This is a genomic window from Ruminococcus sp. 1001713B170207_170306_F1 (genome assembly GCF_015668065.1).
In the GTDB taxonomy this organism is placed as follows: domain Bacteria; phylum Bacillota; class Clostridia; order Lachnospirales; family Lachnospiraceae; genus Blautia_A; species Blautia_A faecis.
On the sequence record NZ_JADPEX010000007.1, the window covers coordinates 1 to 57,671 of the forward strand.

The 57,671-nt window shown below is 44.2% G+C and carries 45 protein-coding genes, 1 pseudogene and 1 riboswitch (1 of these 47 running past the window's edge); of the genes and pseudogenes, 42 read left to right on the plus strand and 4 right to left on the minus strand.

The window, feature by feature from the left end:
• The first annotated feature begins 627 nt into the window (after window positions 1–627).
• From I4V84_RS06160 to phoU, 5 genes are all read left to right on the plus strand, one after another.
• Window positions 628–1,488: a substrate-binding domain-containing protein gene (locus I4V84_RS06160; RefSeq protein WP_195991432.1), complete on the plus strand. Its 861-nt coding sequence runs from the start codon at window positions 628–630 to the stop codon at window positions 1,486–1,488.
• A 176-nt stretch (window positions 1,489–1,664) separates the two neighbouring features.
• Window positions 1,665–2,519 (plus strand): phosphate ABC transporter permease subunit PstC, encoded by an 855-nt coding sequence (gene pstC / locus I4V84_RS06165; protein WP_148461214.1) that lies wholly within the window; start codon window positions 1,665–1,667, stop codon window positions 2,517–2,519.
• Window positions 2,512–3,369, plus strand: coding sequence for a phosphate ABC transporter permease PstA (gene pstA, locus I4V84_RS06170; RefSeq protein WP_195991433.1), 858 nt, complete (start codon window positions 2,512–2,514; stop codon window positions 3,367–3,369). The genes pstC and pstA overlap by 8 nt, the downstream gene beginning before the upstream one ends.
• A gap of 101 nt (window positions 3,370–3,470) precedes the next feature.
• Window positions 3,471–4,220, plus strand: a complete 750-nt coding sequence (gene pstB, locus I4V84_RS06175; protein WP_195991434.1) for a phosphate ABC transporter ATP-binding protein PstB — start codon at window positions 3,471–3,473, stop codon at window positions 4,218–4,220.
• Between the two features lies 1 nt (window position 4,221).
• Window positions 4,222–4,902, plus strand: coding sequence for a phosphate signaling complex protein PhoU (gene phoU, locus I4V84_RS06180; RefSeq protein WP_195991435.1), 681 nt, complete (start codon window positions 4,222–4,224; stop codon window positions 4,900–4,902).
• On the opposite strand, the gene I4V84_RS20335 is transcribed toward phoU, so the two are convergent.
• Window positions 4,883–5,041 carry a DUF6783 domain-containing protein gene (locus I4V84_RS20335; protein ID WP_334286029.1) on the minus strand — a complete coding sequence of 53 codons (159 nt, stop codon included), beginning with the start codon at window positions 5,039–5,041 and terminating at the stop codon, window positions 4,883–4,885. The two genes, phoU and I4V84_RS20335, sit on opposite strands and share 20 nt — an antisense overlap.
• Here I4V84_RS20335 and I4V84_RS20340 point away from each other — a divergent pair.
• Window positions 4,979–5,266: pseudogene (locus I4V84_RS20340) on the plus strand (DUF6783 domain-containing protein); the annotation flags it as partial. The gene I4V84_RS20335 and the pseudogene I4V84_RS20340 sit on opposite strands and share 63 nt — an antisense overlap.
• On the opposite strand, the gene I4V84_RS06185 reads toward I4V84_RS20340, so the two are convergent.
• On the minus strand, window positions 5,204–6,613 hold the full coding sequence (locus I4V84_RS06185) for an alanine/glycine:cation symporter family protein (protein ID WP_173717955.1): 1,410 nt from the start codon (window positions 6,611–6,613) through the stop codon (window positions 5,204–5,206). The pseudogene I4V84_RS20340 and the gene I4V84_RS06185 sit on opposite strands and share 63 nt — an antisense overlap.
• 2 nt (window positions 6,614–6,615) lie before the next feature.
• A riboswitch (glycine riboswitch) is annotated at window positions 6,616–6,725 on the minus strand.
• Window positions 6,726–7,521: 796 nt separating this feature from the next.
• On the opposite strand from I4V84_RS06185, the gene I4V84_RS06190 reads away from it, so the two are divergent.
• The 21 genes from I4V84_RS06190 to I4V84_RS06290 all read left to right on the plus strand — a co-directional run bounded on the left by I4V84_RS06190 (window position 7,522) and on the right by I4V84_RS06290 (window position 34,317).
• Window positions 7,522–8,988: an aminotransferase class V-fold PLP-dependent enzyme gene (locus I4V84_RS06190; protein ID WP_148461333.1), complete on the plus strand. Its 1,467-nt coding sequence runs from the start codon at window positions 7,522–7,524 to the stop codon at window positions 8,986–8,988.
• 112 nt (window positions 8,989–9,100) lie between these two features.
• Complete coding sequence (gene speE, locus I4V84_RS06195) at window positions 9,101–9,955, plus strand: polyamine aminopropyltransferase (protein ID WP_195991436.1); 855 nt, start codon at window positions 9,101–9,103, stop codon at window positions 9,953–9,955.
• 3 nt (window positions 9,956–9,958) lie between these two features.
• Window positions 9,959–10,816, plus strand: a complete 858-nt coding sequence (gene speB, locus I4V84_RS06200; protein WP_195991437.1) for an agmatinase — start codon at window positions 9,959–9,961, stop codon at window positions 10,814–10,816.
• Window positions 10,817–10,859: 43 nt separating this feature from the next.
• On the plus strand, window positions 10,860–12,119 hold the full coding sequence (locus tag I4V84_RS06205) for a saccharopine dehydrogenase family protein (protein WP_195991438.1): 1,260 nt from the start codon (window positions 10,860–10,862) through the stop codon (window positions 12,117–12,119).
• Complete coding sequence (locus I4V84_RS06210; protein ID WP_195991439.1) at window positions 12,119–13,333, plus strand: carboxynorspermidine decarboxylase; 1,215 nt, start codon at window positions 12,119–12,121, stop codon at window positions 13,331–13,333. The genes I4V84_RS06205 and I4V84_RS06210 overlap by 1 nt, the downstream gene beginning before the upstream one ends.
• Before the next feature lie 322 nt (window positions 13,334–13,655).
• Window positions 13,656–13,892 (plus strand): hypothetical protein, encoded by a 237-nt coding sequence (locus tag I4V84_RS06215; RefSeq protein WP_195700332.1) that lies wholly within the window; start codon window positions 13,656–13,658, stop codon window positions 13,890–13,892.
• Window positions 13,893–14,368: 476 nt separating this feature from the next.
• The gene (locus I4V84_RS06220) at window positions 14,369–15,736 is read left to right on the plus strand and encodes an MATE family efflux transporter (protein WP_195991440.1); all 1,368 of its coding nucleotides are present in this window, start codon (window positions 14,369–14,371) and stop codon (window positions 15,734–15,736) included.
• Between the two features lie 13 nt (window positions 15,737–15,749).
• Window positions 15,750–16,337 (plus strand): cytidylate kinase-like family protein, encoded by a 588-nt coding sequence (locus tag I4V84_RS06225; protein ID WP_173717555.1) that lies wholly within the window; start codon window positions 15,750–15,752, stop codon window positions 16,335–16,337.
• Between the two features lie 356 nt (window positions 16,338–16,693).
• Window positions 16,694–17,356 carry a class I SAM-dependent methyltransferase gene (locus I4V84_RS06230; RefSeq protein ID WP_173717554.1) on the plus strand — a complete coding sequence of 221 codons (663 nt, stop codon included), beginning with the start codon at window positions 16,694–16,696 and terminating at the stop codon, window positions 17,354–17,356.
• Window positions 17,353–18,153, plus strand: coding sequence for a class I SAM-dependent methyltransferase (locus I4V84_RS06235; RefSeq protein WP_173717553.1), 801 nt, complete (start codon window positions 17,353–17,355; stop codon window positions 18,151–18,153). The genes I4V84_RS06230 and I4V84_RS06235 overlap by 4 nt, the downstream gene beginning before the upstream one ends.
• Window positions 18,154–18,179: 26 nt before the next feature.
• Entirely contained in the window at window positions 18,180–18,431 is a 252-nt protein-coding gene (locus I4V84_RS06240; RefSeq protein WP_226815910.1) for a hypothetical protein, read from the plus strand.
• Window positions 18,432–18,683: 252 nt separating this feature from the next.
• Complete coding sequence (gene clpB / locus I4V84_RS06245; RefSeq protein ID WP_173717552.1) at window positions 18,684–21,266, plus strand: ATP-dependent chaperone ClpB; 2,583 nt, start codon at window positions 18,684–18,686, stop codon at window positions 21,264–21,266.
• Window positions 21,267–21,444: 178 nt separating this feature from the next.
• Window positions 21,445–21,618: a DUF4250 domain-containing protein gene (locus tag I4V84_RS06250; RefSeq protein ID WP_118582984.1), complete on the plus strand. Its 174-nt coding sequence runs from the start codon at window positions 21,445–21,447 to the stop codon at window positions 21,616–21,618.
• Window positions 21,619–22,084: 466 nt separating this feature from the next.
• Window positions 22,085–22,576, plus strand: coding sequence for a MarR family transcriptional regulator (locus tag I4V84_RS06255; RefSeq protein ID WP_226815755.1), 492 nt, complete (start codon window positions 22,085–22,087; stop codon window positions 22,574–22,576).
• Between the two features lie 77 nt (window positions 22,577–22,653).
• Entirely contained in the window at window positions 22,654–24,816 is a 2,163-nt protein-coding gene (locus I4V84_RS06260; RefSeq protein ID WP_173717566.1) for an ABC transporter ATP-binding protein, read from the plus strand.
• Window positions 24,813–26,660, plus strand: a complete 1,848-nt coding sequence (locus I4V84_RS06265) for an ABC transporter ATP-binding protein (RefSeq protein WP_118582987.1) — start codon at window positions 24,813–24,815, stop codon at window positions 26,658–26,660. Before I4V84_RS06260 ends, I4V84_RS06265 begins: the two co-directional genes overlap by 4 nt.
• A gap of 277 nt (window positions 26,661–26,937) precedes the next feature.
• Complete coding sequence (locus I4V84_RS06270) at window positions 26,938–29,013, plus strand: UvrD-helicase domain-containing protein (protein WP_173717444.1); 2,076 nt, start codon at window positions 26,938–26,940, stop codon at window positions 29,011–29,013.
• Between the two features lie 469 nt (window positions 29,014–29,482).
• The gene (locus tag I4V84_RS06275) at window positions 29,483–30,496 is read left to right on the plus strand and encodes a hypothetical protein (protein ID WP_173717445.1); all 1,014 of its coding nucleotides are present in this window, start codon (window positions 29,483–29,485) and stop codon (window positions 30,494–30,496) included.
• A gap of 81 nt (window positions 30,497–30,577) precedes the next feature.
• Window positions 30,578–31,339: a class I SAM-dependent methyltransferase gene (locus I4V84_RS06280; protein ID WP_118582993.1), complete on the plus strand. Its 762-nt coding sequence runs from the start codon at window positions 30,578–30,580 to the stop codon at window positions 31,337–31,339.
• Window positions 31,340–31,410: 71 nt separating this feature from the next.
• Window positions 31,411–32,289, plus strand: coding sequence for an Hsp33 family molecular chaperone HslO (hslO, locus tag I4V84_RS06285; protein WP_173717446.1), 879 nt, complete (start codon window positions 31,411–31,413; stop codon window positions 32,287–32,289).
• Window positions 32,290–32,400: 111 nt separating this feature from the next.
• On the plus strand, window positions 32,401–34,317 hold the full coding sequence (locus I4V84_RS06290; RefSeq protein ID WP_173717447.1) for an NAD(+) synthase: 1,917 nt from the start codon (window positions 32,401–32,403) through the stop codon (window positions 34,315–34,317).
• Between the two features lie 87 nt (window positions 34,318–34,404).
• On the opposite strand, the gene I4V84_RS06295 is transcribed toward I4V84_RS06290, so the two are convergent.
• Window positions 34,405–34,866, minus strand: coding sequence for a hypothetical protein (locus tag I4V84_RS06295; protein ID WP_173717448.1), 462 nt, complete (start codon window positions 34,864–34,866; stop codon window positions 34,405–34,407).
• Window positions 34,867–35,051: 185 nt separating this feature from the next.
• Here I4V84_RS06295 and addB point away from each other — a divergent pair, with 185 nt between their 5' ends.
• Both addB and addA read left to right on the plus strand, forming a co-directional pair.
• On the plus strand, window positions 35,052–38,384 hold the full coding sequence (addB, locus tag I4V84_RS06300) for a helicase-exonuclease AddAB subunit AddB (protein WP_195991441.1): 3,333 nt from the start codon (window positions 35,052–35,054) through the stop codon (window positions 38,382–38,384).
• Window positions 38,384–42,139 (plus strand): helicase-exonuclease AddAB subunit AddA, encoded by a 3,756-nt coding sequence (gene addA, locus I4V84_RS06305; protein ID WP_195991442.1) that lies wholly within the window; start codon window positions 38,384–38,386, stop codon window positions 42,137–42,139. Before addB ends, addA begins: the two co-directional genes overlap by 1 nt.
• Before the next feature lie 272 nt (window positions 42,140–42,411).
• On the opposite strand, the gene I4V84_RS06310 is transcribed toward addA, so the two are convergent.
• The gene (locus I4V84_RS06310; RefSeq protein WP_195991443.1) at window positions 42,412–43,821 is read right to left on the minus strand and encodes an RsmB/NOP family class I SAM-dependent RNA methyltransferase; all 1,410 of its coding nucleotides are present in this window, start codon (window positions 43,819–43,821) and stop codon (window positions 42,412–42,414) included.
• 300 nt (window positions 43,822–44,121) lie between these two features.
• On the opposite strand from I4V84_RS06310, the gene I4V84_RS20110 reads away from it, so the two are divergent.
• The 13 genes from I4V84_RS20110 to I4V84_RS06380 form a co-directional block, all read left to right on the plus strand.
• Window positions 44,122–46,623, plus strand: a complete 2,502-nt coding sequence (locus tag I4V84_RS20110; protein ID WP_195991444.1) for a LuxR C-terminal-related transcriptional regulator — start codon at window positions 44,122–44,124, stop codon at window positions 46,621–46,623.
• 75 nt (window positions 46,624–46,698) lie between these two features.
• On the plus strand, window positions 46,699–48,192 hold the full coding sequence (locus I4V84_RS06320; RefSeq protein ID WP_195991445.1) for a hypothetical protein: 1,494 nt from the start codon (window positions 46,699–46,701) through the stop codon (window positions 48,190–48,192).
• A 293-nt stretch (window positions 48,193–48,485) separates the two neighbouring features.
• Window positions 48,486–49,598 (plus strand): RluA family pseudouridine synthase, encoded by a 1,113-nt coding sequence (locus I4V84_RS06325; RefSeq protein ID WP_243284040.1) that lies wholly within the window; start codon window positions 48,486–48,488, stop codon window positions 49,596–49,598.
• Window positions 49,595–50,107: an HD domain-containing protein gene (locus I4V84_RS06330; protein ID WP_173769585.1), complete on the plus strand. Its 513-nt coding sequence runs from the start codon at window positions 49,595–49,597 to the stop codon at window positions 50,105–50,107. The genes I4V84_RS06325 and I4V84_RS06330 overlap by 4 nt, the downstream gene beginning before the upstream one ends.
• 336 nt (window positions 50,108–50,443) lie before the next feature.
• Window positions 50,444–50,797, plus strand: coding sequence for a PadR family transcriptional regulator (locus I4V84_RS06335; protein ID WP_173716380.1), 354 nt, complete (start codon window positions 50,444–50,446; stop codon window positions 50,795–50,797).
• A 5-nt stretch (window positions 50,798–50,802) separates the two neighbouring features.
• Window positions 50,803–51,528: a DUF1700 domain-containing protein gene (locus I4V84_RS06340; RefSeq protein WP_195991446.1), complete on the plus strand. Its 726-nt coding sequence runs from the start codon at window positions 50,803–50,805 to the stop codon at window positions 51,526–51,528.
• A complete protein-coding gene (locus I4V84_RS06345) occupies window positions 51,525–52,391 on the plus strand; it encodes a DUF4097 family beta strand repeat-containing protein (protein WP_195991447.1) in 867 nt (288 codons plus the stop codon). The genes I4V84_RS06340 and I4V84_RS06345 overlap by 4 nt, the downstream gene beginning before the upstream one ends.
• Before the next feature lie 95 nt (window positions 52,392–52,486).
• Entirely contained in the window at window positions 52,487–52,672 is a 186-nt protein-coding gene (locus I4V84_RS06350; protein ID WP_021924744.1) for a PspC domain-containing protein, read from the plus strand.
• A gap of 209 nt (window positions 52,673–52,881) precedes the next feature.
• Window positions 52,882–53,070, plus strand: coding sequence for a small, acid-soluble spore protein, alpha/beta type (locus tag I4V84_RS06355; RefSeq protein WP_118583262.1), 189 nt, complete (start codon window positions 52,882–52,884; stop codon window positions 53,068–53,070).
• A gap of 380 nt (window positions 53,071–53,450) precedes the next feature.
• Window positions 53,451–54,326 (plus strand): pyridoxal 5'-phosphate synthase lyase subunit PdxS, encoded by an 876-nt coding sequence (gene pdxS / locus I4V84_RS06365; RefSeq protein ID WP_173735228.1) that lies wholly within the window; start codon window positions 53,451–53,453, stop codon window positions 54,324–54,326.
• Window position 54,327: 1 nt separating this feature from the next.
• Window positions 54,328–54,927 (plus strand): pyridoxal 5'-phosphate synthase glutaminase subunit PdxT, encoded by a 600-nt coding sequence (pdxT, locus tag I4V84_RS06370; RefSeq protein WP_195699874.1) that lies wholly within the window; start codon window positions 54,328–54,330, stop codon window positions 54,925–54,927.
• A 173-nt stretch (window positions 54,928–55,100) separates the two neighbouring features.
• Complete coding sequence (locus I4V84_RS06375) at window positions 55,101–56,405, plus strand: O-acetylhomoserine aminocarboxypropyltransferase/cysteine synthase family protein (RefSeq protein ID WP_118583257.1); 1,305 nt, start codon at window positions 55,101–55,103, stop codon at window positions 56,403–56,405.
• A gap of 320 nt (window positions 56,406–56,725) precedes the next feature.
• Window positions 56,726–57,671, plus strand: the 5' portion of a protein-coding gene (locus I4V84_RS06380) for a GGDEF and EAL domain-containing protein (RefSeq protein WP_195991448.1). 737 nt of this gene lie beyond the right edge of the window; the window shows 946 of its 1,683 coding nt (coding positions 1–946); it begins with the start codon at window positions 56,726–56,728; its stop codon lies off the right edge, out of view.

Consider the following 57,671-nt stretch of genomic DNA (forward strand, 5'->3'; position numbering starts at 1 on the left):
CATAAGTCTCCGTAAGCGCTGGATTTCGCTTACGCTAAGAGCGCGCCTGAAATGGCTCGCTGGAGTAATACACATTGTCCAAATGCTGTGTACTGGCTGGTTAGTATAAACTTTTAACAAAGGGGAGAGGGTGAGTGATTGGCTTCCCTATACTTTCTTGGCAATGATAGATGGCAAAAAACAATAAAGTTGCGGGATACCAACTACTTCACCCCACCCCCGTTGTTGTCGTTACTGTTTCTTTCTTCCCTTTCCAGTAACCAGCGATTTTGCAATGTATATTCGCAAGCCGCGCATTTCAGGAGCGGTTTTAGTGGAGGCGAGATCCATGACTTACGGAGACTTAGGCGCGAAGGCTTTCCTGAGCGTCTTAGTCGTAGTTAGTCATTAGCTTGCCGGAACGTTGCGACGCGCGGCGGTGAATATACATTGTGAAATCGCGTCCGGAATAACGACCAACACACTAAATAGCAATTGTGTAAAAAATATCTAAAATACCCTTGCTATATTTTACCCCAATTTTACATTCAAAAGCTAGTGCATTTTACATCCAAACATTAAGATACAACTGTAATCGCGAGAAAGGTAAAAAACATAAGGACCGCGAAGAAAAGGAGAAAATAAATCATGAAAAAAGGTTTAGCAGTAGCAATGGCGGCATTATTAGGAGTAGCAACAATGGGAACAACAGTTATGGCAGCAGCTTCCGGAGATATCACAATCTGCTCCAGAGAAGACGGATCCGGTACAAGAGGTGCATTCATTGAACTGTTTGGAATTGAAGAAAAAGACGCAGATGGAAATAAAGTAGACAATACAACAGAAGCAGCAAAGATCACAAACAGCACATCCGTTATGTTAAGCACAGTAGCACAGGACGTAAATGCAATCGGATATGTATCTCTTGGTTCTCTGGATGACAGTGTAACAGCATTAAAAATCGACGGAGCAGAGGCAACAGCAGAAAACATTGAATCCGGAGATTACAAAGTAGTTCGTCCATTCAACATTGCAACAAAGGATGATGTAAGCGAAGCGGCACAGGATTTCATTACATACATCATGAGTGCAGATGGACAGAAGATCATTGAAGACAACGGATACATCTCAGTAGGCGACAAACCTGCATACGAAGCAACTGCTGTAGAAGGAAAAGTTGTAGTAGCTGGATCCTCTTCTGTAACACCGGTTATGGAGAAGCTTGCTGAAGGCTACAAGGCAGTAAATGACAAAGTTGATATTGAGGTTCAGCAGAGTGATTCTACAACTGGTATGACATCTGCAATTGACGGACTTTGCGATATCGGTATGGCATCCCGTGATTTAAAAGACAGCGAGACTGAGGCTGGTCTTACCGCAACTGTTATCGCAAAAGATGGTATCGCTGTAATCGTAAACAACGACAGCGGTGTTGAGGAACTTACCAGCGAGCAGGTAAAAGATGTTTACACAGGCAACATCACAACCTGGGAAGACCTTACAAAATAATAAGAAATAAAGTCACTGTTCACAAAAAACATCTTGCGGAATGCTACCAGTGAATAGTAAAGAAATAAAGTACCTTTACAGTTACGAAACAAGAAACAGAAATAAGGAATCCTGCAAAGCCCGTCAAAAGTTTTGCAGGATCCAAATTTTCCGAATAAAAAAGGAACTTACTTTATATGAAATCGATCAATGAAACTGTAATGAAATTTGTATTCCTCGCAGCGGCCTGTACCTCCGTATTAGCCGTTGCATTAATCTGCATTTTCCTATTTGCAAACGGAATCCCGGCAATGGCGAAGATTGGTCTGCCAGATTTTCTGTTTGGAATGAAATGGAAGCCATCCAATGGACTGTATGGAATTTTTCCATTCATTCTGGGAAGTATTTATGTAACAGCAGGGGCAATTGTGGTGGGAGTTCCAACAGCCCTTCTGCTTGCAATCTTCCTTGCATTTTATTGTCCGAAAAAGCTGTATGCACCATTAAAGGCAATGGTAAACCTCCTTGCAGGAATCCCATCTGTTGTTTATGGATTTTTCGGTTTGACAGTGTTTGTCCCGCTGCTTCGACAGCTTACCGGTCATGATGGAAGTACCATGCTGACTGCTTCTGTACTTCTTGGAATTATGATCCTTCCAACGGTAACCGGCGTTGCAGAACCAGCCTTGAAAAGTGTTCCCACAAGCTATTATGAAGGGGCACTGGCACTTGGAGCAACCCACGAAAAAAGTGTGTTTGGCACTGTTTTTCCGGCTGCAAAATCAGGTGTATTAGCTGGTGTGGTTCTTGGAATCGGACGTGCCATTGGTGAGACGATGGCAGTGATTATGGTAGCTGGAAACCAGACCTGGATGCCACAGGGACTTTTCAAAGGACTTCGAACCATGACCGCAAATATTGTTATTGAAATGGGCTATGCAACAGATCTTCACAGAGAAGCACTGATTGCAACAGGTGTTGTATTGTTCGTATTTATTCTGATCATCAACCTTTGTGTATCAGCCCTGAAGAGGAGAGCAGAAGATGAGTAAAAGCAAATTATCTTACTGGAAAAATCATCCGGGTTCTGCCATCCTAAGGCTCTTGGTATGGTTATCTGCAATTATTACAGTGGCAGTTATGGCGTTTCTTGTTGGTTTTATTCTGATAAAGGGTGTTGGAAATCTGACACCAGACTTATTTGCACTGGAATATAATTCTGACAATGCATCTTTAATGCCGGCACTGATCAACACCTTGATCATCACCCTGTTATCTTTGGTAATCGCTGTGCCATTTGGAATTTTTGCAGCAATTTATCTGGTTGAGTATGCGAAAAAGGGCAGCAAGCTGGTTAAGATCATCCGTATTACAACAGAGACTCTTCAGGGAATTCCATCCATTATCTTCGGTCTGTTCGGTCTTCTGTTTTTTAGTACTGCTCTCCATTGGGGATATTCCCTTCTGGCGGGAGCTATGACATTGGTGATTATGATCCTTCCGCTGATCATCCGTACTACAGAGGAGGCACTTATGGGTGTCCCGGATGCGTACAGAGAAGCTTCCTTTGGCCTTGGGGCAGGAAAGCTCCGCACCGTGTTTAAAGTGGTGCTTCCAAGTGCAATTCCTGGAATCCTTTCCGGTGTGGTACTTGCGACAGGACGTATTGTTGGTGAGACTGCAGCCCTGATTTATACTGCCGGTGCTGTGGCGAAGGTTCCATCCAGTCTGATGGGATCCGGACGTACCCTGGCAGTACATATGTATGTGCTTTCCAGTGAGGGACTTTACATGGATCAGGCTTATGCTACAGCAGTTATTCTGTTGCTTTTCGTACTTGTGCTGAACTGGGTATCCGGTTTCTGTGCAAAGCACTTAAGCAAAGCTGCAAATGGGCAGTAATGATGGCGCCAGGCGGTGAATATCCGCTTCATGAAAAATTCACACTCAGCAGGTTTTCAGAAATTGTAAATGAGCTGAAAATTTCTGCAGCAAGGAGAATTATGGGTAAAATAGATGTAAAAAATATGGAGCTGTACTACAGCAGCTTCCATGCCTTGAAAAATATTAATCTGGAGATTCCGGAAAAGAAGATTACCGCGTTCATTGGTCCAAGCGGCTGCGGAAAATCCACATTGCTGAAATCATTAAACCGTATGAACGATCTTGTGGAAGGCTGCAAGATCACAGGCGATATTTGTCTGGACGGTGAGGATATTTATGGGGATATTGATGTAAACCTTCTTAGAAAACGTGTTGGAATGGTTTTCCAGAAACCAAATCCTTTTCCAATGAGCATTTATGATAACATTGCATATGGACCTCGTACTCATGGAATTCATTCCAAGGAAAAACTGGACGATATCGTAGAGCGTGCTCTTCGAAATGCTTCTATCTGGGATGAGGTAAAGGATCGGTTGAAAAAGAGCGCCCTGGGTATGTCTGGCGGACAGCAGCAGAGACTTTGCATTGCAAGAGCTCTTGCAGTAGAGCCAGAGGTACTTCTTATGGATGAGCCTACCTCTGCACTTGATCCAATTTCCACATCTCACATTGAGGATCTGGCGTTGGAATTAAAAGACCGTTACACCATCGTGATCGTAACTCACAATATGCAGCAGGCAGTCCGTATTTCTGACAAGACTGCATTTTTCCTGCTGGGTGAGATTATTGAATATAACGATACTACAGAACTGTTTTCCAGACCACAGAACAAGAAAACAGAAGAGTATATTACAGGGAGGTTTGGTTGATATGAGAGATGTGTATACCGCAAAGCTCTTCAGGCTTTCAGATGAGGTCCTGGAAATGGGAAATCTGTGCGGTCAGGCCATCATGAAGACCTGTCAGCTTCTGGCAAGCGTGGAGGTCCGTGAGGCTGCCACAAAGGAGATTGGAAGAATTGAGAAGGAGATTGACGACAAAGAGCATAATATTGAGGCTCTGTGCATGCAGCTTCTTCTGAAACAGCAGCCGGTTGGTACTGATCTTCGTAAAATTTCCGCAGCACTTAAGATGGTAACAGATATGGAGCGAATCGGCGACCAGGCTACTGATATTGCGGAGATTCTGAACACAGGCAGCGTTCATATACCAGTAACAGCCATCCCGCTTCAGGAAATGGCAGATTATGCCATGCATATGGTAAATGACAGTGTTACCGCTTATGTAGAGGGAAAAAGTGACCTGGCAAAAAAGGTGATCAGCAGTGATGATATTCTGGATAATCTTTTCGATAAAGTAAGAAATGCGTTGGACCAGAACACCATGGACTTTTCCAGTGACGAGGTTCTTGATCTTCTGATGATCTCCAAATACTATGAGCGAATCGGCGACCACGCCACCAACATCGGAGAGTGGGCAGAGTTTTCTGTAGACGGAATTCACAGAAACGGAGACAGCATCAGCGATCTGTTTAATCCGGATTCCTTATAATAAGATTAGAGCGTGTTTGAAAAATCATTCCCGCAATCTGCACGCCCCACTTTGCGGGAGCTTTCACCCGAATTCGGTTGCCGTAGCCCGCTACGGCGCCCTCATCCGAGCGAAATCTCCCACAAATTGTGACGCACATCTTGCAGAAAGCCTTTTTCAAACACGCTCTAGAACAAAGACAGGGGCAAACACGTTTTGCCTCTTTTTAGCAAGAAAAAGAACCTTGTCTGACTGGCTAAAAGCATCGTATCAGACAAGGCTCTATGTTTTTCAGGAGAGGAATTCTTTCTTTACTTTTATTTTATTCGTAATTTTTATGTTTTTTAAAGAAATCCTTTGTTTCCTTTACGACTACACCGCTTAAAGCAAGCAGCGCAATCAGGTTCGGGAAGGCCATCAAGGCATTGAAGATATCTGCAATGTTCCAGACAGCAGCAACAGTCATGTACGGTCCGAAGAAGACGCAGATGATATATAACCAACGGTAAGTCTTTACTGCAGTCATGTTGCGGTTGAAAAGGTATTCCAGGCAGCGCTCACCGTAATAATCCCATCCAAGGATGGTTGTGAATGCGAAGAATACCAGGCACAGCATAAGAGCAAAGGAGGCAAACTGTGCAGGGAATGGAAGACCTTTCTGGAAAGCTGCAGTAGTAATCGCAACACCTTCAAGTCCTGTATTCCAGGTTTCGGTAATGACAATGGAAAGACCTGTCATGGTACAGATTACAATGGTATCAATAAAAGTACCGGTCATGGAAACAAGTCCCTGGCGAACCGGTTCCTTTGTCTGAGCGGCAGCTGCAGCAATAGGAGCGCTACCAAGACCAGACTCGTTTGAGAAAATACCGCGGGCAATACCTTTCTGCATTGCCACAACCATGGTTCCCATGGCACCGCCTGCAAGGGCACTTCCGTTGAAGGCTGTTTTTACAATTGTAGCGATGGCACCAGGAACTGCGGTAATATTTGTGATCACAATGATCAGTGCAAGTGCAACATAAAGAACCGCCATAAATGGAACGATAATCTGGGAAACCTTTGCAATACGCTGAATACCGCCAAGAACTACAAGTCCTACACATAAGGTAAGAATCAGGCAGGCGATTACAGTTGCCCAGGAGTATGTATTTCCAAAAAGGGAAACGGTGTGTACGGTATCCGGGTCAAAGAAGTTCTTTACTGCAGAAGCAATACCGTTTACCTGAGTAAAGGTACCAATTCCGAAAAGACCGACTCCGGCTCCAAAGAATGCAAAAATTTTCGCAAGCCATCTCCACTGTTTTCCCATACCATTCTCAATATAATAAAATGGTCCGCCAAGAACGTGTCCGTCCTTGTCGATGGTACGGTATTTGATGGCCAGAAGTCCTTCTGCATATTTGGTTGCCATTCCGAAGAATGCAGCAACGATCATCCAAAACAGGGCTCCGGGTCCGCCAGCAGCAATAGCAGTGGCAACACCTACGATGTTACCAGTTCCGATAGTTGCGGACAAAGCTGTGCAGAGCGCACCAAAGCTTGTGACTTCACCTTCGCCGCCTTCTTCATTTTTTACCATGAATTTCAGTGCTTTTCCAAGATGTCTTACCTGTAAAAAGCCTAACCGAACGGTTAAAAGGAATCCTGTGATCAGGATCAGAATGATTAACGGAAGTCCCCAGACTACTCCGTCAAACCAGGTGATAAAGTTGTTGATTTGTGTAAACATGTTCTCTTTCCTCCATCCTTTTGCCTGAGAGATTAACAGCATTACAAATGCTGCGTACACCTTCGGCGCTCTTCCATAAATTTTTTTGAAGAGACTCTCCTGAGTTACGAAAAACCTGCCTATACATTTTTTATAAAATGTACGAGCGTGACGGCCATTCGTACTGTGTAGAAACACACTAACACACAGAATATCATATACGATCATAAATTTCAATGAAAATGTTAGAAAAATATTTTGTTTTGACAAGAAAAATATTTGCCTTTTCTTCATTGCAGCACAGGAGCGCGTTTGGAAAATCATTTCCGCAATCTGCTGGTATCATAAAATGAAACAGTTGACATGCATTTTCATATGTGCTATGCTTATGAAGATTTTGAAAGACAAAGAAAGAGTCTTTTCAAAGCAATTATTTTGGATCACTCCATTTGGGGTTAAGGCCATACGGACAGCCGGGTCCACTGCCGCTGATGGTAACTTTGGTTGCCTTATTGATTGAGTTAGAAGCTCAAATTTTATAAGTTGGTTCCTTTGATAACCACTATGCGCCTGATGCGCAGACTTGTGAAACGGTCAATAAGAGTAGTAAAAGTATGATTGCTATATAGACTCTGACATATATCATCCGGATTTCTATTTTATGTAAATACGAGGATTCCTGTATTTATTATAAGTCAATGGAGATAGAATCGGGAAGAATGATCCAAGCAGGTTTGCGGTTTTGAGGCAGCCTGCTTTTTTTGTGTAATAGAAAATTCCGTTGGAATTTCCTATTATATAAAAAGCTCTGCTGGGTAGGATTCCACTGCAGCGGAAGAGCAGATGGCGCTGGAAGCGCCCCTTTGCAGGCGGAGAATCCTGCAAACAGGATTCTTTATACAGACAAAGGAACTGGAAATGGAGACGCAATGAACAGAACTCGTTTTAAACTGGACCAGAATCGTGCACCAATTCACGAGGCTCTGGAAAATTTCCGGCGCATGAGGGTGGTACCCTTCGATGTGCCAGGACATAAAAGAGGAAGAGGAAATCCGGAGCTTACTGAGTTTCTGGGGCAGAAATGTGTAGGCGTGGATGTAAACAGCATGAAACCGCTTGATAATCTCTGTCATCCTGTATCTGTGATCCGGGAGGCAGAAGAACTGGCAGCAGATGCCTTTGGAGCAGCTCACGCCTTTCTCATGGTTGGCGGAACTACAAGCTCCGTACAGACCATGGTGTTAACTGCCTGTAAGAGGGGAGACGAGATCATTCTTCCCCGCAATGTTCACAGAAGCGTGCTGAATGCGCTGGTTCTGTGCGGAGCAATTCCGGTTTATGTGAATCCGGAAGTAGATCAGAGACTTGGAATCTCTCTTGGAATGCGCCGTGAACAGGTGGCAAAGGCAATTAAGGAGCATCCCAATGCAGTGGCTGTGCTGGTAAACAATCCCACCTATTATGGAATTTGCAGTGATCTACGTGCAATTGTGCGGATGGCTCATGAAGCAGGAATGTTGTGTCTGGCAGATGAAGCCCATGGGACTCATTTTTATTTTGGAGGAGGTCTGCCGGTTTCGGCAATGGCAGCTGGTGCAGATATGGCATCTGTATCCATGCATAAAAGCGGTGGAAGCCTGACCCAGTCCAGCCTTCTTCTGACTGGACCTGACGTCCATGCCGGATATGTCCGTCAGATCATCAACCTGACCCAGACTACTTCCGGAAGCTATCTTCTGATGTCAAGTCTTGACATTTCCCGGCGGAATCTTGCACAGCGCGGACGTCAGATTTTCCATCAGGTAGCAGATATGGCAGAATATGCAAGGGAAGAGATTAACGCCATTGGCGGCTATTACGCATTTGGAAAAGAACTGGTGAATGGAGATTCGGTTTTTGATTTTGACATTACGAAATTAAGTGTACATACTCTGGATATCGGACTTGCAGGAATTGAGGTTTACGACATTCTGAGAGATGAGTATGATATTCAGATCGAATTTGGTGATATCGGAAATATTCTGGCTTATCTGTCAATTGGAGACCGTGCCCAGGAAGTAGAGCGGTTGGTAAGCGCCCTTGCGGAGATCCGCAGGCGTTTTCAGAAGGATAAATCAGGATTGCTGGATCAGGAATATATTGATCCCCAGGTAGTAACAAGCCCTCAGGAAGCTTTTTATGCAGAAAAATGCAGCCTTCCTCTCAGGGAAACGGAAGGAAAGGTATGCAGTGAATTTGTAATGTGTTATCCTCCGGGAATCCCAATTCTGGCTCCAGGGGAACGGATCACCCCGGAAATCCTGGATTACATTGAATATGCCAAGGCAAAAGGATGCAACATGACAGGTCCGGAAGATCCGGATATATTACGGTTAAATGTGCTGGAGCATGTTTGAAGTTACTGTGAACGGAGTGAACAGTAACTGTTTGAAAAAGGCTGTCTGCAAATTGTGACATACATCTTGCGGGAATAATATTAAAACATACTCTGGCAGGGAGGTAAAGAAAGTGGAAATGTGGTTTTCGGAATTTCATACACCGGATGTGAAGCATAGTATCCGGGTAAACCGTCAGCTCTACTCAAAGCAGAGCGACTATCAGCGAATTGATATTTTTGAGACACCGGAATTTGGCAGGGTTCTTACACTGGACGGAAATGTAATGCTCACGGAACGTGATGAATTTATTTATGACGAAATGATTACCCATGTACCTATGGCTGTCCATAAAGAAGCCAAGGATATTCTTGTAATCGGAGCCGGAGACGGCGGAGTTGTACGTGAACTGACCAGATATGACCGTGTCCGCCATATTGATCTGGTAGAGATGGATCCCATGGTAGTGGAAGCCTGCCGTGCCTATCTTCCGGGAAATGCCTGCAGGCTTGATGACAGGAGAGTGCACCTTCATTATGAAAATGCGTTGAAATTTATCCGACGCTGTGAAAATAAATATGACCTTATTATTGTGGATTCTTCCGATCCTTTTGGTCCTTCGGAAGGCTTGTTTACACGAGAATTTTATGGAAACTGTTATAATGCGCTGAAAGAGGATGGAATCATGGTCAATCAGCAGGGAAGTCCTTTTTATTCTGAGGACGCCCATGCCATGCAGCGCAGTCACAAAAGAATTGCCAGTACGTTCCAGATCAGTCGTGTTTACCAGGCACATATTCCTACCTTTGCTGCCGGTTACTGGCTGTTTGGTTTTGCAAGCAAAAAGTACCATCCGGTGGATGATCTGGATCCGGAGGCATGGAACGCCCTGAATCTTCGCACCCGTTACTATACCACAAGGCTTCACAGAGGTGCATTTTATCTCCCGGCTTTTCTGGAGGAAATGCTTCAGGAGGTGGAGGACTGATTTATGATTTTACCAAATATTGAGAATTTTATCGGCTGCGACAGCAGCTTTGAGGAAGCAGGGATTGTTCTTTACGGAGCGCCCTTTGATTCTACCACAAGCTTTCGCCCTGGAGCCAGGTTCGGTCCTTCTGCCATTCGTCATGAAAGCTTTGGACTGGAAACCTACAGCCCTTATCAGGACAGCGACCTTACAGATATTCAGGTATTTGACAGTGGAGATCTGGAGCTTTGCTTCGGCAGCAGTGAAATGGCACTTGCTGATATACAGAATCGTGCCTGGGAAATTCTGGAAGCAGGAAAGATACCCTTGCTTTTAGGCGGCGAGCATCTGGTGACACTGGCGGCTGTAAGAGCCACAGCCAGAAAGTATCCAGGGCTTCATATTATTCATTTTGATGCCCACGCAGATTTGAGGGATGATTATCTTGGTGCCCGTTTAAGCCATGCGTGTGTCATCCGCAGATGCCATGATATACTGGGAGATGGACGGATTCATCAGTTTTGCATCCGAAGTGGGGAAAGAGAAGAATTCCGGTTTGCAAAGGAGCATACAGATTTTCATCCTTTTACCTTTGAAGGCTTGGAGGAGACCATACAGGAGTTGGACAGGGAGCAGGTTCCGGTATATTTTACCATTGATCTGGATTGCCTGGATCCATCCGTATTTCCGGGAACTGGTACACCGGAGGCGGGAGGCGTAAGCTTCCTTGAGCTTCTTGCGGCTATTCGGAAGGTATCAGAATTAAATATTGTGGGAGCAGATGTCAATGAGCTGGCACCTATGCTGGATCCAAGCGGTGTTTCCACAGCCACAGCATGCAAGGTGGTCAGGGAACTGCTGCTGGCAGTGGCGAAATAAAAACAGCTGCGATAGTGAAATATAAAATAAGGAGATAAAAAACATGAGCAGAGTACTTGTAATCGGCTGCGGCGGAGTAGCCAGTGTAGCAATCCAGAAATGTTGTCAGGCAGATGAGGTATTTACAGAACTGTGTATTGCAAGCAGGACAAAAGAAAAATGTGATGCCCTTTCCCGGAAGCTGGAGGGAAAAACAAAAACAGTTATTACCACGGCAAAGGTAGATGCAGATGATGTAAACCAGCTGATCCAGCTGATCAACAGTTACAAACCGGATCTGGTAATGAACATTGCACTTCCGTACCAGGATCTGACAATTATGGATGCCTGTCTGGCATGTGGCGTAAACTATATGGATACGGCAAATTATGAGCCCGAAGATACCGATGATCCGGAGTGGCGGGCTATTTATGAAAAACGCTGTAAGGAAGCTGGATTTTCCGCATATTTTGATTATTCCTGGCAGTGGGCATACCGGAAGAAATTTGAAGAGGCAGGACTTACTGCACTTCTTGGCTGCGGCTTTGACCCTGGCGTTACACAGGCATACTGTGCATATGCATTAAAGCATGAGTTTGACCAGATTGATACCATTGATATTCTGGACTGCAACGGAGGAGACCACGGATATGCGTTTGCAACCAACTTTAACCCGGAAATCAACCTTCGTGAGGTAAGCGCGCCTGGAAGCTACTGGGAGAATGGACATTGGGTGGAAATTCCTCCGATGGCCATCAAGCGGGAATATGATTTTGACCAGGTCGGCGATAAGGACATGTATCTTCTTCATCACGAGGAAATTGAGTCCCTTGCCCAGACAATTCCGGGAGTAAAGAGAATTCGTTTCTTTATGACCTTTGGACAGAGCTACCTGGATCACATGCGCTGTCTGGAGGATGTGGGAATGCTTTCCACTACCCCGATCAACTATAACGGACAGGAAATTGTTCCCATCCAGTTTTTGAAGGCTCTTCTTCCGGATCCGGCAAGCCTTGGTCCCCGTACCAAAGGTAAAACCAATATTGGCTGTATTTTCACCGGAGTAAAGGATGGACAGGAGAAAACCTACTATATTTATAATATTTGTGACCATCAGGAATGCTATAAGGAGGTTGGAAGCCAGGCAATCAGCTACACGACAGGTGTTCCGGCCATGTGTGGGGCATTAATGATGCTTACCGGAAAATGGATTCGTCCAGGAGTGTATACAGTAGAAGAATTTGACCCGGATCCGTTCCTGGAGGCACTTGACAAATACGGACTTCCACGCAGTGAAAATCATAATCCGGAGCTGGTTGATTAATGGAAAAAACAGATACAAGACCACCCTTTGCAGCATCCGGCGGAGTTATTCCGCCGGAATTCCGGAAAATCAAGACGCCTTGTTATGTTCTTGACGAAACAGCGCTTATAAAAAATGCAGAATTAATGGGAAAGATCGCCGAAAAAACAGGATGTAAAATGCTCCTGGCGCAGAAAGCTTTCAGCAATTATGACTGCTATCACCTTCTGGAGCCATATCTGGCAGGAACAGAAGCAAGCGGACTGTACGAAGCAAGGCTTGGCGCCCAGGAGATGCCAGGAAAAGAGGTACATGTCTTTTGTGCCGGATACCGTGAGGATGAATTTGAAGAGCTGCTTTGCTTTGCAGATCATATAGTGTTTAACTCACCCTCCCAGCTTCTTCGATTTGGAAAAAGAGCGAAGCAGGCCGGAAAAAGCGTAGGGCTCAGGATCAATCCGGAATGCTCTACCCAGGAAGGACATGCAATTTATGATCCCTGTGCCCCGGGAAGTCGTATGGGTACCACGAGAGCACAGTGGGAGACCGCTGTGAAAATACATCCGGATCTGACCGGATTATTGGATGGTATTCACTTTCACACCCTTTGCGAGCAGGATTCCTCTGATCTGGAAACCACTCTTGCAGCGGTGAAGGTGAAATTCGGAGATCTGATTTCTAAGGTAAAATGGCTGAACCTGGGAGGAGGACATCATATTACAAGACCAGGTTATGATATTGCACGGCTTGAAAAGTGCATTGAGGCGGCAAAGGAAGAATGGAAGGTGGATATTTACCTGGAGCCTGGAGAGGCATGGGCTTTAAATGCCGGATTCTTTCTGACAACCGTGCTGGATGTGCTGCAAAATGGTGATACCCGGCTTGCAATTTTGGATGGAAGTGCTGCATGTCATATGCCGGATGTTCTGGAAATGCCTTACCGTCCTCCCCTTCTTGGAGCAGGGGAGCCAGGAGAGAATGCCGTTACCGTCCGTCTTGGAGGACCAACCTGCCTGTCCGGGGATGTTATAGGAGATTACAGCTTCCAAAAGCCTTTGGAATACGGAGAGCTTCTCATGTTTGGCGATATGGCCATATATACAACTTGCAAAAACAATACCTTTAACGGAATGCCCCTGCCTGATATCTGGCTGCGGCATGGTGATAAAACCATGGAACGTCTGACGGATTTCGGCTACGAGGATTTTAAAGGCCGACTTGGCCACCGCAGGTAATCAGAGCAGGTCTCCTGTAAAATTTATAAAAAGACGTAAGTCATAGAAATATGGCTTGCGTTTTTTTTTCTGTCTGGAAGAAAGTGAGATATAATGACACAACACCAGAAAAGATCTGGAACGTATGAAACAGTCTGAGTATATGTAAACGTATGGTAATAATATCTAAAAAAAGAAGATACATTTTTAGTAAAAAACGCTTTTGAAATAAGAACAAAATGGTTTTATAATAAAAATAACGGCAGGCAGCGTAGTGATGCGGGAAAGCAACATCTTATATGCTGCCTGTTGTTTATAAAATGAATTTCAGGAGGAACCATACATGCATGAATATGAAATCTTTATTGAAGAAATAAATCCGTGTGGAGGAGAACAATACAGTAAAAAAACTTTGATTGAGGCAGAAGCAGTAAGTCCGGAAGCTTATGTAAAAGAAAACAGAAGATTTCCGGTTCTGGAATCCACATGCAATGAGAGCGGCGATGTTGTAATAGTAACAGGAGACAAACAGGGTTCTTTTGTACGTTATACTTTTACGGAAGCTATAAAGAGGCAGTAAAATCAAATGATCCTGAAGCCTTAGTTGCTATTATAAAAATGATTTATCAACGAAAACAAAAAAGGCTTGCACAAGGAAAAAAGTGCACTACTACAGATACAAGATATTTTCAGGTGGCCGAAAATCTGTTATATGTGGAGCTTGGAATTGCTCTTGGAAAACCAAAGCAGCAAATCTGTAAAACAATTATTGATTATATGAATCAAAGTGAATCAAAGAGTTGACAATCGTATTTGAAAAATGGAGGAATTGTATAGAAAACGCAAAAAAATTTGTTTGACTTTTAGAAAAACAGGCAATATAATTAAATCAAACGAGTAGCAGGTAAGCGTAAATCCAGTTTACAAGCTGCTCGTTTTTGTTTTACTAAAAATGAATATCGCCATGAAAAAGTGTGTAGCCTGTCAGCGTAAGTCCAGCTTATATGACAGGGTGCGCGCTTTTTTTGAGCAGAAAAAGAGAGGAGTTAAAACAAAATGGCGGAAAGCAACAAGATGAAGGAGATGCCGGTGAACAAGCTGATGGTCCAGATGGGAATTCCGATGATCTTATCCATGGCATTGCAGGCTGTTTATAATATTGTAGACAGTGCGTTTGTAGGGAATATGAGAGTGGGCAGTGAAGCGGCACTAAATGCACTGACCCTGGTATTTCCGGTGCAGATGCTTATGGTGGCAGTGGGGATTGGAACCGGTGTAGGAACCAATGCACTTCTTGCAAGGACACTTGGACAGGGAAACAGTAAAAAAGCTGCAAAGGTAGCAGGAAACAGCCTGTTTTTGGGTGTGATCATTTATGTGGTTTGTTTATTATTTGGCATCTTTGGAGTGAGAGCATATATTTCATCTCAGACCGTAGATGCAGAAGTACTTGAGATGGGAGTAAGTTATCTGCGGATATGTTGTGTGATTTCTTTTGGAATCATCTTCTTTTCTTTGTTTGAAAAGCTGTTACAGGCCACAGGACGCTCTCTTTATTCTACAATCGGTCAGGTGGTTGGAGCAGTTATAAATATCATCCTTGATCCGATCATGATCTACGGGATTGGACCTTGCCCGGAAATGGGAGTGAAAGGTGCAGCCTACGCAACTGTAATTGGACAGGTAGCATCCGCAGTATTACTGCTTATCTTTCATATCAAATTAGATAAGGAATTTGAGCATGGGGCAAAATACATGAAGCCGGATGGCAGAATTATCAAGGAAATCTATGCAATCGGACTTCCGGCGATTATCGCTCAGGTACTGATGTCTATTATGGTTTATGTGATGAATCTGATCCTGAAGTTCAATCCGTCAGCACAGACAGCTTATGGATTGTTCTATAAAGTTCAGCAGTTTGTTCTCTTCCTTGCATTTGGTCTGCGAGATGCGATCACTCCGATCATTGCATTTGCTTATGGAATGAGAAGTAAAAAGAGAATTCAGGATGGTATCAAATATGGACTTATTTATACCGTTGCATTAATGATTATTGGAATTGCAATTACGGAGATTTTCCCCGGAGCATTTGCAACGCTGTTTAATGCGGGACAGTCGAGAGAATATTTTATCGGTGCGATGAGAGTGATCTCGGTAAGCTTCCTGTTTGCCGGAATCAATGTTGCTTATCAGGGCATTTATCAGGCACTGGACGGTGGTGTGGAATCGTTGGTTATTTCACTTTTGAGACAGCTTATTATCATTTTGCCACTGGCCGGAATCTTTTCACTGTTTGTAAGAAATGGTCAGGTGGGCGTTTCAATGATTTGGTGGGCATTTCCGATTACAGAAGTAATTGCATGCCTGGTAGGCTATGTATTTTTAAAGAGGATTAGAAAAAACAAAGTTGATACTTTGCGTTAAGGAGGAACTGGAAATGGCAAAAAGAATCATTACAATCAGCAGAGAATTTGGAAGCGGTGGACGTTTTATCGGAGAAGAAGTCGCGAAGAAGCTGGGAATTGCTTATTATGATAAAAATGTTATTAATGAGATTGCAGAAAAGTCCGGTTTATCACCGGAGTATATTCAGGAAAATGCAGAGTTAGCTCCGAAAAAAGGGTTGTTTGCATATGCACTTGCAGGGCGTGACATCACAGGGAAGTCTGTGGAGGATATGGTACATGAGGCGCAGCGAAAAGTTATTTTAGAATTGGCAGAGAAGGCTCCTTGCGTGATCATTGGAAGAAACGCAGATTATATCCTGAAAGACCGGGACGATGTGCTGAATGTATTCATTCATGGGGATATGCCGGAGAAAACACAGAGGATCATTCGCTTATATAATGTAGATGAGAAGAAAGCAGTGAAAATGATGGCAGACACAGATAAAAGACGTATGACAAATTATAACTTTTACACGGAGCATAAATGGGGAAAGGCCAGTAATTATACGTTGTGTCTGAACAGTTCACAGCTTGGATATGACAGATGTGAGAAGATCATTATGGAATGCATTAAATAACAGGAGGTGTATACTGTTTACTACAAATTGCTGTTGGTTCCAGGGCAGGAATATTAGACGAAATAGTCAGTGAGGTTTCTATGGCGATTTCCATTTTTCGCTATGGATGGAAAAATATGGATTCTTCTGAAACTGAGACATAATAACAAAAACTGGTTGATAAACCAGATAAAAGTGATATACTGAATGCAGAAAAGAAACCGTGTGGGATTCCAATTTTGTTTCACACGGTTTTTTAGAAAATATGAGTTAGATGCAACTAATATGCATGATAATAATTTATTGGGAAATGTAAAATAGTACAGATTTCTATGAGAATATTGATTTATGGTGCAGGTGTGATTGGAGAAAAAAGCATGAAAAACGAAGAATACAAAAAATTATCAATCAACGAGTTTACAAAAGCAGCAGGAAGATATGAAAGTAACCATGCTGGTATTTACGAAATGTGCAAGAAGGATTATCCGGATATTCTGGAAGAATTAGAGAAGGAGCCATTTAGAGATTTATTGGATGCAGGCTGCGGACCTGCTCCGATGATTTCTTTATTATCAGAAAAATATCCAGACCGGCATTATACAGGACTGGATCTGACTCCTGCGATGATTGAACAGGCAAAAAAGAAAGATATTCCAAATGCAATATTTGTTGTGGGAGACTGTGAGAATTTTCCTTTTGAAAACGATTCATTTGATGCAATTATTTGTTCTATGAGTTTCCATCATTATCCGGATCCACAGGCATTTTTTGACAGTGTGAAAAGATGTCTTCGCCCAAATGGAAGATTGATTCTGCGAGATGTGACTAGTGACAATAAAGTATTGGTATGGCTGATGAATACACTGGAAATGCCTCTGGCAAATATATGCGGACACGGAGATGTCCGGGTTCCAACAAGAGATATGGTCATGAAGTGCTGCAGAAAAGCAGGGTTAGAAGTAGAAAAATTTGAAACCCGTAAAGGTATGAGGATGCATTGTGTTGTGAGAAAATCTATGGGAGAAGGCGACAGGCAATGAAAGAAAAAGTGAATGTGACAGGTGTGCCAGAAACGATGGTACAGACTTTGTATGCAAGAGCAAAAGAAACAAAAAAGCAAAATGCCAAAATCAAGGATGAGATTGCAGTAGAACTTGTGGAGAAGCTGGACTATAACTTTTCCAAAGCAGATAAGGATAAAGCCATGAATTATGGCGTAATTGCGAGAACAATCGTATTAGACCGGATGGTTAAGCAATATCTGGAGAAGCATGCAAATACAGTTGTTATAAATATTGCATGTGGACTGGATACCAGATGTTATCGGATGGAGAGAAAATATCTGCACTGGTACAATGTGGATCTGTCAGAAACGATGAAGATAAGGAGTCAGTTCCTTACCGAAACTGGTCCGGTATATCAGATTGCAAAGTCTGCAATGGATGAATCCTATGTAGATGATATCGATTATCATGGTGAGAATGTTCTGGTAATAATCGAAGGTCTTACAATGTATTTGTGTGAAAAGGATATTAGAAAAATGTTTTCTATTATTGAGAAATCATTCCAGAAGGTAACCGTAATGGTTGAAACCATGTCCCCTTTTGTTATAAAACATGTGAAAGAAAAATCTATAGAGGGGAGCAATGCAAAATTCACATGGGGAGTTAAGAATGGAAAGGAACTGCAAAGAATCATACCGGCATTTTCTGTTCGACAGGAAGTCAGTCTGATTGAAGGAATGAAAGAGCTTATGCCGATTTATCATGTGATAGGAAAGTTTCCAATCGTTCGGAACATCTCAAATAAAATAATAGTTATGGAGAAACGTGGCTGATATTATACAAGCAGGAGATGATACAGATGATGAAAAGACATTTTGATGTGGAATCAGATGGATTTTATGGTGCATACTGGAAATGCAAAACAGGTTCAGACTGTGCAATGATTGCAATGATCGGGGATGATCCGGAGGATTATCTGGCGCGTACATCCGTGAAATGGTTACATAAACTCGGTGTGAATGTGATGACAATGTCACCTGGAAAAAAGGATTATGGACATTTGGTACAGGGCGGAACAAAACGAAAATCAAATTGGAAAATTATAAGGTAGGAGGACAGCGTGGATACAGACAAAATAATACAAGATTTAAACCGCTATTTTGCATGGCTCGTAGCGTTCACACAATCTCCACAAAATAATTAGCACTCACCTCTTGACAGTGCTAACAATCGGTGCTATATTAATAACCGTAATAAGGAAATCATTATAAATGTTTATAAATGCGCAGCCCCTGCGAGTTACTTTTTTAAAGAGCCGCGGAAGCTGCGCTTTATATTAATATCAGCTGAAGGAGGAGAGCCTATGAACATCAGCAAATTTACGCAGAAATCCGTACAGGCTGTTCAGGATCTGGAGAAGGTTGCTTACGAATATGGCAACCAGGAAATCGAACAGGAGCATCTGTTATATACCCTCCTAACACAGGAAGACAGCCTGATTCTCAAACTGATTGAGAAGATGGAAATAAATAAAGAATATTTTCTGAACACAGTGAAGAACGCTCTGGATGCAAAAGTCAAAGTATCTGGCGGCGAACTCCGGTTTGGACAATATCTGAATAAGGCACTTGTAAATGCAGAAGACGAAGCTAAGGCAATGGGAGATGAATACGTATCCGTAGAGCATCTTTTCCTGGCCCTGCTGAAATATCCAAGCCCTAGTATGAAGAAAATCTGGAGCGAATTTGGCATTACCAAAGAGCGTTTCCTGCAGGCACTTTCCACAGTACGTGGAAACCAGCGTGTAGTAAGCGACAATCCGGAAGCCACCTATGATACTTTAAATAAATATGGCGAAGATCTTGTGGAAAAGGCAAGAAGCCAGAAACTGGATCCGGTAATCGGACGTGACAGTGAGATCCGGAATGTGATCCGTATTCTTTCTCGTAAGACCAAGAACAATCCGGTTCTCATCGGTGAGCCCGGTGTTGGTAAAACAGCCGCTGTGGAAGGTCTTGCACAGCGAATTGTAGCAGGAGATGTTCCGGAAGCACTGAAGGATAAGAAAATTTTTGCCTTGGATATGGGCGCACTGGTAGCAGGTGCCAAATACCGTGGTGAATTTGAGGAACGTCTGAAAGCAGTTCTGGAAGAGGTGAAAAAGAGCGAAGGTCAGATCATCCTGTTTATTGATGAGCTTCATCTGATCGTAGGTGCAGGTAAGACGGATGGCGCAATGGATGCCAGCAACATGCTGAAACCAATGCTTGCCCGTGGTGAGCTTCACTGCATCGGTGCTACCACACTGGATGAGTATCGTCAGTATATTGAGAAAGACGCTGCCCTGGAACGTCGTTTCCAGCCGGTTATGGTGGATGAGCCAACTGTGGAAGATACCATTTCTATCCTTCGTGGCCTGAGAGAACGTTACGAAGTATTCCATGGTGTTAAAATCACAGACAGCGCACTTGTTGCAGCTGCAACACTTTCACATCGTTATATTACAGACCGTTTTCTTCCGGATAAGGCAATTGACCTGGTAGATGAGGCCTGTGCCCTGATCAAGACAGAGCTGGATTCCATGCCGACAGAGCTGGATGAGCAGCGCCGTAAAATCGATCAGATGAAAATGGAAGAGCTGTCTCTGAAGAAGGAGACCGATAATTTAAGTAAAGAGCGTCTGGAAGAGCTTCAGAAGGAGCTTGCGGAAATGCAGGATTCTTTCAACACCCAGAAGGCTCAGTGGGAGAACGAGAAACATTCTGTAGAGAAGCTTCAGAAGCTTCGTGAACAGATTGAGGATATGAACAAACAGATCCAGATCGCAAGACAGAACTATGATCTGGAGAAAGCTTCCGAATTGCAGTATGGCGAGCTGCCGAAATTACAGCAGCAGCTGGAAATCGAAGAGCGCAATACAAAAGAGAGCGACAGAAGCCTTGTCCACGAAGTAGTAACAGACGATGAGATCGCAAGGATCATTTCCCGTTGGACCGGCATTCCGGTAGCAAGGCTGACAGAGGGAGAGCGTGCCAAACTGCTTCATCTGGAAGATGAGCTCCACAAACGTGTTATCGGTCAGGACGAGGGTGTACGCCGTGTAACCGATGCCATCCTTCGCTCCAAAGCAGGAATCAAAGATCCGACCAAACCAATCGGTTCTTTCCTGTTCCTTGGACCAACCGGTGTTGGTAAAACAGAGCTTGCCAAAACCCTTGCACAGACTCTTTTCGATGATGAGCAGAATATGGTTCGTATCGACATGAGCGAGTACATGGAGAAATACTCTGTATCCAGACTGATCGGAGCTCCTCCGGGATATGTTGGATACGAGGAAGGCGGACAGCTTACAGAGGCTGTTCGTCGGAAACCGTACAGCGTTGTACTTTTCGATGAGATTGAGAAGGCACATCCAGATGTATTCAATGTACTTCTGCAGGTACTGGATGATGGTCGTATTACCGATTCCCAGGGACGTACTGTAGACTTCAAGAATACAATTCTGATCATGACCTCCAATATCGGATCTCCTTATCTGCTGGATGGTATTGATGAAAATGGAGAAATCAAGGAAGAAGCACAGAAAGAGGTTATGGATGATCTGCGCGGACATTTCCGTCCGGAATTCCTGAACCGTCTGGATGAGATCATTCTGTTTAAGCCATTGACAAAAGATAATATTGGTAGTATCGTTGATCTGATGGTAAAAGAGCTGAATGACCGGCTTGCCGACCAGGAGCTTTCCCTTGAACTGACAGATGCAGCCAAGAAGGATGTCATTGACAATGGTTACGATCCTGTCTACGGTGCAAGACCTCTGAAGCGTTATCTTCAGAAATATGTAGAGACACTGACTGCCAGAAAAATCCTTTCAGGCGAAGTCCATACCGGCGATACACTGGTACTGGATGTGGAGAATGGAGAGTATGTGGTTAAAGTGAAGTAAAGGTTACTGTTCACTGGTAACGTTCCGCGAGGCGTTTTTTGTGAACAAAGTTCACAGAAAACCCGAGAATTGCGGCGCGAAATCATGCGAATGCATGATTTCTGTGCATCGCGAAGCGCGTTACTGTGAACGGAGTGAACAGTAACAAGTAAAGGAAAAGAAAAGGAGTCCAAGTCTTATGATACCAAAAGATCCTATGATTTTGCTTAGTTATGTAAATACCCAGCTTCGGGATTATTACGATTCTCTGGAAGCACTGTGTACCTGCCGCGGACTGAACAGGGAATCTCTGTTGGATAAGATGGATTCCATCGACTACCACTACGACGAAGAGACCAACCAGTTTATTTGAAATCACAATATTCAATAATTTAATACCGCTTGTCAAAGCTGTGAAAACCGCTTGGCAGGCGGTATTTTTTTGTAACAGGAAATTCCTGTTACGCATTACATAAAAAGCCTGCCGGGCAGGATTGCACTGCGGCGGAAGGGGTGTTGTCGCTCCAGGCGACCCGCCGCAAATGGAGAATCCTGCAAGCAGGATTCTTTTTACCATGAAAATTCCGGACAACAGATAATGTGGTCTTATACATAATAATTAGCCGACAAAATAAATACATATTTTAAATTCAATAAATTTAAGACACAAATCTAAAAAAAATATAAACTGCACAAAAAACACTTGCGTTTCTTGTGGAAAAGTGTAAACTATAAAATTAGTCGGCTAACTAATATGAGAAAGCTGAACAGGAACTTGAAACTGTAATACACACTCCAAAGCTTGTATCTCAGTTTCAGACAGCAAGTGAGGTGAGAATTTGGAAAACAACAATGAGAAAAGCATTCAACGTCTGATTATGGAAATCAGCCGCATGTATATGGAAAAATGCTTTGGTAAACTTAAAAGTCTGGGAATCCATCCAAGACAAATGCCGATTCTGGCTGTTCTGTGGAAAGAAGACGGATGTAGCCAGAAAGAACTGGCCAGCCAGTTAGGCGTGAAGCCGCCTACTGTTACCGTAAGTATCCAACGCCTGGAAAAAATCGGTATTATAGTTCGAAAACAGGATGAAAAAGATCAACGCATAAGCCGGATTTATCTTACAGAAGAAGGAAAAGCAATAATTAATGAAGGTATGCGCATGGCAAAGGAAGGAGAAAAACAGGTTCTGAACGGATTTTCCGAAAGTGAGTTATGTCTGATGAAACGATTCTGCATACAGATCAAGGAAAATATTGCGGCAATGCCAGCACCAGAGTTTTCACCGGAAGAAATGTGCATGGGACATTTTTGCCATAATAAAAAGTAGCACAGGAAACTGAAAAACAAAGCAAAAGGCAGAAAAGCCCGGATGTTTTGAAAAAATGTAGAAAGGACAACCCAAGCATGATTAAATTAATGAAGTATCTGAAAAAATCAGCAGGCTATATCGTCCTGATCATTGGACTGCTGTTTTTGCAGGCATACTGTGATCTGTCCTTGCCGGATTACACCTCCAAGGTAATTAACGTAGGGATCCAGCAGGGGGGAATACCAGATGGTGTTCCGGAAAAAATGCGTCAGAGCACAATGGAAAATCTGCAGATTTTTATGGACGAAGACACACAGAAAGAAGTTCAGGACTCTTATGTCCTGGATGGAGACACATATGAACTGAAAGATGGCATTACAGGGGATAAACGTGAGGAATTAAACGATCTTCTGTGCAAACCTCTGATGATGTACACCTCTTTTACCTCTGGCAGTGAAGAGAGCCAGAAAATGCTTTCCCAGATGCAGGTATCGGAAGGAACGGACCCAATGCAGGTTTTGTCAGCAATGCCGGAGGATGCAAAAAAACAGATGCTGGAGGCTGCAGATGAGAAGCTTTCCGACATGCCGGAATCTATTCTTACACAGGCCGCTGTCAGTGGTGTGAAAGCAGAATACGAAGCTATGGGCGAGGATCTGGATGCAATTCAGATGAATTACATCCGGACATCCGGAATCCAGATGGTCCTGATGGCGCTGGTGATCATGCTGGCCGCTGTAAGTGTTACTTTCCTTTCAGCAAGAGTGGCAGCAGCCCTTGGACATGATCTGCGAGATAATGTATACCGCAAGGTCATTCATTTCTCCAGCAACGAATATCATAAATTTTCCACTGCATCCCTGATCACGCGAAGTACCAACGATGTGCAGCAGGTGCAGCAGGTTATGACCATGATGTTCAGAATCGTTCTGTATGCGCCCATCCTTGGCATCGGAGGCGTGCTCAAGGTTCTCCAGACCGATTCCTCCATGACCTGGATCCTTGGAGCCGCAGTAGCTATCATTCTGATTGTTATTTTTGTACTGTTCCAGATTGCAATGCCGAAATTCACCAGGCTGCAGACTCTCATTGACCGTCTGAACCTGGTAACCAGGGAAATCCTTACCGGAATCCCGGTTATCCGCGCGTTCAGCCGTGAGAAGCATGAGGAAGAGCGTTTTGAAAAAGCAAATATGGATCTGACAAAGACAAACCTGTTTGTAAACCGCTGTATGACATTTATGATGCCGATCATGATGCTGATCATGAACGGTGTATCTGTAGCGATTATCTATTTCGGTGCACATGGCGTTGACAATGGAACTATGCAGGTAGGAAATATGATGGCATTTATCCAGTACGCAATGCAGATTATTATGTCCTTCCTGATGATCACAGCAATCTCCATTATGCTCCCAAGGGCAAACGTGGCAGCCGGCCGAATCTGTGAGGTCCTGGAAATGGAGCCATCTGTAAATGATCCGGAGGAACCGGTAATGCCAGATAAGCAGGAAAAAGGAACGGTCGAATTTGACCATGTAAGCTTCGCTTATCCGGAAGCAGGGGAAAATGTCATCAACGATATTACCTTTAAGGCAGAAAAAGGCCAGACTGTTGCTATCATCGGAAGTACCGGAAGCGGTAAGAGTACACTGGTCAACCTGATCCCCAGATTTTATGATGCAACGAAGGGCTGTGTAAAAGTAGATGGTGTGGATGTACGAAATATGACACAGCATGAGCTTCGTGACCGTCTGGGCTATGTACCTCAGAAGGGAGTCCTGTTCTCTGGAACCATCGATTCCAACATTCGTTACGGTAAGCCGGATATGCCAGAGGAAGATGTAAAACTGGCAGCTCAGATTGCCCAGTCCGATGACTTTATTGAAGCGAAACCGGAAGGCTACAAAGCACCTATTTCCCAGGGAGGAAATAATGTATCCGGTGGCCAGAAGCAGCGTCTTTCCATTGCAAGAGCGATTGCCAAAAAGCCGGAAATCCTGATCTTTGACGACAGCTTTTCCGCACTTGATTTCAAGACTGACAGCAAGCTTCGCAAGGCTCTGAAGGAAAAGACAAAGGATATTACCACGATTATCGTAGCACAGCGAATCAGCACTATCCTGAATGCAGATCAGATCATTGTGCTGGATGACGGAAATATGGCAGGCATCGGCACCCACAAGGAATTGATGAAGAACTGCGAGGTTTACCGCCAGATCGCCATGTCACAGCTTTCAGAGGAGGAATTAGCATGAGTGAAAACAAAGCCAGAGGCCCTATGATGGGTGGTCATCGGAGCCGTGCAATGAACTCCGGGGAAAAGGCAAAAGACTTTAAAGGAGCAATGAAACGACTTTTGAAATACATGGAACGCTACAAATTCCGTTTCGTTCTCATGTTTCTGTTTGCAATTGCAGGAACCATTTTTAACATTGTAGGACCAAAGATCCTTGGAAAGGCAACAACAGAGCTTTTTAACGGTCTGGTAGCCAAGGTAAACGGCACCGGAAGCATTGATTTTGAAAAAATCGGCTATATTTTGTTATGGACATTAGGACTGTATCTGGCAAGTGCCTGCTTCTCTTTTATCCAGGGTTATGTGATGACCGGAATTTCCAACGATGTCACCTACAATTTACGTAAAGATATTTCAAAGAAATTCAGCCGCCTCCCAATGAACTACTATGAGAGCCGGACAAACGGAGAAATCCTTTCCCGCGTAACGAACGATGTGGATACCCTTCAGATGAGCCTGAACCAGAGTATTACCCAGCTGATCACATCAGTTACCACCCTGATCGGTGTATTTGTGATGATGCTGTCCATCAATGTGTGGATGACCCTGGCTGCCCTTCTGATCCTTCCGATGTCTATGCTTATCATCAATTTCGTTATGAAGCACTCCCAGAAATATTTCCAGGCACAGCAGAAGTATCTGGGGGAGGTAAATGGCCAGATTGAAGAGAACTACGGCGGACACAATGTAGTGAAGGTATTTAATAAAGAAGAAGACGTAGTTGCAGAATTTGAAAAAGACAACCAGAAGCTTTACGAATCAGCATGGAAATCCCAGTTTTTCTCCGGAATCATGATGCCGGTCATGCAGTTTGTTGGAAACCTTGGATATGTTATGGTAGCCCTTCTTGGAGGATGGTTCACGATCAAGGGTTCTATTGAAGTAGGTGATATTCAGTCCTTCTTCCAGTATATCCGTAACTTTACCCAGCCCATCCAGCAGATCGCACAGGTAACCAACCTGCTTCAGTCCTCAGCAGCCGCTTCCGAGCGTGTGTTTGAGTTCTTGGATGAGGAGGAAGAGGAGACCACCAAAGAGAATGCTGTTTCTATTGACGGGCTCAGCGGAAATGTAGAATTTGATCATGTAAGCTTCGGTTACAATCCGGAAAAGATCATTGTCCACGATTTTTCGGCAAAGGTCAAAGATGGTCAGAAAATTGCGATTGTAGGGCCTACCGGTGCAGGAAAAACCACCATGGTTAAGCTGCTTATGCGTTTCTATGATGTAAACAGTGGTTCTATTAAGGTAGATGGTCATGATGTAAAAGATTTCAACAGAAGCGAGCTTCATGAAATGTTTGGAATGGTGCTTCAGGATACCTGGCTGTTTTCCGGAACCATTATGGAAAACATCCGCTATGGACGGCTGGATGCTACCGATGAGGAAGTGATCGCAGCAGCAAAGGCTGCTCATATCCACAACTTTATCATGCAGCAGCCGGGAGGCTATAACATGGTTCTGGATGAGGAGACCAGCAATGTTTCCCAGGGCCAGAAGCAGCTCCTGACAATTGCAAGAGCCATTCTTGCAGACAATAAGATCCTGATCCTGGATGAGGCTACCTCCTCCGTTGATACCAGAACCGAGGTACAGATCCAGAAAGCTATGGATAACCTGATGAAAGGCAGAACCAGCTTTGTCATCGCTCACAGACTTTCCACCATTAGGGACGCAGATCTGATCCTGGTTATGAAGGATGGTGACATTATCGAGCAGGGCAGCCATGAAGAGCTGCTTGCAAAGAAAGGCTTCTACGCAGATCTTTACAACAGCCAGTTTGATAAGACGCAGACTGCATAAAAGTAAGTGAAACAGATAAAAAAATACAGCAGCTTTTTCGGAAAATATACGGAAAAACTGCTGTTTTTTTTGTCTTCAGAGAGAAAAAATCCAGGGATTTGCTGTCTGTACTTTTACCCGCAGATAATGTATAATGGAGCAAAGTTTCTGCCGGAAAGGAAGGCAGGGACAAAGTCATAACAACGAAAAAACTCATTTATTGCAGCAGCCCTGGGTGTTTTTTTACAAAGACTTGTAGAAAGGGCTGCAGCGCGAATGTTAAAGGAGTATACCCCCAATGACAATTGATAATAAAGACGGAGCAGCTTTTCTTGCATACGTTACAGATAAATTAGAAACCAGGATCGCCCATATCAGCCAGTCCATTCTGGAAGGACAGAAGGATATCGAAGGAATGCATGAGTATTACTGGGAGAACTATACGGAGATGGACCAGTATGGCTACGAAAATTTCGATAACCAGCAGGCGCTTCTTCACCAGATCAACGCCAACGAGCAGCAGATCCATTTGCGAAAAAGATTTCGTAAAATGCTGGATTCCCCTTTCTTTGGAAGAGTGGATTTCGTATTTGAAGGGGATGAGGAGCCGGAGATTTTTTATATTGGAATCGGAAATTTCGCAGAAGAGGCAGGGCATACGCCTCTGATCTATGACTGGCGTGCTCCTGTCAGCGGGCTTTTCTACGACTATGATAAAGGCCCGGCGTCTTATCAGGCACCGCTGGGAACCATCTGCGGCGAAATTGCCTCCAAGTGGCAGTACAAGATTCGAAATGGCCGTATGCTTTACCAGTTTGAAAGTGATGTGAAGATTGATGACGAGATTCTTATGGCAGAACTTGGCAGCGGAGGCAGCACTGCGCTGAAAAATATTGTCCGCACTATCCAGAAGGAGCAGAATGCCATCATTCGAAACACCAGGGATAAGATCATGGTAATCCAGGGCGCAGCCGGAAGCGGCAAGACCTCCATTGCCTTGCACAGGATTGCCTATCTTTTGTATCACGACCGCAAGAATCTGAAATCCTCCAATATCCTGATCCTGTCTCCCAACAGCATCTTTTCTGATTATATTTCCCATATACTTCCGGAACTGGGAGAGGAAAATATTAAAGAAATGAGCTTTGATCTTTTTGCCTACAGACAGCTGAAAGATACGGTATCTGACTGCGAAGACCGTTATGACCAGATTGAGCGCAGCCTGAATTTCCCGGATATGCCTTCCTTATATAAGGAAAAACAGTCCAGGGAATTTTTGAATCGGATGGAGGGGTATCTCACCTCCTTAGAAGATGAGCTGATGGATTTTCGTGATGTGGAATATAAGAACTTTACGAAAAAAGAAGAGGAGATCATTGATCTTTTTTATTTTAAATTCCAGGATATCCCTCTGTTATCACGTATGGAGGCAGTTGCAGAGAATTTCATTGATGAGGTAGAGACGCTTCGGGACAATGATATGGATGAGGAAGAACGTGCCATTGTAATGGAGAAATTCATGAATATGTATGAGACTCAGGATCTCTATGTGATCTACAGCCGTTTTCTGGAAAGCTGCGGCTATCCGGGACTTCCCCATGTACAGCTTCAGGAGCGAAAGCTTCGGTATGAGGACGTCTATCCGGTACTTTACATGAAGTACCGCCTTCTTCGCCAGACCAGCCACAATGGTATCAAGCACCTGGTAGTAGACGAAATGCAGGATTATTCAAGGCTTCAGTATCTGATCCTTAAAATGATGTTTCCCTGCCGCATGACCATTCTGGGGGACAAAGCCCAGACTATGGAAGATGAGGCTCAGGATGTCCTGGGATTTTTACCGAAAATTTTCGGAAAAGAGATCCGCAGGATCGTCATGAACAAAAGCTACCGAAACACTGTGGAGATTGCTTCTTATGCGAATCAGCTTGCAGGGATTACAGATATGGATCTGTTTGATCGTCATGGCCAGCCAGTGGAAGAATTATTTTTTAAAGGGAAAAAACAGCAGGCAATGGAAGTGGCTCTGGATGAGCTTGTGAATAAGCTTCAGCTGGGAGCAGAACAGTTTGAGACAGCTGCGTTGATCCTTCGCACGGAATCTGAGGCAAAAGATGCCGCCCGCATTCTGAAAGAAAAACTGGAAAATACAGGGTTTGATGTGGAAAATCGTTTCTCGTACCTGCATCGTGACAGTACCAGCTTTTGCAAAGGCCTTACAGTTACTACGTTTTATCTTGCAAAAGGTCTGGAATTTGATCAGGTATTTTCCCTGTTCCCTGCAGCAGATCAGAGCCCGATTGCAAAACAGGGACGTTATATTGCAGCTACCAGAGCGCTTCATAAATTGCATATGTACGAATACGGAAAATAAATATTACAAAAGTATGACAAACAGAGCGTAAAATAAAAAAGAAATTCAGGTTGTCGAAATATGCTGTCAAATGCAACGTACATTTTGCAGACAGGATTTTACAAACACCCTCTGAAAAAATGTATAAAGTTCGTCACGAAAGTTTATAATATTTTCAATTTAGAGTTACTGTTCACTGGTAATATTCCGCGAGGTGTTTTTTGTGAACAAAGTTCACAGAAAACCCGAGAGTTGCGGCGCGAAATCATGCAAAGCATGATTTCTGTGCATCGCGAAGCGTGTTACTGTGAACGGAGTGAACAGTAACAATTTAGATTCTACAGTGGGAAATCCATTGACAGGCTTGTAATAAAATTGTAAAATACAGCTCGGGAGATTTTTATAAACGAGAAATATTTTCGTTTTGTTAATGAAATAGAATAATGTAGATTTACAAAATTTACTTATGAAAAGAAATAAGGAGGATACTATGAAGAACAAAAAGATTTTAGCAATCTTAACGATATCAGCAATTGTTTCTGCAGCTGCTACAGGCTGCAGTTTTGGCGGAGACGAGCCGGAAGAACAGGTAGTGGTAACTGAGACACCTGCTCCGGAAGCAACCGCTACACCTACTCCGGAGCCAACCATCGCGCCAGACGTACAGGACAGCACCTATACATCAAGCAATGGGGCTGTCTCCATTAAGCTTCCAGATGCTACCTGGTCCAATAAGGCGGATGAGGCAGATATGCTCAGCTTCGAATCCCCGGAGCAGGGTAAGATCCTGATCCTTCATGGACAGGGAGAAGAGGACATGTCTTCTGCTATGCTTCCGGATACGCAGGATCTGGCTGTGGCATTAGAGCAGGCTTCTGACCTTGCAGAAGGTACTGACTTTGAAATCCAGGATTATACCGCCAGTGATGTGGAGGGAGTAGGCGTTTATTCTTACACTGTGAAGTACACAGATGCTTCCAAGAGCGGCGGATATGTTTATGCGATCCATAAAATTTATAAGAGCTCTGATGAGTATTACAATATCTGCGGATCTGTTGTGGATGAGGCTTCTTATGCAGGAGTTAAGGCTGCAGTTGATTCCTTCGGAATTGCAGGAGAGTCTTCTTTGAAAGCTGCTGCACCGGTACAGTCTTCTGACAGTGCAGACGGAAGCACTGAGGGAAGTACAGATGGTTCCACTGACGGAACACAGAGTGCAGGCACTGATTCTGCGTCCTCAGGTGATGGAAGCAGTGATGGAACAATCACAAACTCCGGCGGATTTACCCAGGAACAGCTTACCGATACCAACCAGACCAGAACTATTTACCGCAACTCCGATGGACATCCCCTTGTAATTACTCCGGATGGAAATGGAAACTGGGTTGACTTTGATGGAAATACCTATCGTTTTGTGAATAATGAGGATGTTTACGATCAGAATGATGTGGATTATTACTGGCATGGAGAAGGTGCAGACGTATATTACATGCCTGTAGAGTAATAACAGAAAAAGCAGAATGTTGACTTACACGGACACAGCTACCCGGGATGGATGGCTGTGTCCGTGACAGTTGGAGGGAATATGGATAATTTTCAGGCTTATGGCGAATTTGCCAGAGTATATGATATGTTCCAGGACAATGTGGACTACCAGACCTGGGGCAAATGGCTGAAGCAGCAGCTTGCAGCGCAGGGAATCACAGACGGACTTGTGCTGGATCTTGGCTGCGGCACGGGAACCATGACTGAGATACTGGCAGAGGCTGGCTATGACATGATCGGAGTGGATAATTCCGGGGAAATGCTGGCAGAGGCCATGGAGAAGCGGGTAGAGTCCGGGCATGACATCCTGTATCTTCTTCAGGATATGCAGGAGTTTGAACTTTATGGAACCGTACGGGCTGTGGTAAGCGTGTGTGACAGTCTGAATTACATAACAGAGGAAGAGGAGCTGGAGCATGTGTTTGCCCTGGTAAATAATTATCTGGATCCTCAGGGGATTTTTCTGTTTGATATGAATACGGTTTATAAGTATCAGACTATGATCGGGAATACTACGATTGCTGAGAACCGGGATGAGGGAAGCTTTATCTGGGAGAACAGTTATGATGAGGAGACCGGGATTAATACGTATGAGCTGGCTCTGTTTCTTCCAAGAGAGGACGGACTTTATGAGAAGGATGAGGAGGTTCACTATCAGAGAGCCTATTCTTTGGAGAAGATCAAGGAACTTATTGGAAAAGCGGGAATGGAGCTTCTGGCAGTGTATGATGCTTATACACTGGAGCCACCGAAGGAAGATAGCGGAAGGCTTACCTTTGTAGTAAGGGAACATGGTAAATGATAATATAATAATAAGATAAATAGCTATAGGATTACGATTAACATTATAACAGTATAGATTGGAGAATACACATGAATGATTATATCATCCGCGCGACTGCAGCTAACGACCAGATCCGTGCATTTGCGGCAGTGACCACTGAGATGGTGGAGACTGCAAGAGAGCACCATAATACAAGTCCGGTGGCTACGGCAGCGCTTGGAAGACTTCTGACTGCAGGAGCCATGATGGGCTCCATGATGAAGGGGGAAAAAGATGTTCTTACCCTTCAGATCAAGGCCGGCGGTCCACTTCAGGGAATTACGGTAACTGCCGATTCCCAGGGAAATGTAAAGGGCTATGTAGGAAATCCAGATGTCTGCATCCCGGCAAATTCCAAAGGTAAGCTGGATGTTGCAGGAGCAGTTGGTCCTGGATTCCTGACTGTGATTAAGGATATGGGGCTAAAAGAGCCATACAGCGGACAGGTTATGCTTCAGACCTGTGAGATCGCAGAAGACTTGACCTATTATTTTGCAACAAGTGAGCAGGTACCGTCCGCAGTTGGACTTGGAGTCTTGATGAATAAGAATAATACAGTACGCCAGGCAGGTGGGTTTATTGTACAGCTGATGCCATTTGCAGAGGAAGAAGTGATTTCCAGGTTAGAGCAGAACGTACAGAAGATCAATTCTGTCACCAACCTGTTAGAGGAGGGACATACCCCGGAGAGTCTGCTGGAGAAAGTGCTGGAAGGCTTTGACGTGCAGATCAATGAGAAAATGGACACCCGTTTCCGCTGCAACTGCTCCAAGGAGCGAGTAGCGAAAGCGTTGATCAGCATCGGCAGAAAAGAATTAAACGAAATGATCCAGGAAGGCAAGCCAATCGAGATGAACTGCCATTTCTGTAATACCAACTACAATTTTACAGTAGAAGAGCTGAAAGAAATTCTAAGAAGATGCAAATAAGCTGAATTGAGACAGAATCACTATTTTCCGTCATAGACGCACATCTTGCAGAAAGCCTTTTTCAAACACACTCTAAGGCGTGGAAATGGTAGGATAAGAGAGGACTAGGATATGAATCAGGGATTTATTAAAGTAGCGGCAGGAACGCCGCAGGTTACAGTTGCTGATTGTAAGGCCAATACCAGGGCAATTCTGGAAGTAATCCGTGAAATGGAGACACAGCATGCCAAGCTGATGGTGTTGCCGGAGCTTTGCATCACAGGCTATACCTGCCAGGATCTTTTCCTTCAGAGAAGACTGCTGGACAGTGCATGGGAGAGCCTTCTGACTATTGCAGAGGAGACTGCGGATGTGGATGCGCTGATCTTTGTGGGACTTCCTATGCGGATGAACGGCAAGCTCTACAATGTGGCAGCAGTATTGAACCACGGAAATATTCTTGGATTTGTACCTAAGACTCACATTCCAAACTATAATGAATTCTATGAGCAGAGACACTTTGCTTCCGGGGCGGATGTGTGGACAGATGTGACAGTTGGGGAGGAAAGCGTACCTTTTGCCAGCAATCTGATTTTCTCATGTGAAGGACTGCCGGAGCTGACAGTTGGCGCGGAGATCTGCGAGGATCTGTGGGTTCCACTTCCGCCTAGTGTAAATCTGGCACAGGGCGGTGCCCATATTATCGTCAATCTTTCAGCCAGTGATGAGATGGTTGGCAAGGATTCCTACCGCCGTGATCTGGTGAAGGGTCAGTCTGCCAGACTGGTGTGCGGCTATATTTACGCCACAGCAGGAGAGGGTGAATCCTCCCAGGATCTGGTATTTGGCGGACAGAACCTGATCGCAGAGAATGGCACCATGCTGGCAGAGGCGAAGCGCTTCCAGAACACTGTGATCTACGGAGAAATTGATGTGCAGAGACTGGCAGATGAGAGAAGACGACTTTCCACCTATCCGGCATCTGATGATGCTGACTGCCAGATCGTACCTTTTGAGGTGGAAGTGGAAGAGACCTCTCTTACCAGGAAGTTTGCCCCCTATCCTTTCGTACCTTCTGTAAAAGAAGAGCGTGATATGCGCTGTGAGGAGATTCTGAACATTCAGGCTATGGGACTTAAGAAAAGAATGAGCCACATCCACTGTCAGAAGGCAATGGTTGGTCTTTCCGGGGGACTTGATTCCACACTGGCATTGCTTGTAATTGCACGTACTTTCCAGCTGATGGGACTGCCATCTGAGAATATCCGCTGCATTACCATGCCATGCTTTGGCACCACAGACAGAACTTACCAGAATGCCTGTAAATTAAGCCAGTGCCTTGGTGCTGCTCTGACGGAGGTAAATATTAAAGAGGCGGTAAATATCCATTTCCGTGATATCGGTCACGACGATTCTGTTCATGATGTAACCTATGAGAACTGTCAGGCCAGAGAGCGTACGCAGATTCTTATGGATATGGCAAACCAGAAGGGAGCACTTCTTGTGGGAACCGGTGACCTTTCCGAGCTTGCTCTTGGATGGGCAACCTATAATGGAGACCATATGTCCATGTATGGTGTAAATGCCTCTGTTCCCAAAACGCTTGTAAGACATCTTGTCCGCTATTATGCAGATACCTGCGGAGAGAAAGAGCTGGAAGAAGTTCTTCTGGATATTCTGGATACTCCGGTAAGTCCGGAGCTTCTGCCGCCTAAGGACGGCAAGATCGCGCAGAAAACAGAAGATTTGGTTGGTCCTTATGAACTTCATGATTTTTATCTGTATTATATGCTTCGTGCAGGCTTTGAACCGGATAAGATCTATCGCATTGCCTGCCGTACCTTTGAGGGTACTTATGACAAGGCTACGATTCTGAAATGGCTGAAAATCTTCTACCGCAGATTTTTTGCCCAGCAGTTCAAACGCTCCTGTCTTCCTGACGGCCCGAAGGTAGGTAGTGTGGCGCTGTCTCCAAGAGGTGACCTGCGTATGCCAAGTGATGCAAGCGCAGCGGTATGGATGGAAGCTCTGGAGAAGCTTGAAGTATAAAACGATTGTGCGGTATGCTTTCCATGTATTTTACAGCTGTATTTCGCGGAGCATGCAGCTGTAAAGGTGGGAAATAATTAGGTTTGTTTATTGCTCTGCCGGCGGAGAACTTACATGGTTCTCCGCCTTTTTTAATGCATCTTCAATGGCAGAAATAAGCAGCTGTGATGTATATTTCCTGTCTGTGGAATATTTCAGGTCGTCCAGGGACTGGCTGTCAACAATCTGGCTGGCCAGTGACTCCAGAGAAGGCTTTACCAGCGGAAACATGGCAGTGGTGCTTTCACTTAAATTTACCAGCTCAATAGACTGGATATTGTTTTGATCTACTGTAACTTCCACGTCAAAAGTATTTTTATTCAAAGTAAGGGAACTGCGGTAAACGCCAGGCGTATAAAGCCCCTCTCCAGCAGCAGAAGTGGTCTGGCTTTTTCCAGGCCCGAACATAAAGTAGATCAGGATTCCCAGAAGAACAGCAAGAATCAGAAAGGCGATGGTATATACCACTTCCTTCATATGTAACACGATGATCCTGGTTTTCGAACTCATGGACTGCGCCTCCTGTATCGCACTGATAATGAAAAAAATAATCCTGGCCGCAAAAACCAGGCTTTAATCTTCTTATTCTATCCTATTATCAAAGCATGGAAAATATGATAGAATATAAAGCAGAATTTTTTTTTATCAGATACAGGCTTTTTTATTCCATACAATTGGCAGAAGGAGGAAAAAACGTGTCCCTACAATTCATCATCGGCAGCTCCGGTATTGGCAAGACGCATTATGCATGTGAACAGATCATCCGGGAATCTATGGAAAATCCACAGCACCTGTACTATATTATCGTCCCGGAACAGTTCACCATGCAGACACAGAAAAACGTAGTCGAAATGCATCCCGGAAAGGGAATCCTGAATATCGACGTGCTCAGCTTTCAGCGCCTTGCCTATCGTATTTTCGAGGAGACAGGCGGTGCCATGGAAGTGCTTCTGGATGACACTGGAAAAAGTATGGTTCTTCAGAAGCTGGTGCAGCAGCATCGCAAAAATCTGCCCTATCTTGGCAGCCAGATGAACAAACCGGGCTATCTGGACGAAGTGAAATCTCTGATTTCAGAATTTATGCAGTATGATATCCGGGAAGAAGAACTGCAGGACATGCTGGGAAAAACAGGGGAAGACTCTCTTCTTCATATGAAAATGCAGGATGTGGGTGTCCTTTATCAGGCCTTTCTTCAGTATCTGGAAGGGCATTATATGACCGGCGAAGGCGTGATGGACGCTTTGAAAAAAGCCATTCCTTTTTCTGATAAACTGAAAAAATCCGTACTCCTTCTGGATGGCTTCACCGGTTTTACTCCGGTGCAGATGAACGTGATCCGGGAACTTTTAAATGTCTGCGATAAGGTTCTGGTAACTGTTACCATGGATGCCAGAGAAAATCCTTTACAGATGGGAAAACCACATCAGTTGTTCTATATGAGCAGGAAAATGATCCACACCTTGTCCGGTCTGACCAGCAATCTGGATGATCCCGTTCTTCTGAAGGATGAGAGAAAGGGCCGCTTTGGAAATTCCACCTCTCTTGACTTTCTGGAGAAGCATCTTTTTCGCTACAGAAGATCTGTCTATGAGAAGAAACAGGAAGAAATCTGCATATTTGAAGCAGAATCCCCTGTAAAAGAACTGGAAGAGACAGCCAGGAGAATACGCCGTCTGGTCCGTGAAAAAAATCTGAAATACGGAGAAATCGCTGTGATTACCGGAAATCTGGAGGCGTACAAAAGTATTGCATCTCAGGTATTCGAGGAATCCCGGATTCCTTATTTCCTGGATGAGAAGCACACCATTCTGATGAACCCATTTATAGAATATATTCGTGCTGCTCTTGAAATGGTTACAAAGGGTTTTTCCTACGAAAGTGTTTTCCGGTATCTGCGCTGTGATATGTCAGGCCTTGCAAGGGACCAGGTGGATATGCTGGAGAATTATGTGCTTGCCCTTGGAATTCGCGGTTACAAAAAGTGGTCCGAGAAGTGGGTGAGAGTTTACCGGACCATGGATCCGGAGGATATTCAAGTCCTGAACGAATACCGGGAAATATTTGTGAGGGAGGCTGAGATCCTGGCTCAGGGATTTTCCAGTGGAAAGAGAAAAGTATGTGAATATTGTTATAGTTTATATCAGTTTATCGAAAGCTGTGAAATACAGAAAAAACTAAAGAAACAGGAGCTTTTCTTTAAAGAAAAAGGAGAAAAAGCTCTGGAAAAAGAATACGCCCAGATATACGGAATTGTTATGGAACTTCTTGACCGCATGGTAGAGATCCTTGGAGAGGAAGAAATTACAAGAACGGAATTTGTCCAGCTTCTGGAAACTGGTTTTGCCAAGTCAAAGGTTGCGCTGATCCCGCCCAGTATGGATCAGGTCCTTGTTGGAGATATGGAAAGAACCCGTCTGAAAGAAATAAAGGCATTGTTTTTTGTAGGTGTAAACGAGGGGAATATTCCGAAAAATACAGACTCTGGCGGAATTTTGACCCAGATGGACAGAGAATTCTTTGCAGATGAGGGAATGGAGCTTGCACCAGGTCCGAAAGAGCTGATGAACACCCAGCGCTTTTACCTGTACCTAAATCTGACAAAGCCAAGTGAGCATTTGTGCCTTTCCTACAGTTTATCAAATGGAAAAGGAGAACCTATAAGTCCTGCATATCTGATCCACAGTATACAGGCTCTATATCCCGGACTGGAGGTGAAAAATGCAGGTGATGAGGAATTCAGCCTGAACGCCATGGAGCTTCCGGGAACCAGTCTGGAATGCTTCCTGAAAGGTCTTGGAGAGGGCGCTGTGGGACAGGGAAGTCCTTTGTACAGCGAGCTTTACAGCTGGTATCTTAGAAGTCCTAAATATAGGACTTTAGCCCAAAAGCTGGTGGAGGCTTCCAGAACCAGAAAGCCTGCTGATATTATCAGCGAAAGTGTGGCAAAGGTTCTCTATGGAGAGGTGTCGCCCTACAGTGCCACCAGGCTGGAGCGTTATTCTGCCTGTGCTTTTGCCCATTTCCTCCAGTATGGTCTTAAACTTACGGAGCGTGCAGAATATGAATTCCGCGCCATGGATATGGGAAATATTATGCACAAGGTGCTGGAGTCTCTGATAAAGGAAGTGAACAAAGAAAAGCTTTCTCTGGCAGAGCTTTCTGAGGAAGAGCGGGATGCGCTGGCAGACCGCCTGGTAGATGAAATAAGTGCAGATTATGGCAATACCATTCTAAAAAGCAGTGCACGCAATGAATATATGATTCAGCGCACCAAGCGAATGGTACGAAGAACTGTGTGGGCAATTCAGAAACAGCTGAAATCCGGGGAATTTGAGCCGGAAGGTGTGGAAGTTGTTTTTCAGGGCGGTCGGATCGATCGCGTGGATACTATGGAGACAGATGATGGGAAGCTGTATGTCCGGGTCATTGATTATAAGACCGGGAATACTTCTTTTGATCTGGTTTCTTTGTATCATGGTCTGCAGCTGCAGCTGATGATCTACATGGACGGTGCCCTTACCGTAGAGCAAAACAAGCATAAGGATAAAGATGTGATTCCTGCAGGGGTATTTTATTACAATATCAAGGATCCTATGATTCAGGAAAAAATAGATGCAGATATAGAGACTGTCCAGGAAAAAGTGCTGAAGGAACTAAAGATGAACGGACTGGTTCTGAAAGATAAAGAACTGGTACAAAAAATGGACAGTTCCCTTGTGTCAATTCCCGTATCCTTTAACAAAGACGGAAGCTTCCGGAAAAATTCTTCTGTAGCCTCAAAAGAGCAGTTTGATATTTTAAACCGTTATGTAAAAACAAAGATTTCTCATATCAGACAGTCCATTATGACCGGAGATGCCCAGGTTTCCCCTTATATGATGGGAAAGAAAAATGCCTGTACCTACTGTCCTTACAGCGGCGTATGCGGTTTTGATATGGACATTCCAGGCTATGAATTCCGCAGGCTGAAAAACTTTACAGATGAAGAGCTGTGGGATGCTTTTGTGAAGGAGGTGGATGAATAATGGCAGTGAACTGGACGAAAGAGCAGGAGCAGGTTATTAATTTAAGAAACCGGAATATTCTGGTAAGTGCAGCAGCTGGTTCCGGAAAGACTGCGGTGCTTGTGCAGCGAATTCTAAAAAAGGTGATGGATCCGGAGCATCCTGTTGACATTGACAGGCTGCTGATCATGACGTTCACAAGAGCAGCAGCAGGGGAAATGCGGGAACGAATTGCAAATGCCCTGGAGGATGCTCTCTGTGAGAATCCGGACAATGAGCATCTGCAGCGCCAGACTACCTTGATCCATACGGCGCAGATCACCACGATAGATGGCTTCTGTGCTTATGTGATCCGCAATTATTTCCATCTTATTGGTCTGGATCCTGGTTATCGGACAGGAGAAGAGGGAGAATTGAAGCTTCTGAAAGAGGACGTGATGAAGGAGCTTCTGGAGAACTATTACATAAAAGATGACAAAAAGTTTAAGTATTTTATCGAATGCTACGCATCAGGCAAAACAGATGATGGAATCAAAGAACTGATTTATTCTCTGTATAATGCTGCCATGAGCAATCCATATCCGGATACCTGGCTGGAAGAATGCATAGATAGTTATAGAAATACGGATTTAGAGTCTGTAAAATCATCAGAATGGATGAATTTGTTATGGAAAAACATTACGGAGGATCTTTGCCAGGCAAAGGAACTGATTACCCAGGCAAGAAGCTTTTGCAATGCGCCAGGAGGACCATACCTGTATGATGAAGCACTGCAAAGTGATCTCATCCTCATTCGTGCAGCAGAAGAGAAAGCCGCCGCCGGTGATTTTGACGGAGCAGGAGAGCTTCTTGGCAAACCGGCTTTTGCCGCTCTTTCCAGAAAGAAACCAAAAGATCCTGTAGATGATACGCTGAAAGAGCAGGTAAAATCTCTTCGGGAAAATGCAAAGGATATTTTAAAGGATATTGGAACACGGTATTTTTCCGTAAAGGAGGAGGAACTTCCAGTGCTTCTGGAAACCTGCCGGGAGCCTGTAGAAATGCTAGTGGAGCTTACCAGGGAATTTATCCGTATGTATGGAGAGAAGAAGCGGGAAAAAAATATTCTGGACTTTACGGACATGGAGCATTTTGCGCTGGAAATCCTGATTCAAAGGGTTCATGCAGCGGAAGAAAATGGCGAAAACGACGGTAATTGGACTGGAGAGAGCAAGTATATTTATCACATGAGTCCGGCAGCACGTGAACTTTCCCTGAAATATGACGAGGTCATGGTGGATGAGTACCAGGACAGTAACCTGGTACAGGAAATGATCACTAACTGTGTTTCCGGCTGGGCAGATGGAAGAAAAAATATATTCATGGTAGGTGATGTGAAGCAGAGCATTTACCGGTTCCGCCTTGCCAGACCAGAGCTTTTTATGGAAAAGTATGAACAGTACAGTTTAACGGACAGTACGGAACAGCGAATCGATCTTCATAAAAATTTCCGCAGCCGGTCTCAGGTATTGGATAGTGCAAACTTTATTTTCCGTCAGATTATGGGAACAGATCTTGGTGGAATTGCCTACGATAAAGCCGCAGCTCTTTATCCTGGAGCTGTGTTTCCGGAAGGAAACAAGGAAAGCTTTCTTCCTGCAGAAGTTCTTCTGGTAGAAAAGGATTCTGAAGAACTGGAGGATCTGATGGAAGGAAAGGATGCCCGGGAACTGGAGGCTCTTGCTATTTCCCACAGAATTAAGGAAATTGTGGGAAAAGAGCTGGTACTTGATAAAGAAACCAAAGAATATCGTCCTGCGAAATACGGAGATATTGTAATCCTTCTTCGCACCGCCTCCGGCTGGTCAGAAACCTTTACAGAGGTGCTTTCTGCCCACGGAATTCCTGTGTATGCCGCTTCAAAGACGGGATATTTTTCCGCACTTGAGGTGGTTACGATTCTGAATTATCTGCAGGTCTGCGATAATCCTCTTCAGGATATTCCTTTGACGGGTGTGCTGAGGTCGCCGCTGGTGGGATGTACTACCCAGGAGCTTGCCGTTTTGCGGGAAGAACATCCGAAGGGGATGCTGTATGACAGCGTGTTGAATTTCCTGGAAGAATATGAGGGGCAGGAAAGAACTCTTTACCACAAATTACATGGTTTTATAGTCCTGCTGAATGAAATGCGTGATCTTGCGGTGTACACTCCTGTGCATGAGCTGATTCTTGAGATTCTCCGCAGAACCGGCTATGGTAATTATGCGAAAGCTCTGCCAAATGGTGCACAGCGGAGCGCCAACCTCGCTATGCTGGTGGAAAAGGCAATGGATTATGAGAAGACCAGTTACAGAGGCTTATTTAATTTTGTCCGATATATTGAACATTTGCAAAAATATGAAGTTGATTATGGCGAAGTAAATCTTTCTGGCGCAGGAGAAGGTTCCGTGGAAATCATGACGATCCACAAGAGCAAGGGACTCGAGTTTCCGATTGTAATCCTTGCCGGTATGGGAAAACAGTTCAATATGCAGGATCTGAACGCCAGACTTCTGATTCATCCGGATTACGGTCTTGGCGCTGACGCCATTTTGCCAGACCGGCGGATGATTGTGTCAACACTGTATAAGCAGGTGATCCGCCGTAAGCTTCTGGAAGAGACTCTGGGGGAGGAAATCCGAGTACTTTACGTTGCCCTGACGCGTGCCAAGGAGAAACTGATCATGACCGGAACAATAGGAAATCTGGAAAAAAGGCTGCTTTCTTTATACAGATTCCGCGAAAATGAACAGGAACTTCTTCCGGCAGAAACGAGACTGAATGGAAAAACTTACTGGGATTATGTGCTTCCTGCGCTTGCAAGGCACCGCTGCATGGATGAACTTTTTGAGGAGTTTGGATTGCTGCCATCCCATGATAATCTGCTTTATGATGATCCGGCAGAGTTTCAGGTGAAAAGGATCACAGCGCGGACTTTAACGGAGGCTGAAGTGGTGGAACAGGCTGTCGGGCAGATGGAAGACGATATTCTGGATAACTGGGATTGTGAGAAAATCGTGGATCCTGAAATCAGAGCGGAACTGGAAAAGCGTTTTGGATTTGTATATCCTTATGAATATCGTAAAGATATTCCGGTGAAGGTCAGCGTATCGGATCTGAAAAAGAAGAGTTACCATGAAGATACGGATATTGAAGAAGCTGTATATTTCGAACCGGACATTGTTCCGCTGGTTCCAAGATTTATTGAGGAAAAGAAGGAAACGGAAGAGGCGTTCACAGGTTCGGCAAGAGGTACTGCTTACCATCGTGTGATGGAATGTCTTGAGTACAATAAAACGGATAGTGCACAGCAGCTGAAAGAGCAGATCAACGCATTGGTTCAGAGCAAAAAAATGTCTGAGGCAGAAGCAGAATGTATCAGAATTTCAGATATTCAGTCTTTTGTGAATGGGGCACTGGGGCAGAGAATGAAAGTCGCTGCATTATCGGGGCTTCTTTTCAGGGAACAGCCTTTTGTCATTTCCAGAAGTGCTGCTGAAATAGATGAGGCATGGGATCCCAAGGAACGTGTGCTTGTGCAGGGAATCATAGACGCTTATTTTCTGGAAGGGGATGAGATCGTGCTGGTTGATTACAAGACGGATCGTGTGCGCAGAGGGGAAGAGCAGAAGCTGGTTGATCTGTATCACACTCAGCTGGAGGATTATGCTCAGGCACTTCATAGAATGACTGGGCGCAGGGTGAAAGAGAAGTATATTTATTCTTTTACGTTGAAAAAAGAGATATTGTTAGGATGATTGCTTGTGTTCGCAGAAGGTGCGTGGATGTGGCGTGCCTGATCTGAGAGCTGTGCGAAGAACCCGGAAAATCTAAGAGAACAGGATTTTGCTAAAAGCGAAGACATGAGAGGCCAAACTCGCTCCTTCGGAGCTCAGACAGTGTCCTCTCATGTCTTCAACGCAAAATCCTGTCCTCTAAGATTTTCTCGGAACCTCCGCAAAGCCCTCAGACCAGGTACGCCACATCCACGCACGTCGCAGGCGGAAGGGAAAGCGAAAATTTGACAAACTTACACTCTCCACCCCGCTGGATACTTATTTTTCAATGTCCCATTCACAAGTTTTCCAAACCCAAGGGGATACCCTTCCACACAAAGCAAATGCCATCCTTTAGAATGAGCAGCCTCCTCAGGCTCAATTGTAAGAGTTTCCCCTTTCAGATACCGCTCCAGTCTTGGATCATCCACAGAAAGGGAAATCACAGCTTCAGCTTCATTTTTCCGGAAAGCCAGTGCAAGCGGCTGAGCCGGTTCAAACCGGTTTTTCTTCAGATCTCCCAGATAAAGTCCGTTCCGAATAAACGTAAGTCCTCTGAAATTATAGGAAACAGACGGCAGATAATAAACTTTATCTGCCCGGACCTCCACCCGGTTCCAGTCAAACTCCTGGCCATCTAAAGTTTTCAACCCGATTTCTCTGAAAAATTCTTCCATATACTTCCGGACATCTGCAGCCAGACGACTGGTCTTAGAAGTACCAGCGGAAGGTCCAGCCGTTCCCTCCTTTTGCAAGAGGGCTAGAAAATGCCCCTCCCCCTGCATCTTATGGGGAAAAATGCGCACACATTTTTTCAGTTGTGGATTCCCATCTCCCCATTCAGGATTTCCGGTGGAAAAGCCCTCATAATCCTCCATGGAAATCAGAGACAGCTCCGGCCTTTCCCTGAGAAGCCAGGAAATGATCTGCTCATCCTCACAAGGTGCAAAGGTACAAGTAGAATAAAGCATCTGTCCTCCCGGCTGCAGCATGTCTGCCGCATTCAGACAAAGCTGTTTCTGAATTCTGGAAAGCTCCTCAGACTTCTCAGGAGTCCAGTCCCTGGCAAGAGCTTCCTCCTTACGGAACATCCCCTCCCCGGAACAAGGTGCATCCAGAATGATCTTATGGAAAAATTCTGGAAAATTTTTTACCATTTTTTCAGGTTTTTCATTGGCAACAAAAAGATTGGGAATCCCAAACAGTTCCAGGTTTCGAAGCAGTGCTCTTGCCCTGGTAGTGCTGATATCATTTGCAACCAGAAGTCCTTCACCCTTTAGGGCGGAACCAACTGCAGTTGCTTTTCCTCCAGGAGCTGCACACATATCCAGCACATATTCTCCTGGCTCCACCGGAATACGGGAAGCGGGGGTCATGGCACTTGGTTCCTGAAGATAATAAAGTCCGGCCTGATAAAGAGCACACCGGGATGGCCTTACATCCTCATTGTAAAAATAACCATTCGAAACCCATGGGATTTTTTTTACTTCAAAGGGCACAATCTGTTCAAACTCCTCACAGGAAATCTTTGCCGTGTTTACCCGGAGCCCATAAGTACGCGGCTGTTCATAAGCTGCCAGAAAAGGTTCAAAATCATCCCCAAGCATATCCTCCATCCGATGAAGAAAAGCCTGAGGCAGAGCTGATAATTTATCTGAATCCATAGAAAAATCTCCTTAGTACTGAAATAGAATTAGATATGAAAAAAATGTCTGCAAAAAATCTCACGCAAACTGTGAAACACATCTTGCAGAAAGCATTTTTTAAACACATTTTAGTATAGCGGAAGAAAAAGAACAAGTCAAACATAAGCAAAAGAATCCATTGGAATTTCCTGGTTTTTCCACTATAATTAAATATAGAATAATCATTAGAGCGTGTTTGAAAAATTATTCCTACAAATCATACTCCGGAAACGGTGTAAACAGCAATATACTTATAAAACAAGAGAGTGAGGGTATGAAATGCCAAAAGAAAAAATCAGCCTGAATTCCATTTACATATCAGACCGTTTACAAAAATCCCTGCAGCCTGTTTCCAACAGCGCACTGACTGCCATAACAGCCCCTATGGGATATGGGAAGACAACCGCCGTAAACTGGTATCTGTCCAGACTGGCGAAAGACAGTCAGGCTTTGCTGATCCGGATCAGTATTTACTCCCAAAACCTTTCCATCTTCTGGAAAAGTGTGCAAAATGCATTTTCCTTCGCAGGTCTTAACTTTCTGGAAAACTACGATTGCCCGGAAGATGAAGCTTCCGCTGGATTCTTGACGGAAATTCTATGCTATCAACTGGAAAAATGTGAAAATTGTTATATTTTTATAGATGACTTTCATCTGTTAAAAGATGACCGGGCGGCCACTTTCCTGTGCAGAATGGCAGGGAGGATTCCGGAAAATGTGCATCTGATCGTAGCAAGCCGAAATCATTTTATCAGTGATGACTGGATTGTAAGGCTTGGAGGAAGACTTCACCGGATAGAAATAGACGATCTGCGTCTGAACTCTGGGGAGCTATCAGCCTATATCCGCCGCTGCGGAACCAGCATGACAGCCAGCCAGCTTGAGCAGCTTCTGAAATCCAGCGAAGGATGGTTCGCAGCTGTTTACCTGAATTTGTGTTCTTTTTCAAAATCAGGAGAATTGCCAGGAAAAACATCTGACATTTACCAGATGTTTTCCGCTTCCATGCTGAATCCTTTGCCAGAAGACAGAAAAGAATTTTTAAGTGCCATGGGGCTTGCAGATGAATTCACGGAAGAGATGGCAGAATTTATTACAAAAAGAGAAGACGTACACCAGATTCTGAAAATGCTCACCAGGCAGAATGCTTTTGTCACCTGCCTGAATGACGGGCAGACTTACCGCTTTCACCATATGATGAAAGAGTGCGCGTTTCGTGCGTTCAGAACACTGGATGATTCCAGACAGGCTTTCTATTATGAAAGATATGGTGCATGGTATGAAAAACATGGTGCCTATATCCATGCCCTGTCAGCATACCGGCGAAATCAGAATTTTGCAGCTATTCTCCGGGTGGTGCAAAAAGATGCCGGAATCTTACTTGCTTCTCTAAAACCGGAAGAGGTTCTGGAAGTTTTGAACAGATGTCCGGTTTCCGTTTTAAAAGAATATCCGCTTGCAATTCTGGTTCTTATGAGATGCATGTTTAACTGGAAAAATATTCCCAAAATGCTGGAATTGAAAGAACTTCTTCTGGCATCCATCAGAGAACATCCAAAGCTGTCTGAGGAAGAGAAAGGAAATCTTCTGGGCGAATGCGACCTGATCCAGAGCTTTCTTATGTACAATGATATTTCGAGAATGAGTCAGTTTCACCGCAGTGCCAGCGAGAAGATGACAAGACCTGCCATCAGTATCCGAAGTGACGGAGGCTGGACGTTTGGCTCCCCATCTGTACTTATGATGTTTTACAGGAAAAGCGGAGACCTTGACAAAGAGCTGGAAGAGATGAACCAGTGTATGCCTCATTATTACAAGATCACAAACGGACACGGACAGGGTGCAGAAACGATTATGAGCGCAGAGGCTCACTTTATGCGTGGAAATTTTGTTGATGCCCATATAGCATTGGAAAAGGCTTATACCCAGATTCAGGGAAACGGGCAGGAGAGCATTGCACTTTGCTGCGATTTTCTGGCACAAAGGCTGTCTATCTGTATGGACATAAAAATGAGAAATACATTTGAAGAACGTCGAAAAGAACTGCTGCAGGGGCATAATACTACCTGGGTCAATATTTTTGACAGCACTTGCGCCTATTACTATGCAGTTACCGGACAAACGGAGCGGATTCCGGCTCTCTTTGGAGCGCATATGCTTTCTACGGTGAATTTTCTGGCACCTGGGAGACCGATGATGGAAATGATCGAGAATCAGGTTTATCTTGCCCAGGGAGAATATTCGAAGGTGATCGGAAGAAGCGAATCCATTCTTGCCATGTGTCAGGCTCTTCACTACGATCTGGTAGCGCTTCATGTGCAGATCCAGCTTCTTGCGGCCAACTGGAAGCTGGGAAAAACAGAACAGGCGCTTGAACTTTTGAGAGGATCACTTTCCCAGGCTTTTCCAGATGGAATCCTTATGCCATTTGTGGAGAATTATCCATACATAGAGGAGCTTTTGAAGGGAAGCTTTTTCGGAATCAATGAAAATTTTCTTTTCAGGATCACCAGAATGGGGAAAGAATGGGAAATGCGGTGCGATCAGTTAAAAAAAGAGGAGGCGTATCCGCCGGTCTTTAAAGTACTGTCAGATCGTGAGCTGGAGATTACGGAGCTTATGGCGAAGCATATGAGCAACAAAGAAATCGCCCAGAGTCTGTTTTTATCCGAGGGAACTGTGAAGCAGTACATCAATCAGATTTATTCCAAATTACAGATTCCCGGGGATGTCCGGGTGAAGCGCAAGTATCTTTTGGAGATGATGGAAGGGAAAAGCTAACTGGAAGTTAATACTATTTTTGTCAGAGAAAACGTATAGTAAAGGTACAACATATTTCGACAGGAGGAAAATGGTATGAAGAGAAAAATAGTTACAGCGGTCATCGCGTTTATTTTATGTGCAGCAGTTGTTCCCACAGCTGGTATTTACAGCGTAATGGCAGAAAACGAGGATACGCTTCAGGTAGAGGACGGAGCTGACTATGCAGCACTTTCCGGTGTATGGAAAAATGAAGATGCACAGGCTGATGAAACTCTTACCTTAAGTGCAGACGGATTGTTTGTATATCACACCGGAGAAGGCGATGATGTTCAGGGATATCTGGAATATGTGGATGAATACAACGACGGAAATGGCAGATATGACATGTACAATCGCATGGGCATGTGGCTGGAGGGATTTTATCTGGACTCCGCGGATACTCTTCATATGGGAAATGACGGAGCTGCGGTTTTTACCAGAGCAGAGGAAGATCAGGCAGAAGAGAATTCGGAAGGTCAGACTGAAAACGAAGACAGCGTGGAAAAGAAAAGCTATGTCCTCATGTCAAATAAACGCTATACAGGACTGCGCCCTCTTTATAACAATTCCAGTTGGGAAGGAGGGTATTTCTATTCCGATATGACAGAGGACTGTATGACGGTGATCGTCAACTGCAGTGCTTTAAATGACAATGAATTCACCGGTACCCCGGAGGAATATATGGAACAGTTTGCAGGCTTTGTAAGTGAATCGGAAATAAAGGATTTCACAGCAGTACAGAACCAGGAATATACAGAGAAATTCACTTATCCGGCATATGAACTGGAATTTACCACCGGAGCAAATGAAGATACCTGCAAATGGAAAATGCTGTATTTCCAGACGGATACCAATACCTTTGCTTATGCTTACAGAGTTTCAGCGGATTTTGCTGAGGAGATGGAGGAGGAATACCGGGATGCCATTTCTTCTCTGGAACTGACGGAGCTTGAGGGCGTTGAAAATACAGGAACCACTCTCACTCAAGGGGAAGATTATGACCCAAGTGCCGAAGGTGAGAGCCTGGAAATGTTTATCTCTTATTTTGACAGCTGGTACCAGTATGGAGATTTAAATGCCATGAATATCCGGATTTATGGAGAAGGAACCTGGGAAATCTACAACAGCCTGAATAGTGATAAAACAGGGGGATATTTTTTTGACAGCGGTACTTTTACCACACTTGGCACAACTGCCTTGAAACTGGTCAATGACAGCGGAATCTATGTGGCAGATGTTACTTTGGATGGAGATGGCGATCTGATGCTCAGTCCTGTGATTTCCGGATATGGAAATATTTATGCAGGTGCAGCTTTTTTGCGAGAGTCCGATTCTATCGCCTATGAAGCCCAGACAGCTGACGATGGTGAAGGATACGGAGACTACATTCCTGATGAAGATTATGTAGAGGAAAGTGATCCGGGAGATACTTATTACTGGTATGATGGGGGAGGAAATGTAATGTACTTTGATGGTTCCGACAGCTATTATATAGGACCGGATGACGTGTTCTATATTGATGAGGCAGGAAGGCTGATGGAATACTGATAAGCAGGTAAAACTAGTACATCGTTTCGTAAATAACTATACCAATCGCGTAGGATGGGGATTCGAGTGTGCAGATTGCAGAAAGCCTTTTTCAAACACGCTCTGGGACGTGGACAAAAAGAATTTCCTGAAAAATATATGACAAATTTTGCAAGCTGAATACCTATGTGTATTTAGGCTTGTTTATTATTTACTGTTTTAAGATCATAGGGGATTTCATAAGCTTTCATTTTGTGATAAACTATGTGATAAAACTAAACAAGCTTCGTGTTTTGAGCAGCGGAGATTTCATTTTGACAAAGATATGGGCAGGAGCTATCAAGGATGCAGATATGGAAAGATATCTTGAGATAAGGATCACAGAGTCTGGAAAAGTAGGAGAGGTTTTGCGGGCTGAGGCAGGGCTTACAAAGAGGCAGATCAGTCAGGCAAAGTTCAGGCCGGGAGGTATCCTTAAAAATGGAAAACAGTGCCGTGTAACGGAAATAGCAGTGCCTGGTGATCGGCTTCAGGTATGTCTGGAAGCGAAAGGGATTGATTCAAAGCAACTGGTGTGTCCAGATACAAGTAGTTTCATAGAACGAGGAAAAAAACAATTATTGGATTTCGAAAGACAAGAGCTGGAAGACGGATTAAAACCCCAGAAACTTCAGATCCTTTATGAAGACCAGGATTTACTTGTAGTAAACAAGCCGGCTGGTATGGTGACGCACCCATCCGGAAGCCATTATCAGGACAGCATTTCTAACCTGCTTGCAGCCTATTTTCGTGAAAAAAATGAGACAACACGCATTCGGTCCATTGGACGTCTGGATAAAGAGACCTCCGGGATTTTACTTTTTGCCAGAAACCAGGTGGCGGCAGCCAGATTGCAGAAGCAGAGGGAAGAAGGAAAGCTGCAGAAGAAATATCTGGCGCTTGCAGAAGGAGATTTATCAGAAGCAAATGATTCTGTATTCTGGAAAGAAATTGCTATACCACTTGCCCCGGATCCGGAAAATCCCATGAAAATGACAATTTCTCCAGATGGACTGTTGCCAGGAAGCAGGAATGCAGTTACGTATTATAAGAACATAAAAAGTTTCGGCAATGTGACTCTTGTTGAGCTTCAGCTGGAAACCGGACGAACCCATCAGATCCGGGTTCACATGTCAGGGATAGGTCACCCTCTTCTGGGAGATACGATGTATAATCCTAGAGTGTGTTTGAAAATGAGTAACAGCAAAGAAAAAAAGAATACGGAAGGCAGAATTAATAATAGGAATGACTGCTTCAAAAGAGCTGCGCTCCATGCCTGGAAGCTGACTTTTTGTCACCCATTTACAGATGAAATAATCACTCTGGAAGCTCCCCTTCCAGATGATTTCTGCCGCTTTTTGAATGCAAACGAGGAGGAAAAAACATGACAGAAACACAGCAAACCATAAATAATGTTATCGCAAAAATGATCGCATATTCCGATGGAAACAAGCATGATATTGCCCATTTCCTGAAGGTATATACATATGCCAGAATGATTGGCGAGATGGAAAATTTAACCGAAAGAAAGCAGGAAATTCTGGAAATCGCAGCCGTGATCCACGACATTGCCTGCCCTGTATGCCGCGTAAAATATGGTAATACAAACGGCTCCAACCAGGAAAAAGAAAGTCCTGAGCTGGTAGAAAATTTCCTCAAGGATGTGGAAATTGATGATGAAATGAAAGAGAGAATCAACTATCTGGTTAGCCATCACCACACCTATACAAACGTAGACGGACTGGATTACCGCATTCTTCTGGAAGCTGATTTTCTTGTAAATGCAGATGAAAGTGAAATGTCTGAGAATGCTGTTGAAACAGCCAGAGAGCGCGTATTTGAGACCAATACAGGCAAAAAATTACTCACAAGTATCTATAAATTGCCTGCCAGGTAAAGCAATAGAAGGCGTTGAAAAAGAAAAAAGAGTGGTTAATTTCTGCAATATTAAACCTGGAAATTCAATCTATGGAACCGCTTATTTCCGGGGAATTGAGCTTGTAGTGAAGGATAAAAAAGGCTTTCACCTGTGACGGAGAAATTGATCAGTTATTTGAAGTGAAAGAAAATATGTTGAAATATTGGCGTGGCATTGGCCGCGCCCTTTTTTGTAAATGATGGGAATATAGAAATTTGTTTTCAAAAATAGTATTGACAAAACTATATTATATATCATATAGTATTGCTAATTAAACAATATTGATGGACTATATAATATGATTGGAGTGATCAGATGGTATTTAACACAGGAGCTGCACTTCTGGACGCTATTGTCCTGGCGGTTGTGTCCAAGGAGCCGGAAGGTACTTACGGATACAAGATCACCCAGGATGTACGCGGAGTTCTGGATATTTCAGAATCCACACTTTATCCAGTGCTGCGCCGTCTGCAGAAGGATGACTGCCTGGAAGTCTACGATCAGGCATATGCCGGACGAAATCGCAGATATTATAAACTGACGGAGAAAGGGCAGGCACAGCTGAATTTGTACAAGATCGAGTGGAAGAATTATTCCACCAAGATAGGCAGTATGTTTGAGGACGCTGGCAGAAATGCGGACAGCGGCCACATGAGGGAGGAGAATTAACAGGTATGGACAGAGCGCAGTTTATGAAACAGCTAGAGAGGCTGCTGTCTGATATTTCGGAAGCAGAAAAGCAGGAGGCGCTGGCTTACTACAACAGTTATTTTGACGAAGCCGGTCCTGAGAATGAGGCTTCCGTGATCAGAGAGCTTGGAAGCCCCGGAAAAGTGGCTGCCATAATAAAGGCAGACCTTGACGAAAGCAATGAGGAATATGCACAGTATACAGAGAATGGATATGAGGACTTGCGGGAAAACAAGGCTTCTTATATGCCGGAGATTCACCAAAGAGATGGGGAACATGCAGGAAAAACAGATCGTACCCACAGGGGATATCGCCCGAAAGAGAAGGGAAGCAACAGCAGATTTATCCTGATCCTAATTGCCCTGGTATTTCTTTCCCCATTTATCATTACAGCAGCCAGTGGCGTATTCAGTATTTTACTGGTGGTGATCTTGTTTCCATTTTTGGCGATTTTTGTATCCGGAGTTGTGGCGTTCTCATTTATCGTAGCAGCTTGCGCCTGCATGAGTGTGGGAGTTGGAACTTTGGTTACCAATACTGCTGTGGGACTAATGGTAATGGGAATCGGCTGTCTTTTGTTTGCATCAGGAATTCTGTTCTGCATTTTAACAGGATGGCTGGGCTCCACAATTTTCCCATGGATCCTTCGCAAGGTGACAGACTTTTTCCAGAAAATCGTGTATCGGAATAAGAAGGAGGAGCAGGCATGAAAAAAGGAACAAAGGGAATGCTGATTGCAGCAGGTGCTTTCGCAGTGGCAGGAATTGGTTTATGTATCGGTGGAATTTCTGTAGCAGCAGTGGAAACAGGCGGAAATGTGTTTGATCAGGCTGGACAGCTGCTTCAGGATAATGATTATCCGCTGGCTGGTCTGATCCATTTGGGAAACGCCCAATATCATTCTTCTGACATAGATTGGGATGCTTTAGATGGAAATACTGTGGATATGGATTTTGCCAGTGATCTGGAAATCAGTTTGAAGTATGATGAGCTCCTTATCCAGGAATACGATGGTGACAAGATTCGGGTAAATGTGGCAAATGATGCGAAGAACGATGTGGTCGTTAAGGAAACTTCCGGGAAAATCACGATTACAGATACCCGCAGTGGCAATGTAAAAAAGAAGAAACAGATAAAAGTCAGTATTCCTTCAGTGAAAGAATTTGATACGGTAAGCCTGGGTGTTGACATGGGAACCATTGATCTGGAGTGCGATTTAAAAGTACAGGAGCTTTCGGTGGAAGTTGGTGCCGGAGAATTTTGCGGTTATGGAAATATCACAGCAGCGAATTGTGATCTTCAGGTTGGCGCCGGAACCATCGACATTGATCAGATTGATGTTCAGAAACTGAATGCGGACTGCGGTGCTGGTGAAATTGACATGGTAGTAACTGGAAAAGAGAAGGACTATAATTACGATCTTTCCTGTGGTATGGGTGAGATTAATTTGGAGGATTCTGAGTACAGTGGAATTGGCATTGAGAAAACCATTTCCAATGAAGGTGCCCAAAAAGATATGGTGCTGGAATGCGGAATGGGCGAGATTGATGTGGAGTTTACTGGGGAAAAATAAAATCTTGCAGAACGCTTTTTTCAGACACGCTCTGGTGTAAAGTTATGTAATAAATAAAAAAATAAGACAGAAATGTCAGATCGGAGGAATCAATTATGAGCAATAAGCGTTTATACAAATCAACTGTAAACTGTATGCTGTGTGGTGTGTGCGGCGGAATTGCCGAGTATTTCGATATTGACCCAACCCTGGTCCGCCTGGCCTGGGTAATCCTGACCTGCTTCGGCGGCGCAGGAATCTGGGCATATATTATTGCAGCGATTATTATTCCGAAAGCATAAGAAGAATTGCACAAGATCCACTGCCTGCGAAAACTTAGCTGCAAGGGGCCCCGAGCTGCTTAGTTGTAGTTGACAGTCAGCTTGGCAGAATATTGCGACGGTTCGCGTGGAATATGCCATGTCAAATTGCATCCACTTTGAATAAATATATTATATTTTGTCCATACTCCCTATATACATCCAAACACTGTAAAAAGGAGCATAGACATATGAACAAAGACAAAGAAGTAGAAGCTTACAAATCCGGAAATCTTACCCCTGAAGAACAGACAAAATATGAAATTGCTCAGGAACTTGGCATTCTGGATAAAGTCTTAGAAGGGGGCTGGAAAAGCCTCTCCGCCAAAGAAACGGGCCGGATCGGTGGCATAATGGCGCGAAAGAAACCGAAAAAATAATAGTATATTATTTGCCCCTGCAACTTGCCATCAGGCTAGAGCGTGTTTGAAAAAGGCTCTAGGAGGGGCGGGAAAATGGGGGACGCGTAAGCGTCTCCTTTTCAGAAAAAATGGAGGAAAATTATGCGTATCCTGATAGCAGAAGACGAGGTAGAAATTGCCCGGGCACTGAAGGTTTTGCTGGAAAAAAACAAGTCCTGCAGGACAGTTTGAGAGAAAATATTCAAACTGTCCTTTTAAAATATATAAAAATTGGATATTTATAACGGTACAGTATTCCTGTATGCTTTCAGACAAATAAAAGGCAGTTGAAGAAATGGAAATCTGTTAAAACAGTGCCCCACAATTTTTCTGCACAATACATACAGGAGGAAATCAAAATGAGCCAGGAAAGATATGCATTAAATAAACAGCTTGCACAGATGTTAAAAGGTGGAGTGATCATGGACGTTACCACTCCGGAACAGGCAAAAATCGCAGAGGAGGCAGGTGCCTGTGCGGTTATGGCGCTGGAGAGGATTCCGGCAGATATTCGTGCAGCAGGCGGTGTTTCCAGGATGAGCGACCCCAAAATGATCAAAGGAATCCAGGAGGCAGTCTCCATTCCGGTTATGGCGAAATGTCGTATCGGACATTTTGTAGAAGCGCAGATTCTGGAAGCAATTGAGATTGATTATATTGATGAGAGCGAGGTGCTTTCCCCGGCAGATGATGTTTACCATATTGACAAGCGTCAGTTTAAAGTGCCATTTGTATGCGGAGCCAAAGATTTAGGGGAAGCTTTAAGGCGAATCGCAGAAGGTGCTTCCATGATTCGTACAAAAGGCGAACCAGGAACCGGCGATGTGGTACAGGCGGTGCGCCACATGCGCATGATGAACAGCGAAATCGGGAAAGTGGTTTCCATGCGTGAGGATGAGCTTTTTGAAGAAGCAAAGAATCTGCGTGTGCCATATGAGCTGGTTGAGTATGTGCACAAAAACGGCAGACTTCCGGTGGTGAACTTTGCAGCAGGCGGTGTTGCGACTCCTGCAGATGCGGCTCTTATGATGCAGCTTGGCGCAGAAGGTGTGTTTGTGGGCTCTGGTATTTTCAAATCCGGTGATCCAAAGAAGCGTGCAGCAGCTATTGTAAAAGCGGTCACTAACTATCAGGATTCCAAAATGCTTGCAGAGCTTTCCGAAGACCTTGGTGAAGCTATGGTCGGAATCAATGAGCAGGAAATCCAGCTTCTGATGGCAGAGAGGGGCAAATAAGATGAAAATCGGAATCCTTGCTGTGCAGGGAGCTTTTGCAGAACATAAGAGCAAATTGGAAAAACTGGGTGCTCGGTGCGTGGAACTGCGAAAAAAAGAAGACCTGGATGGAGACTTTGAAGGACTGGTTTTGCCAGGCGGTGAGAGTACGGTACAGGGAAAACTCCTTCGGGAGCTGGAAATGTTTGAGCCTTTGAAAGAGAAAATCCAGGCTGGAATGCCAGTGCTTGCCACTTGTGCGGGGGTGATCCTTCTGGCTGACCACCTCTCTAATGACGGGCATGTGTATTTCGGAACCATGCCTGTGACAGTAAAAAGAAATGCCTACGGCAGACAGCTTGGCAGTTTTCACACCATCAGGGAAATGAAAGGAATCGGTCAGGTTCCCATGACATTCATTCGTGCCCCTTATATTGAGAAATGCGGAGATGGCGCAGAAGTACTGGCTGAGGTGGATGGAAATATTGTAGCTGTAAAGTATAAAGAGCAGTATGGACTGGCATTTCATCCGGAACTGGATGAGGATGACAGGATACATGAGGCGTTTCTGAATAGTGTAAAGAAATATGCAAAGAAAAATTCCCCAAATACCTGGTTATAGAATGAACCTATAACCAGATATTATTTTTACATATTAGACAGATAATCCCCAGTATGTTACTATGCATTCATCAACAAAAACAAAGCAACAGCAAAGAAAAACATCAAAAACAATAACAAAACTAACATTAACAAAAAATGATGAAAAATAGTAAACATACGGAGGAAAGAAAAATGGCAGATATCAGAGATTCTAAAAACTGGGGATTTGAAACAAAACAGTTACATATTGGACAGGAGAAAGCAGATCCAGTAACAGATGCAAGAGCTGTTCCAATCTACGCTTCTACATCTTATGTATTCCATAACTCACAGCATGCAGCTGACCGTTTCGGACTTCGCGATGCCGGAAATATTTATGGAAGACTTACCAACCCTACAGAGGATGTTTTCGAGCAGAGAATTGCTGCTCTTGAAGGTGGAGTTGCAGCGCTTGCAGTTGCTTCCGGTGCAGCAGCTATCAATTATACATTCCAGGCACTTGCAAAAACAGGTGAGCACATTGTAGCTTCCAAGACCATCTACGGCGGAACATACAACCTTCTGGCACATACTCTTCCGCAGACCAGCGGCATCACCGCAACATTTGTAGATCCGGATGCAGAAGGCTCTTTCGAAGCTGCAATCCAGGAAAACACAAAAGCAATCTTTATTGAGACCCTTGGAAATCCGAACTCCAACCTGATTGATATTGAAGAAGTTGCAAAAATTGCGCACAAACATAACATTCCTCTTGTAGTTGATTCTACATTTGCAACTCCTTACCTGGTTCGCCCGATTGAGTATGGTGCAGATATCGTCGTTCATTCCGCAACCAAATTCATCGGAGGCCATGGAACTGCAATCGGTGGCGTGATCGTAGACAGCGGCAACTTCGACTGGAAAGCATCCGGCAAATTCCCGTGGATTTCTGAGCCGAACCCAAGCTATCATGGAATTTCCTTTGCAGAGGCAACCGCTCCGGCAGCATTTGTAACTTATATTCGTGCAATCATCCTTCGTGACACAGGAGCTACCCTTTCTCCATTCCATGCATTTTTGTTCTTACAGGGACTGGAAACTCTTTCCTTAAGAGTGGAGCGTCACGTAAGCAACGCCCTGAAAATCGTAGATTACCTGTCTAAACATCCACAGGTAGAAGCTGTTCATCATCCATCACTGGAGAGTGAGCCAAGTCATTATCTTTATAAGAAATACCTTCCAAACGGCGGCGGTTCCATCTTTACATTTGAGATCAAGGGTGATGCACAGACCGCTCAGAAGTTTATTGATAACCTTGCAATCTTCTCATTGCTTGCAAATGTTGCAGATGTAAAATCCCTTGTGATCCATCCTGCAACAACCACACACAGCCAGTGCACAGAGGAAGAGCTTCTTGACCAGGGCATCAAACCAAACACAATCCGTCTTTCCATCGGTATTGAGAAAGTGGAAGACCTGATCGCGGCTCTGGACGCAGCATTCGAGGCAGTAAAGTAATTAAAAAATAAATTCATTTCTGTAAAAGGTACTGTATTTCCTGAAATGGGAGATATGGTACCTTTTTTAGGCTACAACAGTCGAATTCGGCAAAATATATTGCAAAGTGGGGCGTGCAGATTGCGGGAATGATTTTTCAGACAGGCTCTGGCGCCTGCGGAATGATTACAGATTATCATAAAAATGTTTGTATTATTTATTCTTCTTTTTATACTTTATTAACATTTTATGTGCAGAATTGTCAAAATCTGTAGACAGAATTGTGCAAAGTATGGTAAAATATTGACGTATTAGGGGAAAAGGGAAGGCAGTGATTTTGTGTGATAGATATCTCTAATCTTGACAGCCATATATTTGATGCTCTGTCTCAGACTTCAGATAATATGTACATTTATATAGCAGATCTGGAACGCGATTTTTCCAGATGGTCTAAGCCAAGTGTGGATTACTTCAATCTGCCGGGAGAATTTATAGAGAATACGGCGAAGGAATGGGTACAGCATATTCATCCTGCAGACCAGCATATTTTTCTGGAGGATATCGGCCGTATTTTTGAGGGGAAAAGCAACCGGCATAATTGTGAATACCGGGCTTTAAATAAATATGGGAAATATGTATGGGTAAGGTGCCAGGGAATTGTGGAGCGGAATGCGGATGGAAGCCTTGGCCTTTTTGTTGGCACGATGATGAATCTTGGTGTGAATGCCAAGTTTGACCAGCCCACTGGTTTATATACGTTTCATGAGCTGAAGAAGCAGCTTCCGGCATTTATCAGTCATGGAATGGAAGGTGCTGTTCTTCTTTTTGATGTGGACAGACTTCAGAGAATCAATGATATTCTTGGGTATCTGGTAGGAGATGAGGTTCTGCAGCGTCTGGGACAGAAATGTCAGAGCCTGGAAGGCGTTATTTCTTATCGGGGACCAGGAGGTAAATTCTATTGTATTACCACTGAGAAATCCGAGCATGCACTTGACCGGATCTACCAGGAAATGCAGAAGTTTTCAGTGGAAGTCCCCAGGGAGATGAATCTGGAGATCCAGTTGACGATTTCATGCGGAGTGGCCTTTTTTCCGCAGGATGCAGAGGATTTCGAGACTTTGCATGCAAATGTGGAATACGCCCTTGAGCAGGCGAAGAAAGTGGGACGTGGCAGCATTGCGCAGTTTTCCGGACAAATGCACAGAAAAACGGTGGAGAAATTCCGACTGCAGGAAGTGCTCCGTGAGTCTGTTGCCAATAATTGCAGAGGGTTTGCGCTGGTAT

Excerpts from the sequence above, each read along its gene's own strand:
- I4V84_RS06160 (WP_195991432.1), top strand. The coding sequence starts at position 628 with ATGAAAAAAGGTTTAGCAGTAGCAATGGCGGCATTATTAGGAGTAGCA.
- pstC (WP_148461214.1), top strand. The coding sequence starts at position 1,665 with ATGAAATCGATCAATGAAACTGTAATGAAATTTGTATTCCTCGCAGCG.
- pstA (WP_195991433.1), top strand. The coding sequence starts at position 2,512 with ATGAGTAAAAGCAAATTATCTTACTGGAAAAATCATCCGGGTTCTGCC.
- pstB (WP_195991434.1), top strand. The coding sequence starts at position 3,471 with ATGGGTAAAATAGATGTAAAAAATATGGAGCTGTACTACAGCAGCTTC.
- phoU (WP_195991435.1), top strand. The coding sequence starts at position 4,222 with ATGAGAGATGTGTATACCGCAAAGCTCTTCAGGCTTTCAGATGAGGTC.
- I4V84_RS20335 (WP_334286029.1), bottom strand. The coding sequence starts at position 5,041 with ATGTGCGTCACAATTTGTGGGAGATTTCGCTCGGATGAGGGCGCCGTA.
- I4V84_RS06185 (WP_173717955.1), bottom strand. The coding sequence starts at position 6,613 with ATGTTTACACAAATCAACAACTTTATCACCTGGTTTGACGGAGTAGTC.
- I4V84_RS06190 (WP_148461333.1), top strand. The coding sequence starts at position 7,522 with ATGAACAGAACTCGTTTTAAACTGGACCAGAATCGTGCACCAATTCAC.
- speB (WP_195991437.1), top strand. The coding sequence starts at position 9,959 with ATGATTTTACCAAATATTGAGAATTTTATCGGCTGCGACAGCAGCTTT.
- I4V84_RS06205 (WP_195991438.1), top strand. The coding sequence starts at position 10,860 with ATGAGCAGAGTACTTGTAATCGGCTGCGGCGGAGTAGCCAGTGTAGCA.
- I4V84_RS06210 (WP_195991439.1), top strand. The coding sequence starts at position 12,119 with ATGGAAAAAACAGATACAAGACCACCCTTTGCAGCATCCGGCGGAGTT.
- I4V84_RS06215 (WP_195700332.1), top strand. The coding sequence starts at position 13,656 with ATGCATGAATATGAAATCTTTATTGAAGAAATAAATCCGTGTGGAGGA.
- I4V84_RS06220 (WP_195991440.1), top strand. The coding sequence starts at position 14,369 with ATGGCGGAAAGCAACAAGATGAAGGAGATGCCGGTGAACAAGCTGATG.
- I4V84_RS06225 (WP_173717555.1), top strand. The coding sequence starts at position 15,750 with ATGGCAAAAAGAATCATTACAATCAGCAGAGAATTTGGAAGCGGTGGA.
- I4V84_RS06230 (WP_173717554.1), top strand. The coding sequence starts at position 16,694 with ATGAAAAACGAAGAATACAAAAAATTATCAATCAACGAGTTTACAAAA.
- I4V84_RS06235 (WP_173717553.1), top strand. The coding sequence starts at position 17,353 with ATGAAAGAAAAAGTGAATGTGACAGGTGTGCCAGAAACGATGGTACAG.
- I4V84_RS06240 (WP_226815910.1), top strand. The coding sequence starts at position 18,180 with ATGATGAAAAGACATTTTGATGTGGAATCAGATGGATTTTATGGTGCA.
- clpB (WP_173717552.1), top strand. The coding sequence starts at position 18,684 with ATGAACATCAGCAAATTTACGCAGAAATCCGTACAGGCTGTTCAGGAT.
- I4V84_RS06250 (WP_118582984.1), top strand. The coding sequence starts at position 21,445 with ATGATACCAAAAGATCCTATGATTTTGCTTAGTTATGTAAATACCCAG.
- I4V84_RS06260 (WP_173717566.1), top strand. The coding sequence starts at position 22,654 with ATGATTAAATTAATGAAGTATCTGAAAAAATCAGCAGGCTATATCGTC.
- I4V84_RS06265 (WP_118582987.1), top strand. The coding sequence starts at position 24,813 with ATGAGTGAAAACAAAGCCAGAGGCCCTATGATGGGTGGTCATCGGAGC.
- I4V84_RS06270 (WP_173717444.1), top strand. The coding sequence starts at position 26,938 with ATGACAATTGATAATAAAGACGGAGCAGCTTTTCTTGCATACGTTACA.
- I4V84_RS06275 (WP_173717445.1), top strand. The coding sequence starts at position 29,483 with ATGAAGAACAAAAAGATTTTAGCAATCTTAACGATATCAGCAATTGTT.
- I4V84_RS06280 (WP_118582993.1), top strand. The coding sequence starts at position 30,578 with ATGGATAATTTTCAGGCTTATGGCGAATTTGCCAGAGTATATGATATG.
- hslO (WP_173717446.1), top strand. The coding sequence starts at position 31,411 with ATGAATGATTATATCATCCGCGCGACTGCAGCTAACGACCAGATCCGT.
- I4V84_RS06290 (WP_173717447.1), top strand. The coding sequence starts at position 32,401 with ATGAATCAGGGATTTATTAAAGTAGCGGCAGGAACGCCGCAGGTTACA.
- I4V84_RS06295 (WP_173717448.1), bottom strand. The coding sequence starts at position 34,866 with ATGAGTTCGAAAACCAGGATCATCGTGTTACATATGAAGGAAGTGGTA.
- addA (WP_195991442.1), top strand. The coding sequence starts at position 38,384 with ATGGCAGTGAACTGGACGAAAGAGCAGGAGCAGGTTATTAATTTAAGA.
- I4V84_RS06310 (WP_195991443.1), bottom strand. The coding sequence starts at position 43,821 with ATGGATTCAGATAAATTATCAGCTCTGCCTCAGGCTTTTCTTCATCGG.
- I4V84_RS20110 (WP_195991444.1), top strand. The coding sequence starts at position 44,122 with ATGCCAAAAGAAAAAATCAGCCTGAATTCCATTTACATATCAGACCGT.
- I4V84_RS06320 (WP_195991445.1), top strand. The coding sequence starts at position 46,699 with ATGAAGAGAAAAATAGTTACAGCGGTCATCGCGTTTATTTTATGTGCA.
- I4V84_RS06330 (WP_173769585.1), top strand. The coding sequence starts at position 49,595 with ATGACAGAAACACAGCAAACCATAAATAATGTTATCGCAAAAATGATC.
- I4V84_RS06335 (WP_173716380.1), top strand. The coding sequence starts at position 50,444 with ATGGTATTTAACACAGGAGCTGCACTTCTGGACGCTATTGTCCTGGCG.
- I4V84_RS06340 (WP_195991446.1), top strand. The coding sequence starts at position 50,803 with ATGGACAGAGCGCAGTTTATGAAACAGCTAGAGAGGCTGCTGTCTGAT.
- I4V84_RS06345 (WP_195991447.1), top strand. The coding sequence starts at position 51,525 with ATGAAAAAAGGAACAAAGGGAATGCTGATTGCAGCAGGTGCTTTCGCA.
- I4V84_RS06350 (WP_021924744.1), top strand. The coding sequence starts at position 52,487 with ATGAGCAATAAGCGTTTATACAAATCAACTGTAAACTGTATGCTGTGT.
- I4V84_RS06355 (WP_118583262.1), top strand. The coding sequence starts at position 52,882 with ATGAACAAAGACAAAGAAGTAGAAGCTTACAAATCCGGAAATCTTACC.
- pdxS (WP_173735228.1), top strand. The coding sequence starts at position 53,451 with ATGAGCCAGGAAAGATATGCATTAAATAAACAGCTTGCACAGATGTTA.
- pdxT (WP_195699874.1), top strand. The coding sequence starts at position 54,328 with ATGAAAATCGGAATCCTTGCTGTGCAGGGAGCTTTTGCAGAACATAAG.
- I4V84_RS06375 (WP_118583257.1), top strand. The coding sequence starts at position 55,101 with ATGGCAGATATCAGAGATTCTAAAAACTGGGGATTTGAAACAAAACAG.